Origin of the sequence: Trichlorobacter sp. (assembly GCF_034008105.1) — a bacterium.
GTDB lineage: Bacteria > Desulfobacterota > Desulfuromonadia > Geobacterales > Pseudopelobacteraceae > Trichlorobacter.
In genome coordinates this window covers 1-56,166 of sequence record NZ_JAVEPN010000016.1, presented here as the reverse complement: position 1 = coordinate 56,166, position 56,166 = coordinate 1, and the positions used below count along the sequence as shown (strand labels likewise).

Genomic DNA, 56,166 nt, shown 5'->3' with positions numbered 1-56,166 from the left:
GGGCCTTTTACGAGCAGGAGCTGGCCCGGCTGCGTACCAGCCGTCCCGGTGAGCGGCATGGCGCTGGGCATGACGAGCGGTTGCGTATCCTGCATGGCACGGCGGTGTCGGGCGGTGTCTGCCGCGGCAAGGTCTATATCCTCGATCGCTTCAGCGACAAGGTGATCAATGTCGCCAAGGTGGGCAGCAAGGCCGAGGAGCTGAAAAAGTTCCAGCTGGCCCTGGAAAAGGTCACCATCCAGACCATCTACATGGAAAAGCGGGTCAGCGAACTGCTCTCCGAGGGCGATGCCGCCATCTTTCATACCCATCTGATGATCCTGGAGGATCGCGGCTTCTCCGGCAAGGTGCAGGAGCTGATCGAACAGGGCAGCGGCGCCACCCGGGCGGTGCATGAGGTGGTGCAGGGCTATATTGAGGTCTTCGCCGCCATGGAAGACCCCTATCTGCGTGAACGTTCCGCCGATATGGAAGACATCGGCCGCCGGATCATCGATGTGCTGCAGGGCACCGAGCATGACGGGGTCAAGCTGAAAGAGGCCCGCATCATTGTGGCCGAGGATATCTTCCCTTCCGACATGGCCATGCTGGATCATGAGCGGGTATTGGGAATTGTGATCGAAAAGGGTAATGTCTACTCCCACGCCGCCATCATGGCCAAGTCGCTGGGCATCCCTGCCGTGGTGGGGGTGGCAGGTCTGTTGCAGGCCGCCGATGTCAAGGACCGCATGATCGTTGATGGCGCCTCTGGCAACATCTACCTCAATCCGGACAAACATGTCTGCGAAGAGTATCAGCGGCTGGAGCAGGACTACGCCACCCGGCTGAAAGAGCTGGAGCCGCTGCGCGACCTGCCGGCAGTGACCACCAACGGCACCCGCATCACCCTGCGGGCCAACATCGGTCTGATCTCTGATATCAAGGTGGCAGTGGCCAACGGCGCCGAAGGGGTGGGGCTCTACCGCACCGAGTTTCCCTACATGACCCGCACCAGTTTTCCCAATCGCCATGATCAGGCGGCCCTCTACCGCAAGATTCTGGAAGGGTTTCCGGATCAGCCGGTCAACATCCGTACCCTGGATATCGGCGGTGACAAGGGGCTGCCCTATTTCACCTATCCCCAGGAAGACAACCCGTTTCTGGGCTGGCGATCGATCAGGGTCTCCCTGGAGGAACAGGCCATCTTTAAGGAACAGTTGGCCGGTATCCTGCTGGCAGCCCCGGCCGGACGGCCCACCATCATGTTTCCACTGATCTCCTGTCTGGATGAGGTGCGGGCCATCCGTCGCATCATGGCCGAGGTTGTGCAGGAACTGCGGGCGGAAGGCTGTCAGGTCTGCGATGAACTGCCGCTGGGGATCATGGTGGAGGTGCCGGCTGCGGTGCAGATCGTCCACCTGTTGGCCAGGGAGGTCGAATACCTGAGTATCGGTACCAATGACCTGATCCAGTACCTGCTGGCGGCCGACCGCAACAACCCCAAGGTGAAAAAGTATTACGAACCGTACCATCCGGCGGTGCTGCATGCCATCAAGCGGGTGGCCGATGTGGGGCAGCAGATGGGCACCAAGGTTTCGATCTGCGGCGAGATGGCGGCTGATCCGCTGAATGCCCTGCTGCTGGTGGGGATGGGGATCCGTGAATTCAGCCTGTCGGCCCCCAGTATCCCGGTGGTCAAGCAGGCCCTGCGCAGCCACTCGCTGCGCCAGTGTCAGGCCATGTCGCGCAAGGTGTTGTCGCTGGATTCAGGAGCGGACATCAAGGCGTATCTGGCGAAAAAACGGAAGGAACTGTTCGGCGGGAGTTAGTCGTAGCGCCATTTGAAGGTCACCACCTTGCAGCCCGGCATCGCCTTGCGCAGGCCGGACAGGCCAGCCTCGGTAACCTTGGTGCCGCTGAAGGTCAGCCATTTAAGGCCTTTGAGCGGCAGCAGGTTGACCAGGCCGTCATCGGTGATCTCGCTGTGGTACAGGTAGAGTCGTCGCAGGCCGGTCAGACAGGCCAGGTGCTTCAGGCCGGCATCACTGACCGCCGTGTTGGAGAGGTAAAGTTCCTGCAGGCCGGAGAGCTTGCAGAGCCGTTCCAGGGCATCGTCACTGACTTCATACAGAAACAGGGCCTGCAGGTCGTTTTTGCCCAGCGACTCAAGGAAGGCCAGGCCAGCTGCACCTTCACCCCGCAGATCAAGTCGCAGCGCCATCTCCAGCGGTATCTCCCGTGCCCCCCGTGCTGCCCCAAGCTTTTGCCAGTCACGATAATCCACCGACTTGATCGGCCGTAGATACAGGGTGCCGTAGCTCTGGTCAGACGGGAAGCGTACCAGCCGGGTTTCCAGCTGGGGTGTCTGCTGTTCATCGACGGCTTCCGGTTCGCCCTTCAGCAGCGCCAGCCGCTTGCGGGCCTTGGCCAGGTCCAGGTCCACCGTGGCGGCCATCTCCGCCAGCAGGTCGATCCCGTCTGAGAGCGCGTCATCAACCCGCTGCTTGAAGCGGTAGATGTCGGATCCGATCAGCTCTGCGGTCTGATCGCGCAGTTCCTGAATGGTCTGGCGCACGTGGGCCAGCTGCCGGATCAGGCGGATCAGCTCGGCGCCGATATCCTGCCCCTGGACCAGCTCCGGCCCCAGTTGCCACTCCCGCAGCAGACGGTGCAGGCCGCTGCGGTCGCCTTCCTGGTAGGCCTGGTTGGCGATGACCATCAGCTCCTGGCGTCGAAACCGTTCGTGGTCGTCCACGCCCAGATCGGGGTGGATCGCCTTGGCCACCTCGCGGTAGAGGGCCTTGAGGCTCTTTTCCTCTATGATGCTGGTGGTGTCGGGATCATCATCAAGCAGGCTGGTGGTGCCCAGGGGGCGGTTTAAGGACTCGTGTTCGGAGGTGTGGTAGTACTTGTGATGTTCTTCGTCGGCAGCGCTGCCCAGCAGTCCGCTGATCTGCCATTCCAGCTGTTCCAGCTCGCTGATGCGGGCCCCCAGCAGCTGCTCGTAGGCCCGCTCAAAGATACGAATCTCGGACTTGATGGCGGAGAGATCACGCTCGCAGCGTGCCTGGTCTTCCAACAGGCCGGCCAGTTTCTGGCGCTTTTTGCTGAGTTCTATCTCTTCAGGGGATTTCATGACAGACCGGACTCCGTAAGGTAGCCGTTACGATAGGCAATCGACTGCAATGGTGCAAGGATTTTTACCCGCCGGTGGCGGACGGGGTGAACAGTTCGCGGGCCAGCCGCAGGCTGATCTTGCGTTGTTGCTCCAAGGCTGCCCGGTACAGGCGGTTGCAGGCGCTGACCAGCGCCCCGACGTCCCGTGGCAGCACCGTCAGCAGCCAGGCCGCCACGTCGTCCGGCAGCAGTACCTGACGGTCGGCGGCCAGTTTGGCGATCAGCATCCGGCGCGAGCTGTCGTCGCTCACGTCCAGTTGGGCCACCAGCCCCCACAGTAGCCTCGAGATCAGGTGATCGTCCAGATTGGTCAGCTCACGGGGGGCACGATTGGCCGCCAGCGCCACCGGCAGACCGGCGCTGTGGAAATGGTTGAACAGCTCCCAGAGCATCTGGCGCAGGACCGGCGTGTCGGTCAGCAGCTGCAAATCGTCCACCAGCAGGGCCGGCAGGCCACTCAGCTCTTCAAAGAGGGTGATGCTGTTGCCGTCTGTAAACTCTTTACATGAGGCGACCCGGCTGCCACAACCGATGGTCTGCTGGATGGCGTGCAGCAGGTGCGACTTGCCGCAGCCGGTGGGCCCATACAGAACGAGCAGCTTCTCGTGGCCATTCGGGTCTGTCAGTTGGCGGGCGAAGGCCAGGGCGGTGGCGTTGCCGTCGCAGCAGACGAAGTTTTCAAAGCTGTAGCGGGGGATGACCGGCAGGTCGAGTGCTTGTTGCATCTAGAACAATGCCCCCTGGGGCGCCTGCGGCTCAAGCCTGCCGAAGTGGCGATAGGCCGCCGGCGTGGCGGTGCGCCCCCGTGGTGTGCGGTTCAGGAAGCCGTTCTGGATAAGGAACGGTTCGTAGACATCCTCGATGGTGTCGCTCTCTTCACCGATGGCCGCACCGATGGTGTCCAGACCCACCGGTCCTCCGCCGAACTTGTCGATGATGGTCAACAGGATCATGCGATCCATCTGATCAAACCCCATCTCGTCGATCTCCAGCAGACGCAGGGTCTCCTGTACGACACTAAGGGTGATAGCGCCGTCAGCCCTGACCTGGGCATAGTCCCGCACCCGGCGTAGCAGGCGGTTGGCGATGCGGGGGGTGCCACGGCTGCGGCGGGCCAGTTCCAGGGCCCCTGCCTGGTCGATGCCCATGCCCAGGATGCGGGCCGAGCGGGTGATAATCACCGCCAGTTCCTCGTGGGTGTAGAATTCGAGCCGCGAGATGACGCCGAAGCGGTCCCGCAACGGCGAAGAGAGCAGACCGGCCCGGGTGGTGGCCCCCACCAGGGTGAAACGGGGCAGGTCCAGTTTGATGGAGCGGGCGCTGGGACCCTGGCCGATGATGATATCCAGCTGAAAGTCCTCCATGGCCGGGTAGAGGATCTCCTCCACCACGTGGGACAGGCGGTGGATCTCGTCGATGAACAGCACGTCATGGGCTTCCAGGTTGGTCAGGATGGCGGCCAGGTCGCCAGGGCGCTCGATCACCGGACCGGAGGTGGATTTGATGTTGACCCCCATCTCGCTGGCCACGATGTTGGCCAGGGTGGTCTTGCCCAGGCCGGGCGGGCCGTAGAGCAGCACGTGGTCCAGCGCCTCGTTGCGTCCACGGGCTGCCTCGATAAACAGCCGCAGATTGGCGCGGATCTTCTCCTGGCCGATGTAGTCGTCCAGGGTGCGGGGGCGCAGGGTGGCGTCAAACTGAAAATCGTCGTCGCTTTTTTGGGGGGAGATGGCACGGTCCATGGCGCCGACTATGACCGAATTTTCAAGCCTTGTCAAAGGAGCCGCCAACATGCTAGAAAGGGGCTGCCTCGCACCAGATTGCGGGGCCTTTTTGATCTGACGAGGTGCCCTATGAAAACCCGTGAACTGACCATTGGCAACGTAAAGCTGGGGGGCGGACGTCCCCTGGCCCTGATTGCCGGTCCCTGTGTGATTGAAGACAAAGAGGCGACCCTGCGTCACGCCGAGCGGCTCTTAACCATTTGCAACGGCTTAGGCATGGGTCTGATCTTCAAGGCCTCCTACGACAAGGCCAACCGTACCTCGGTGCATGCCTTCCGCGGCCCCGGCATGGACGAAGGCTTGCAGATCCTGGCTGCGGTCAAGGAAAAGCTGGGCCTGCCGGTGCTGTCCGATATCCACTCCATCGAGCAGGTGGAGCCGGCGGCCCAGGTGCTGGATGTGTTGCAGATTCCGGCCTTTCTCTGCCGCCAGACCGACCTGCTGGTGGCTGCGGCCGAGACCGGCAAGGTGATCAACGTCAAGAAGGGGCAGTTCCTGGCCCCCTGGGATATGAAGAACGTGGCCGGCAAGCTGGCGGCCACCGGCAACGAGAACATCATCCTCACCGAGCGGGGCGCCTCCTTCGGCTACAACAACCTGGTGGTGGACATGCGCTCCTTCCCGGTGATGCGGGCCACCGGTTATCCGGTGGTGTTCGACGCCACCCACAGCGTGCAGCTGCCCGGCGGCCAAGGGACGTCATCCGGTGGTCAGCGCGAATTTGTGGAGTTTCTGTCCCGGGCGGCGGTGGCCACCGGTATCGACGGCATCTTCATGGAGGTGCACGAGGACCCGGACAAGGCGCTGTGCGACGGCCCTAATTCGATCCCCCTGGCTGAGCTGCCGGCCCTGCTCAAAAAACTGCAGGCCCTGGATGCGGTGGTGCGCTGATGGCTATTCTGGCTGAGGCAAAACGGGTGATTATGGTGGAGGCCCAAGCGGTGGCTGCCCTGGCGGAGCGGCTGGACGCCTCCTTTCAGCAGTCGGTTGAGCTGATCTTGGCCAGCAAGGGCAGGGTGGTGGTGACCGGCATGGGCAAATCGGGCCTGATCGGCCAAAAGATCGCCTCCACCATGGCCTCCACCGGTACGCCGGCCTTTTTCCTGCACCCGGCCGAGGGGATCCATGGTGACCTGGGGATGATCATGACCGGTGACGTGGTGATCGCCATCTCCAACAGCGGCGAGACCGATGAGCTGCTGCGGATCCTGCCGAGCATCAAACGGCTGGGCGCCCACCTGATCGCCATGAGCGGTAATCCTGATTCGACTCTGGCCAAGGCCGGCGATCTGTTTTTGGATGTCTCGGTGAAGGAAGAGGCTTGCCCCTTGGGGCTGGCCCCGACCGCCTCCACCACCGCCACTCTGGCCATGGGCGATGCCCTGGCAGTGGCACTGCTGGTCGAGCGGGGTTTCAAGGCCGAAGACTTCGCCATCTTCCATCCTGGCGGTTCGCTGGGCAAAAAGCTGCTGCTGCGGGTTGAGGATATGATGCACAGCGGCAGCGCCATGCCATTGGTGACGGAAGGCACCCTGATGAAGGAGGCTCTGTTCGAGATCACCGCCAAGGGGCTGGGTATCACCGGTGTGACCGATGCCGAGGGCACGCTGCTGGGGGTGATCACCGACGGCGACCTGCGCCGGGCCCTGGAGCGGGGTGAGGATATCCTGCAGGCCACTGCCGGCCAATTGATGAAGCGGGGCGCCAAGCGGATTGTGCGGCGTGAGTTGGCAGCTGCAGCCCTGCAGATTATGGAACGGTTTTCGATCACCTCGCTGTTTGTGTTTGAGAACGAGCAGGATCAAGCCCCCTGCGGCGTGATTCACCTGCATGATCTGCTCAAGGCCGGCATCGCCTGATCGCAGGCCAAGGAACCCTTTCCATGCATGAGAAACTGAAACAGATCGAACTGTTGCTGCTGGATGTGGACGGGGTGATGACCGACGGCCGCATCATCTGGGATGCCCACGGCGTGGAGACCAAGGCCTTCAACGTCAAGGACGGTCACGGCATCAAGCTGGTGCAGCGGGCCGGCGTTCAGGTGGGCATTATTACCGGGCGCACTTCGCCGGTGGTGGATCTGCGTGCCCGCGAACTGGGGATTGATATCCTCTATCAGGGCGCCCTCAAAAAACTGGACAGCTATCTGGATATCAAGCGGCGCACCGGGCTGGAGGATCACCAGATCGCCTACATGGGCGATGATGTGATTGACGTGCCGGTGATGCGGCGGGTCGGCTTCTCGGCTGCCCCGGCCGATGCCCTGCCGGAAGTGGCGGCGTTGGCCGACTACGTGGCCCGTTGCGGGGGTGGATGCGGTGCGGTGCGTGAGCTGTGTGATCTGGTGCTCAAGGCGCGCGGACAGTGGCAGGAGTTGGTGGCCAGCCGCTATGAACTGTAGTCCATTCAAGCTTTGTGCCAACTGTGCAGCAGGCAACCAGGTATGCGCTGGACAGCCCATAGTGGCGATGGTATAGTGACGCCATGCTGAAGCTGAGCCCAAGGCGAATCAAGCAGATACTGGCCATAGCCATACTGGTGCCGACCTTGGTGCTGGTGGTGGCTATTGTCTCCCGGCAGCAACGTGCAAACTCACCTGAAACGGTCCCCCAGGCATCCTCGCCCGACGTCGACATGTCCATGAACCAGGTCCGTTTTTCAGCGATGCGTGACGATGCCACGTTGTGGGAACTGGTGGCTGACCGGGCTGATTATGACAAGGAACCGGGTGTGGTGCATCTCAAGAAGGTTCGTCTTGAGACCTTTGAGGGCAAGACCGGCGGGGTGGTGATCACCTCCCGAACCGGCAGGTATCAGGAATCGAAACAACTGGTAACCATGGAAGGTGCGGTGCATGCCGTTACCCGCAAGGGGATGATCTTCGACACCGACCAACTGCTATACCTGCCGGCCACCAGTCTGTTGCGGACCGATCACGGGGTCAGTGTGCTGGATGGTCGCTTGAGGCTGAAGGCCCGTGGTATGGAGGCCTCGCTGAAGACTGAACAGGTTCGTTTTTTGAGTCAGGTGAATGCCGTAATCGAGGGGAACCATGCAAAACGTTAAGCGGCTCGTGGCTGCACTGCTCCTGCTGATGCTGATGCTCTCGCTGGCCTGGGCTGCGCCGCAGCCGGTTGAAAAAAAGGCCACCAAGGATCGCTCGGCACAACCGATCACGGTTAAGTCTGATCAGCTGCAGGCCTACAACGAGGCGAAGCAGGCCGTCTTTACCGGCCGTGTGGTGGCCCGTCAGGACGATGTGACCATCTACTCCGACCGCCTGGAGGTGTACTACGGCGAGAGCGACGACGAGGTGGACAAGATCATAGCCATCGGCAATGTGCGCATCCTGCAGACCAACCGGGTCGGCACCGGTGGCCATGCCGTCTATGAGAGCAAGCTGGGCAAGATCACGCTGACCGAAAACCCCCGTGTCAGCCAGGATACCGACACGGTTACCGGCAAGGTGATCATCTACTATCTGGACGAAGAGCGTAGCGAAGTGCAGAGCGGCGACAACGCACGGGTCGAGGCGGTGATTCACCCCAAGTCGGGCAACGCTCCCAAAAAGAGTGACAAGAAGCATGACGCCAACAAACAATAATCACGGCATGCTGCGTGCCGAAGGGCTCTGCAAGAGCTACGGCAAGCGGCAGGTGGTCAAGGGGGTCGACCTCTCGCTGCAGTCCGGGCAGGTGATCGGCCTGCTGGGTCCCAATGGCGCCGGCAAGACCACCACCTTCTACATGGTGGTGGGGCTGACGCTGCCTGACAGCGGACGGGTGTTCATCAACGACGAAGATCTGTCCGGCCTGCCGATGCACCTGCGGGCCCGGCGCGGTATCAGCTATCTGCCCCAGGAAGCCTCGGTCTTCCGTAAGCTGTCGGTGGCCGATAACCTGATGGCGATTCTGGAGACGGTGGAACCCGATCCGGAGTTGCGGCTGCATCGGCGCGATGAGCTGCTGGACGAATTTGGTATCCGGCATGTGGCCGCCACCATGGGCTACGCCCTGTCCGGCGGTGAGCGGCGACGGGTGGAGATCGCCCGGGCCCTGATCACCAAGCCCTCCTTTGTACTGCTGGATGAGCCGTTTGCCGGTATCGACCCGATCGCCGTGGCCGACATTCAGAACCTGATTGTGGCCTTGAAGGCACGCAACATCGGGGTGCTGATCTCGGACCACAACGTGCGGGAGACTCTGGGGGTCTGCGACGCAGCCTACATCGTCAATGAGGGACAGGTGCTGGAATATGGCACACCCGAAGAGATAGCCAACAGTCGCAAGGCCCGGGAGATCTATCTGGGCGAGGCGTTCCGCCTGTAACCACAGGCGGCACACGGGAGAGCGTTCATGGCAATGGAGATGCGGCAACAGCTCAAGATGACCCAGCAACTGGTGATGACCCCCCAGTTGCAACAGGCCATCAAGCTGCTGCAGCTGACCCGCATCGAGTTGCAGGATGTGGTGAGCCAGGAGCTGGAGGAGAACCCGCTGCTGGAAGAGGTGCTGGACCCGGACGAGGCCCGCGACGGTGATCAGCAGCTGGAGGCCGATGAGGCCGAGCAGCGCGACGATCAGGAGCCGCAACCTGAGTCCTACGACGAGGTAGAGGCCGGCGAGGAGACGCTGCGCGACTGGGACAGCTACCTGGATGGGTATAACTACAGCGCCGGTGAGCAGTACAACGATGATGACGATCGGCCTTCCTTTGAAGCGCTATTGACCCGTAAGGGGACGCTGGGTGATCACCTGCGCTGGCAGCTGCATATGGGGCACTTCAGCGACACAGAGATCCGCTTTGGTGAAGAGATCATCGGCAATCTGGATGACGATGGCTACTTTCGGGCCTCACTGCCGGAACTGGCAGCAAGCTGCGGTCTGCCGGAAGATACGGCCGAGGCGATCCTTGGCAGGATTCAGGAATTCGACCCGCCCGGTATCGCTGCCCGTAACCTGCAGGAGTGTCTGCTGGTGCAGGCCCGCGCACTGGGTATGGGCGGCAGCCTGGTCGAGGCGATCCTGGAGCACCACCTCAAGGACCTGGAGACCCGTAACTATCGTCCTATAGCGCGTGCCTTGCGCTGCGACGTGGAGCACGTGGTGACGGCCGCCAAGCTGATTGCCGGCTTGGATCCGCGACCCGGTTCGGTCTATACCAGCGAAGACACTCACTACATCTCGCCGGACATCTTTGTACACAAGGTGGCTGATGACTACGTGGTGATGCTGAATGAGGACGGACTGCCCAGCCTGCGCTTGTCACCGCATTATCTCGAGGCCAAGGCCGGCGGCGGTCTGGATGCCAAGGCTGACGAATATGTCAGCGACAAGATGCGGGCGGCACAGTGGCTGATCAAGAGTATCCAGCAACGCCAGCGCACCATCTTCCGGGTAGCCAAGAGTATCGTCAAGTTTCAGCGCGAGTTTCTGGAGCGTGGGGTCGAGGGGCTGCGGCCGCTGGTGCTGCGGGATGTGGCCGAGGATATCGGCATGCACGAATCCACCATCAGCCGGGTAACCACCAACAAGTACATGCAGACCCCGCAGGGGCTGTATGAGCTGAAATACTTCTTCAACAGCAGTCTGTCCACCTCCGATGGTGATTCGGTTTCGTCGGAGAGCGTCAAGAGTCGGATCAAGGATATCATCGACAAGGAAGACGCCCGCAAGCCGCTCTCGGATCAAAAGATCGCCGAGATGCTCTCGGACGAGACGGTTAATATCGCCCGGCGGACAGTCACCAAATATCGCGAAATGCTTAAAATCGGATCGTCGTCGGAACGCCGGCGACATTTCTGATATACTTTCCCCACGGAGGGGAACTACACCACGAGGAGGAAGTTCACATGAATGTTACCACCACTTTTCGGCATATGGAGCAGAGCGAGGCGCTGAAGGCCTACGCCGAGGAAAAACTGGAGCGGGTAAAAAAATATATCGATGGCCCGATCAATGCCCAGGTCTATTTCACGGTGGAGAAGATTCGCCACATCGTTGAGATCGTGGTTAATGCAAAAGGGGTCAACACCAAGGCATCCGAGGCCACCAACGACATGTACGCCGCTGTGGATGCCGTCATCGACAAGATCGAGCGTCAGCTCAAGCGTTACAAGGAGCGTCTGAAGGCCCACAAACCGGCCAGCGAGGCCAGCGGCCGCGCCATGTCCAAGCAGATCTTCCAGGCCGAGAGCATCGAAACCAGCAGCGAGCCGGTGGTGATCACCACCAAGATCGAGACCGCCAAGCCGATGTCGGTGGATGAGGCCGTGATGCAAATGGACCTGCTGCACAAAGACTTCCTGGTGTTCACCGATGCCGTTTCCGGTGAAATCAACGTGGTCTACCGTCGTAAAGACGGCAACTTTGGCCTGATCGCTCCCCAGCGGGCCTGATATCAGACGCCGGGGAACCCAGGTTCCCCGGCACTCTCTACCCACCCATGGACAGCGTCGCGCTTGCCATTCAAGAGCTACTGAACGAGACTGAGTATGGCCTTGAGCTCCGTCTGCTGGCCGGTGCCGGCGGGCTGGGGCACCAGGTCACCTCGTCCCGTATTCAAAAGCCGGGTCTGGCTCTAACCGGCTATACCGAACATCTGCATCCAGATCGGATTCAGGTGCTGGGCAATACCGAAATATCCTATCTGAGTCAGCTGGAGCCGCAGGTTGCCCAGGCTCACGCCCAGGCATTGTGCGCCTTTCCGATCTCCTGCTTTATTGTTACCAAGGGGCTGGTTCCGCCGTCTGTCTTCCTTGAAGTGGCAGAGTCGGCCGCTATCCCGGTATTGGGTACGCACCACCAGTCATCAACCTTCATCTCGCTGATCACCAAATTTCTTGAAGAGCGTTTGCTGCCCGTTACCCACCTGCACGGGGTGCTGGTGGATGTGCTGGGGGTCGGTGTGTTGTTGACCGGCAAGAGCGGTATCGGCAAGAGCGAATGCGCGCTTGATCTGGTTATTCGCGGCCATCGACTGGTGGCCGATGACATGGTGTTCATCAAAAAGAAGATGCCGGCCTCGCTGGTGGGCCAATCGGAACAGCAGATCCAGCATCTGATGGAGATTCGCGGCCTTGGTATTATCAATATCAAGGATCTGTACGGGGTCTCTTCGATCCGCGACAAGAAGATTATCGATCTGGTGCTGGAACTTGAGGAGTGGGATCCGGAGCAGGAATACGATCGGCTGGGTATCGACGATCGTAAAACCACCATCCTGGGGGTTGATCTGCCCCATCTGGTGCTACCGGTGCGGCCGGGGCGGAACCTGGCAGCTATCATTGAGGTGGCGGCCCGTAATTTTCTGCTGAAAGGAATGGGTTATCACTCGGCCCGTGATTTTCAGGAACGGCTGCTGAACCGGATGGAGGTCCGGCAGCTGGGCGATGAGGTGGAGTAGACGATGCGGATCGTGGTGATCACCGGCATGTCCGGCTCGGGCAAGTCGACAGCGGTTAAGGCCCTTGAGGATGAGGGCTTCTACTGTATCGACAACCTGCCGGTGCGCCTGTTCCGTCAGTTTGTCGAGCTGATTGAAAAATCGGGCGAGCAGTTTGAGGGTGTGGTGCTGGTGACCGATATCCGTGCCCGTGATCTGACCGGCAGTATCGAGGCTTCGTTTGGCGAGTTGCGTGAAGCTGGGCATCAGATGGAGGTGCTGTTCTTTGATGCCTCCGATGAGGTGCTGATCCGCCGTTTCTCCGAAACCAGGCGGCGTCATCCGGCAGAAGAGCACTGCAGCGTGCCGGAGGCGATCAGGATCGAGCGGGAGCAACTGGCCTGGCTGCGCCAGAATGCCACCCGACTGATCGATACCTCGGAGTTCACGGTTCACCAGTTAAAAGATCAGGTCATCACCATCATCCGGGGTGAGGAAGGCAGCGGTCATTTCAATGTCGAGCTGATCTCGTTCGGTTTTCGCTATGGAGTGCCGTTGGATGCAAACATGGTGATGGATGTGCGCTTCCTGCCCAACCCCCACTTCATCCCCGAATTGCGGCCGCAAACCGGGCTGGATGACGGGGTACGGCAGTATGTGCTTGAAAAACCGGAAACCGGCGAGTTTTTGAAGATCTTTATCAAGCTGCTGGATTTTCTGATACCGGCCTATCGCCGGGAAGGCAAGAGCTATCTGACCATAGCCATCGGCTGCACCGGCGGGCGTCACCGCTCGGTGGCCATTGTTGAAGAAACCGCACGTCAGCTGCGAGACAACGGTTTGCAGGTGCGCTGTAGCCACCGTGATCATGAGAAGGGATAACAGGTAATGATTGGACTTGTGGTGGTAACCCATGCCGGCCTGGCCGGAGAGCTGCTGAGAGCAACGGCCATGATAACCGGCGAACTTGAACGCTGCGAGGCGGTTGAGCTGCACCCCGAAGATGCGCCGGATCAGTTGACCGGCCGGATTGCAGAGAGCCTGGAGCGGGTAGGGGCCGACGGGGCGGTGATTATGACCGACATGTTCGGCGGAACCCCTTCCAACACCGGCATGTCGTTTTTGAAAGAGGGGCAGGTCGAAGTGGTGACCGGTGTCAATCTGCCGATGATGGTCGAATTTATTTCGCGCCGGGAGCGGTTGCCCCTGGAAGAGCTGGCTGCCACGCTGCAGCGTTGCGGTCACGAAAGCATCATCGTGGCCGGTGAATTTCTGAAATAAGTGACGAGGGATCATGCTGCAACAGGAATGTGAGATCATAAACAAGTTGGGACTCCATGCCCGGGCGTCGGCCCTGTTTGTTAAGACCGCCAGCCGGTTTCAGTCGGATGTGAAGCTGGCCCGCGAAGGGGTGGAGGTGAACGGTAAAAGTATCATGGGGATCATGATGCTGGCCGCCGCCAAAGGAACTATTGTCCGGCTGACGGTATCCGGGCCTGATGAGGTTGAGGCCCTGCAGGTCATCAGTGACCTGATCCGTGACGGGTTCGGCGAGGAATGACCGTGCCGCCCACCGCCATGTTGGCCCTGTTTGCCTTCCTGTTCGGCGCCGTGGTGGGCTCGTTTCTGAATGTCTGCATCTACCGCCTGCCGCTCGAGCAATCGGTCGTTTCGCCTGGTTCGCGTTGCATGGGCTGCGGTGCCGCGATCCGCTGGTACGACAATATCCCGATCCTGAGCTGGATTGCGCTGCGTGGTCGTTGCCGGTCATGCAAGGCTCCGTTTTCCTTCCGTTATCCACTGGTTGAGCTGTTAACCGGTTTACTGGCTATGCTGCTATTTTTCAAGTACGGTCCCTCGTTGCCGCTGCTGATCATGTTTTTGTTCTGCGCCGCCCTGGTGGTGATCACCTTCATCGATTTCGATCACCAGATTATCCCCGATGAGATCTCACTGCCCGGCATCATCCTGGGATTTTTAAGCTCTTTCTTTCTGCCTGACCACGGTTGGCTGTCGTCGTTGCTCGGCATTGTGGTTGGCTGGGGGAGTCTGGCCCTGATCTTTTACGGGTACCTCTGGTTGACCGGCAGGGAAGGGATGGGGGGGGGCGATGCCAAGCTGCTGGCCATGATGGGGGCCTTTCTCGGACTGCAGGCCATCCCGTTCATCATCTTTGCCTCATCGCTGGTGGGAACGGTGGCCGGACTGTCGATCATGGCAGTGCAGCGCAAGGACCGCCATCTGGCCATTCCGTTTGGCCCCTACCTGGCCTTGGGGGCTGTGCTCTATATATTTTTCGGCCCTCAACTGATCCAGTGGTACCTGCAGCTGGGTACATAGCGCCGTGCGCGGCTATCGACCCAGCCTCACCTTCTCCATCCTGGCCTCCCTGGCCTGTCTGCTGGTGCTCACCTGGGTGTTGTTCAGCCTGTTTGCCCTGACCACTGCCGAACGCGATCTCTTTGCACAAAAGGCCGACCACGCCCGCATGCTGCTGGCTACCTTTGTCAATCAGCTGCCGGAGCAACTGCCGACCTTCCCCGAAGGGATGCTGCCGCTGGACGCATCGGCTGCCATCTATGCCGGCAAGCTTGCCGAAGAGCAATCCTTCGAGCGGCTGACGCTGTTGGATGGGAACGGTAAGGTGATCTACACCGTCGGTAGGGACGGCAGCGACCAGTTTCAACCGTTCATAGCTTCCGCAGAACGTTCTGATGCCGGCGTCATACTGGCTGGCGGCGCTTCCCTGGCCCGCACCGCGCCGGTGCTGCGCGATGGTCAAAGTGTGGGCCGTGCCGGTCTGGTACTCTCTCTGGCCGGAGAACAGCTGCGGCTGCAGCGTTCGCGTCAGCTGTTCATGGCCTACTTCGCCCTTGATTTCATCCTGTTGCTGGGGTTCGGTTCCGCTATCCTGTCACGCATTGTGGTAAGGCCGGTCAATCGTCTGCTGACTGCCACCGAGCGGATCACCGGCGGTGTCTATGGTCACCAGGTGGCGGTGGCGGGGCCCCTTGAACTGGCCAGGCTGGCTGAATCGTTCAACGGCATGTCTTCGGTCCTGTTGCAAAAGCAGAATGAAGTCGGTTCCTATGTCAAGACCCTGGAACAGGTCAACCGCAACCTTGAACAGGCGCGGGAAGAGGCGGTCCGCTCCGAAAAGATGGCCTCGGTGGGGCTGCTGGCTGCCGGCACGGCCCATGAGATCGGCACCCCCCTGGCATCGGTGATGGGCTATGCCGAGTTGCTGTCTGCCGAAGTGGCTGATAATCAGGTCCAAACCGAATACCTGCAGCGTATTCAACAGGGCTGTTCCCGGATTGATAGGATCGTGCGCGGGCTGCTGGACTACGCTCGACCGAAGAGCCCGGCCTTTGAGTTGGTGACGCTGGGGCCGCTGGTGGTTGCCACGGTGGAACTGCTGCAGCATCAGGGGCTGTTCAAGCAGTGCCGGGTCGAGGTTCGTTGTCCCGGTCAGGTGCCGCTGGTTAATCTTGATCCGCACCAGCTGCAGCAGGTGCTGATCAATCTGCTGATCAACAGCCATGATGCCATGCCGGATAAAGGCCAGTTGCTGGTGGAGGTCTGCGCTGACGACCCACAAAAGACGCACCTGCCGGTCCAGATTCGCGTGCAAGACACCGGCAGCGGTATTGCCGAAAAGGATCTGGGCAGGATCTTCGATCCCTTTTTTACCACCAAGGACCCCGGACGAGGGACCGGCCTGGGGCTTGCCATCTCAACCCGGATCATCGAGGGCTTCGGCGGCAGGATCACGGTGGAGAGCAGTCCTGGCAAAGGCAGTTGCTTTACCGTGCATCTGCCAGCCGCAGATGAGGCAGGTCTCAGCTGATGAGTCAACGGCATATCTTGATTATCGATGACGAAGAGAATCTGCGGCATATGCTGACGGCCATGCTGCGTAAGCAGGGTTTCAGCGTTGATGGTGCTGCCAGCGGCAGGGAAGCGCTGCAGCGTCTGGCAGCCCAGGTATACGACTTTATCCTGTGTGATATCAGGATGCCGGAAATGGATGGCCATGCCTTTCTGCAACAGGCCCTTGAACGTGGTGTGACAGCGCCGATCATCATGATGACCGCCTACGGCAGTGTCGATACGGCGGTGGCCTGCATGCAGCAGGGGGCCTACGACTTCATCTCCAAGCCGTTCAAGCAGGATGAGATCATCATCGTGCTCAAAAAGGCAGAGGAGCGCGAGCGGCTGAAAGAGGAAAACCGTCAGTTGCGGGCCCAGGCGGTCAGCGGCAGTTCGTTCCACGGCCTGATCGGCCGTAACCCGGCCATGCTGGCGCTCTATGATCAGATCAGTCGGGTGGCCGACCTGAAGACCACCGTGTTGATTCAGGGTGAGTCAGGCACCGGTAAAGAACTGGTGGCGCGGGCCATTCACACGAGCGGTGCACGCGCTCAACACCCGTTTGTGGCGGTCAACTGCGGCGCTATTTCTGAACATCTGCTGGAAAGTGAGTTGTTCGGCCATGTCAAGGGGGCCTTCACCGGCGCTATCAATGACAAGGCCGGGCTGTTCGAACAGGCCAACAGCGGTACCCTGCTGCTGGACGAAGTTGGCGAGATGCCGCCACCGCTGCAGGTCAAGCTGTTGCGGGTGCTGCAGGAGGGAGAAATCAGGCGGGTGGGTGCGGCGGTCTCCCAGCGGGTGGATGTGCGGGTGGTCTCTGCCACGGCCCGTGATCTGCAGGCTGAGGTGGCGTCGGGCCGTTTTCGTGAGGATCTTTTCTTCCGTCTGAACGTCTTTACCTTACAACTGCCGCCGCTGCGAGAGCGGCTGGACGATCTGCCACTTTTGGCTGATCAGTTCGTGCGCAGCTGCAGTGCCCGTATCGGCCGTGAGCAAATCCCGCGCCTGACCTCCAGCGCGCTTCGACAACTGATGGCCCATGGCTGGCCCGGTAACGTGCGCGAATTGGAGAATGTGATCGAGCGCAGCCTGGTACTGTGTGATGGCGACCAACTCAACGAATGCTGTCTGACCTCCGTCATCTCAGAGACAGATCAACCCGGCACTGACAACCTTTCCATCAAACAGGCTGAACGGACCATGGAGATGGACCTGATCCGCCGGGCCCTGGAGCGGACGAGTGGCAATCGTACCCAGGCCGCCAAAATCCTGGAAATCAGTCACCGGGCCCTGCAGTATAAACTGAAAGAGTACGGGCTTGAATGATCATTCGTTGTCGTTCTTGTTATGCGGCAACTGTTTTACTAAACGATCAAAGTCAGATTCAAACAGGCGATCCTGAACAATGCGATATTTTTCAAATTCGCTCTCAGCATGTGTTTTGGCGATCTCAGCCGTAACTCTTCCTGTGTCCTGCAACACCTCTCGGTCAGTAGCTTCAATAAAGCGGTTCAACCGGGTTTCCCAGTCCTGCATTGTCATAGGTATCTGGCGCAGAGCCATATCTTCAGCCAGATCAAGATAGGCGGATACTAGACGTTGTAGCTGTGCCATTTCAGTTTCATTCAAGTAGTTCTTGGCAACAACAACATCAAATTTCTGGATTTTCCCGGTAGGTGCATCCTTCCAAGTGGCTAGGCCCATGTTTTCTTTTCCGGCATCGGCTCGGTGATAGATGACCTCTGCCGCGGTCTGACCATGAATAGCCCAATGCAGTTTGTTTTGTACGGTGGCGAAAAAGCGTTTGGTGGCCTGAGCTGTGACGTCGTAATCAATCGATGTGGTATAGATGTCGGTGATCTTCTGGTAAAATTTACGTTCTGACAGACGAATTTCCCGAATCCGTTGCAACTGCTCCTCAAAATACTGCTTGGTCAACACTGAACCATCGTTCTTCAGGCGTTCATCGTCCATTGCGAAGCCTTTGATGGTAAAAGATTCAACAATGCCTGTGGCCCACTTTCTGAACTGTACAGCCCGTTCGGAGTTAACCTTGTAGCCAACAGCAATGATGGCGGACAGGTTGTAATGCTTGGTGTCGTAGTTTTTGTTATCTGCGGCAGTTATCCTAAAAATTTGGATAACTGAATGCTCCTGCAACTCACCATCTGAAAAAACCTTTTTCAGATGGTAGTTGACAGTCCTGACATCAACATCGTAGAGCACTGCAATCATCTTTTGGGTGAGCCAGACGTTTTCATCAGCGTAAATGGCCTCGACGCCTCCTTTGCCATTGGCAGCAACGAAGGTCAGGTATTCTGCAGCTGATGATCGAACTATACCGGTAAGACAGGCGGTGCTTTTTGCTTTTTTCTTCATACCGCCTCCGTCAGTCAGAATAGACTTCTTGGCATTGTGTAACTATGCTTCAGGGTGGCGTCAACCTAAAATGTATATTTACCCCCGCCAAGGTCTCGGAGATCAGTCACCGGGCTCTGTAGTATACATTGAAAGAGTACGGACTTGAATAACCAATAATCCGTGGTATATCTCCGTTTAAATTCATCGGTAATTAACCGATGAATAGCCGGAGGTCACGGTGCAGGCAAGGACATATAAACAAGCCGTTGCAGGCGGGTTCACACTGGTTGAGCTGCTGATCGTGGTTGCCATCATCGCCTGTCTGGGGGCCATAGCCACACCGCTTGCAGCAAACTTCTACAGCGGTTGTGCCCTCAAAACCGCCATGGGCGACATCTGTCTGTTGGTCAGAGAAGCCAGAGGGCTGGCACTCTCTTCCGACAGCTCCCAGGCCGTAACCTTCAACCCTGCAACCGGATTGGCCTGTCTTGCAACCGGGCGTGGTCCGGATAACCAGTGGAACACCGCCGATGACCAGGTGCAGAGTACTGTCAAGATTGTCGGCAGGGGAGGGGGACTGCGTTACGGGTATGGCAGTTGTGGCCCGATACCCGGCTTGGCTGCCACAAATGATGGCATCACCTTCCAGGTCAACAACTCCATGGTCTGCAATCAGGATCTTTCCAGTAACGCCGGCACGGTCTACCTGGTGGCCGGCAATGACACCGCCATGGCACTCACCGCCAACTCATCAGCAAACGGCTACCGTCTGCGCCGTTGCAGTAACGGCACCTGGGTTGACCTGTAGGTACGCAATTATTGCATACCATTACCGCCTGTTTTTGCTCTCTACTCCGCAAAAAATGCGCGGCACGTTCATGTGCCCGATCAAAAACAAACAAATACGGATACTTATGCTGGCTCCTGCACGTGGTACTGTTTTTGCTTGGTACCCTGCGCCCCATGAACATGTCACGTCGAAAGGAATCCTGCTGCATGTCACGTATCCTGCTCATCATCGTTGCGGTTGCCCTGTTTTGTAGCCCTGTGTTGGCAAAAATGCCTGCCGAGAAGGACGGTTGTGGTACTCAGGAATGCTCAGCGTGCCATAGCCTGTCGCTTGAGGAAGCCAACAAGCTGCTTTCATTTGCCGGTGTCACGGTCAAGTCGGTCAAACCTGCTCCGGCCCGTGGCCTGTTTGAGGTTCTGTTCGAAAAGGCAGGCGGCGTCGGACTGGTGTTTGTCGATTTTGCCAAAAAACATCTGGTGCAGGGGATGGTTATAGATCTGCAGACCAGGGAACCGGTGGCGGCTCATGATAAAGAGCTGCCCAAACCAAAACAGTTCACCGGTGTCGATCCGGCCCAGATTCCAGTCAAGCATGCCTTCACCATCGGCAACCCCAAGGGCAGCAAAAAGCTGTACGTCTTCACCGATCCGGACTGCCCCTTCTGTCGCACCCTGCATGGCGAGCTGCTCAAGCTTGAAAAACTGATGCCTGACCTGGCCATCCATATCATGCTCTATCCGCTGCGGCAGCTGCATCCCCAGGCTTACGACAAGGCGCGGGTGGTGCTTGCCACCAAAAACCGCAAGAATCTTGATCTGGCCTTTGACGGCAAGGAATTGCCCAAACTAAAGGGGGACGCAGGCGCGGCAGCTGTGGATGCCGTCATCACATTCGCCCAGGAACAGGGGATCAACTCGACTCCAACCATCCTGCTGCCCGATGGCAAGCCGTATCAGGGGCAGCGGGATGCAAAGTCGTTACAGATAATCCTGGCCCAATAGGTGCTGTTTATGATTCAGGCATGGAGGTTAACTATGTACAGGCCGACTTATTTAATTATGGCTGTTGTGATGTTTCTTTGTATGGTGATGCAAAGCTCTGCAGAAGAACTGGTCCGCGGAAAAATTATGAAATTGGATGATACTTCTATGGTGCTCAGAATAAAAGATGGCAGGGAACGAGATGTTCGCATCAGGCCTGAGACAAAGATCATGCACAGGGCGGGAACTGGGGATCAGGCCGGACCGGCAAAGTTAACGATCAGCGCGCAAGTGGCAGCATATCTGGATGGTCGTACCGCTGTTTTGGTCGTGGTTGAGGAGGTGCCGAGATGAAAAGTATCACGCGGATTTTCACAGCGACACTTATGATGCTATGCGTTGCTTCATCGGTATGGGCTTTGTCGATTGATTCGGTAACCCCAGGCACCTCAACGTCACCAGGTGACCTGAATGTACCGGTGTCTACGAGTGTTGTTATTGATTTCGATCAGACAGTACGTTGGAATAGTATTTACAATAACGGTAGCTATCGAATCACCCTCCATGAGGATGCTACTGGGCAGGTGGTGCCTGTCACCTATTCGCCTACATCCAACGATGACAGCTATACCTTAACACCTCAGAGCAGTCTGAAATACAATACAATATACCGTGTGTTCATCAGCAGATATGTTAAAGAAAGGTGGGACAACGATACCCTTGGTTCAGATAGAAACTTTTATTTCAGAACAGAAGTAGCTAGTGATACGATCAGGCCATCGGTTACTCCGATCTATCCTGGCGCAGGTGCCACCAATGTGCCGGTTGACACTGCTATTTCAGCTCTGTTCAGTGAAGATATGGATACCGCGACAGTCGCATCGCCTGCTGTGAGTATGACTCTTTCTCCTGCGGCCGGGGCTAACACGATCACCTATGCAGATAAGGAAGCAAACCTGACCACAGGCGTAAACCTGTCACCCGGTACAACCTATACGGTAACGATCAACAATACAGTTGCCGATCTTGCCGGAAACACCATGCTGAGTAACTACTCCTGGAGCTTCAGCACGGTACCTCCTGACTCCACACCGCCGATCGTACAGGCTACGCTGCCGGTCACCGGTTCGGTGGGGGTATCGATTACGCCAACCATCCAGATAACCTTCAGTGAAGCGATGATGGCCAGCACTATCACTGCTACGAATATAACGGTGAATGGAGGCACCTGGAACGTCAGTTTTAACGGTGATCGAACAGCCACCCTTACCTTGAGTAGCGGCGCATTAACCTATGGTGCTGATTATGTGGTGACGGTTTCTACCAGCGTCAGGGATCTTGCCGGTAACTACATGGCTGCAGCCTACCCGATGACGTTTACCACGGTTCAGAATATCACCCCCCCCAACGTCAATGAGTACTGTCAGGTGCCTCCCTTTGTGGCCGGAACCGGTGTCCAACCAAACCTGCTGTTAGTGGTGGATAACTCCGGCAGTATGGAGGAGTTTGCCTACAAGACCGCCGGCAAGGGGAACTCAACCGGAACGGGTGCCGATGGTAGTTATAATTCAGCCACCATTTACTATGGCTACTTTGATGCTACCAAAATGTATAAATATAATGCCAGTGGTTATTTTGAGGTAGACAGCACGGCTACTTACAGCACAACCAGTTTTTGGTCGGGGAACATGCTGAACTGGCTGACCATGCGCAGGGTAGATGTGGTTCGCAAGGTGCTAGTGGGTGGCAGGGTACTGCAGGGCAGCAGCACCTCACCATCGAATCCTCGTTCGACGGCTACAACCAATAATTATCTGATAGGCCTCGAGAATACCAGCCGGGACCGCTACAAGGTTTATTCCGGGGTCTACTACCGGATAGACGATGGTCCAAACCTCTACAAATGCAGTTCCAGCAGTTGTTCGTCCTATACTAATACCTATAAGGTGAAGGTGTTGATCGGTACCCAGCCACCGACAGACGGCCTAGTTACACAATACGCTGATGAGTTGCGGATCGGCGCAATGTTTTTTAATACAGACGGCACCTTGTACGAAGATGGTAACTATGGTGACAAGGATGGCGGCTATATCGCGTCAGCAATGGGGGCGTCAGCGGCAACCATCACTTATCAGATTGAGACCAGGAACCCCTCATCGTGGACACCGCTGGCGGAGACGCTCTATGAGTCGGTTCGTTATTTTCAGAAGACAGATAGTGCCTATAATGGAACCACCTACAGCACAGATCCGATCACCCATACCTGCCAACGTAACTTTGTCATGGTGGTAACTGACGGTGAATCAACCAAGGACCGAAATATTCCTAATAGTAACTGGAGTGGTGAGGTAACCAAGGTCACCGATAGTTACGGTTTTAATGTCAAGACCTGGATGGACAGTATCGGCACAAATGAGGGGGCTACCAGCAGATACGCGACAAGTGCCAACGGTTCTGAGGGGACCTACTATCTGCCGGGAGTTTCGTACTATGCGCACAATACGGATCTTCGTTCTGCCACGGTGGGTAACGGTGCTATCGCCGGCAAACAAAATTTGACCATTTACACGGTGTTTGCCTTTGACGACTCGGCGGTTGGACGTGATCTGCTCAAGCAGGCAGCCAAATATGGTGGCTATGAAGATCTAGATGCTGATGGTAAGCCTTATACAGATTCCAGCTGCGGCACTACGACACCAAACGCCAAATGCGTCGAATGGGATAAAAACGGCGATGGCATTCCGGATACCTACTTTGAGGCGCAACAAGGCCAGCAACTGGTTGCTGCTCTTGGTCAGGCCTTTAACGACATACTGACACGGGTATCTTCAGGTACGGCTGCCTCTATTCTTAACAACAGCGAGGGTAGTGGCGCGAGTCTGTTACAAGCTGTTTTCTATCCCAAAAAGGCTTTTGACAGCGGGACAGAGGTTTCGTGGGTCGGTGAGCTGCAAAACCTCTGGTACTACTTGGACCCGTACTTGCAGTTGAGCTCTATTAGGGTTGACACCGTTGCGGATAACAAGTTGAACCTGCTTCAGGATAATATTGCTCAGTTCTACTTTGATGGCAACCAGACCCTTGTGCGCCTCCTGAGGGATAATACAGGGAGAGGGACTTCGCTCACGGATCTCGGTTCGTTCAGTCCGGATGATACTACAAATGTCAGAAGTCTCTGGCGTGCCGGCCGTCAGTTATGGGCACGTGATCTTGCAACCGATAACCGTACCATTTATACACGTACCGGCGACGCTACGCTTGATACAATAAATGGATTTGCACCGTTCACTACGGCATTAAAAACCAGCACAACAATTCAGAGCTACCTGCAGGCTGCCAATGCAACCGAGGCGGAAAAATTGGTTTCGTACATCCGTGGCACCGACCAGAGCGGCTTCCGTTCGAGGGCTGCCACTATTGCAGGGGCGAACGGCACCTGGCGTCTGGGCGATATTGTCAGCTCGACCCCCAAAATCCAGGGAAACGTCGGCCTGAATGCGTATCATCAAGCCACCCCTACCGGCTATAATGACACTTCCTACGAGAAGTTTACTAACTCTAATGACTATAAAAATCGTGGTATGGCCTATGTGGGAGCGAATGACGGCATGCTGCATGCCTTCAGGATGGGGGTTCTAAAGGAACTCACAGATCCTTGTCGTAATCTGGAGTCCGACTCTACCTCGTCAACTTGTTTTGCTGATAAAGCCAAAATTAACGATTACACCGTCAACACAAATGGTACCAGTACGAATACAAGGGCAAACGCTGCTGATCAGATCGGAAAAGAGGAATGGGCATTTATTCCCAGGCAGATAATGCCGTATCTGAAGTATTTTGCCGCTGCTGATTATCCTCATCTTTTTTATGTTGATGGCTCACCAATGATTGTAGATGTTGCGGTTAATAAACCATCGTCTGCAAGCTATGTAGCAACTGCTTATCCGAGTTGTTCAACCAGCTACTGGGAATGTCCCAAACAGACCAGGTATAGCGGTGACTTGACAGCCATCACTACAGATGACACAAAAAACATAGATTATGCAAACACCAGTTGGCGTACCATTTTGATTGGCAGTACCGGACTTGGTGGGGCGAGTCGTAACAGAACCTCAGCCTGTGCAACGAGTACCGGCACAAACTGTGTTAAGACTCCGGTGGCTGATGTTGGTTATTCCAGTTATTTTGCATTGGATATTACAAACCCAGTAGCCCCTAAATATCTCTGGGAATTTAGTGGAGACAAGGACGAATCTGCCACAGCGACAAATGGTAATTTAGGTTTTGCTACCACCGGTCCGGTAATTGTTCGGGCAGGCTCAAAAGACAAGAATGGCCGCTGGTTTGCAGTGTTCGCATCAGGGCCAACCGGCCCTATTGATGCAGCAAACAAGCAGTTTATCGGTAAATCTGATCAGCCGTTGCGTTTGTTTATTGTTGATATTGCAACGGGTGCGCTAGTGAAGACAATCAATACCGGAATTCAAAATGCATTTGCCGGATCTGTCTATAATGCAGCCATTGATAATGATCGGGCATATTCTTCAAAAGATGGTTTTTACCAGGATGATGTCATATATATCGGTTACGTGCAGAAAAATGGAACAACTGATGTTTGGAATGTCGGCGGTGTTATCAGGCTGGTAACCAATGAGAGTATTAACCCTAACGATGCTACCAAGCCTTGGACGTGGAGCACGGTAATTAATGGTGTAGGCCCAGTAACATCTGCAGTTGCCAAACTCCAGGACCGCAGTAACGGCAAGCAATGGCTTTACTTTGGGACGGGACGTTACTTTTACAAGACAGCAACAGGTATAGACGATGCAAGTATTGGCCGTCGCCTGTACGGTATTCAAGAACCTTGCTATAGCGCCTCAGGTCAAAAAATTGATCCGGGCTGTACGACTGCTGTTACCACAGCACAGCTGACTAATCAGACAGATTCACCGGTGGCCGTGCTTCCCGCTGGCAGCAAAGGATGGTTTGTTAATCTAGATAACCTGGCAGATGGTTTTTCAGCTGAGCGTGTAATCACCGACCCTGTAGCATCGCCGAGTGGCGTGGTTTTCTTTACTACATTCAGGCCGACCGATGATGTGTGCGGATATGGCGGTAACTCGTATATCTGGGCTGTGGGTTATAGTTCCGGCGCGGCACCTCCAACCAATGCCATGCAGGGCAAGCTGATGGTGCAGGTTTCAACCGGTGCCTTTGCCGAGGTGTCAATGGCTGATGGTTTTACGGCCAAGGGTAATCGTCGGTCAACTGATGCAATACAGGGGGTGCCACCCAAGGCCCAGGGGCTGTCATTGCTGACCAACCCAAAACCGATTAAAAAGATTCTCCAGGTTCAGGAAAAATAGCGGTTGCTACAGGGTGCCCGCTTGTGGAAGCACCCTGTGGATAATAACGGCGGGGGGGATATGAAATCAAACAAGGGTTTTTCGTTGACAGAACTGATTGTTATAGTGGCAATTATCGCTACTTTGGGGACGATTGCAACGTTGAACTTCAGTCAGTGGCAACGAAAATATGCGATTGAAGCTCAGACAAAAGAGATGCTGGCTGATCTGAGTAATGTGCGGATGCAGGCCATCCAAACTAAACGTGAACATCGTGTCTTTTTGAACCCACAAGCCTACACCACCGTGCGCTATGAAGATACCGAGGCCGAGGCGGTAAGAATCGAGCCAACTGACGGTGCATCGGGTGGGGTGGTGGTGTCCTCTATGGGGCAGACCATTGTCGACCGCCAGTTCCGCAGAACATTGCGATTCGGAATTCAGCAGTATACCGCAGGTGTTTTAGCTGCATTTAGCGATACACCAATCATTATAAACAGCCGCGGCTACGTAACAACTCCGGTAACCATTGCCGTTGCTTTTAATAATGGTAGTAGCCCGGCATATGACTGTCTGGTGATTACTGATGCGCGGATCAACATCGGGAGGATCAACACCAATGACAACACCTGTCAGTTGCAGTAAAACTGGATTCACGTTGATTGAGGTGCTGGTAGCGGTGGTTATACTCACCGTTGGCCTGCTTGGTTTAATGCAGACCGTCAACTACGCGCTTAACCACAATCTCACCGCCCAGTTGCGCCAGGAAGCCACCTTGGTGGCCGATCAGGTCATGTCTGAGGAGAAGGCCAAGCCCTATGATGAGATAACAGCCCCCGCTTTTGATGCATTGATAACTGACTTTGATGTGCTGCCTACCGAGGTTACTAATTCAACCGTAAATAGATTGGTTAACGGTGCAAACAGGACCTTTACAGTTGTGGAAACCGTCAGAAGCCCGACGCCGCAGTCAAAGAATATCGAAATAACCGTCAGCTGGGTTCACAAGCAGATTACGTATACCCATGCAGTCGCTTCTTTAATAACTAATAGAAACCAGTAGATGAGAACGGGGGCGCTCATCATGCAACATGGTAAAAAGGGATTTACGCTGGTTGAGATGATCATCGTCATGTTGATCTTCATGTTAGTCATCATGGCCGCATCCAGTTCATTCAATGTGCTCTTGACTCAAATGGCAAAGCTGACCAAGTCGGAGGAAAGCAACATTGAAGGGGTGGTTGGCCTGGAGATGCTGCGCCATGACCTGCAGCAGACCGGCTTTGGTCTGCCGGATGCTTATTTGGAAGCGGCACCGCCAACTTATGGTGAGGCTTCCATAGATCCAGCCGACGACTACAATGATGCACCCAACGGTTTGCCTCGGGCCGTGGTAGCTGGGAATGATCTGCTGGCAGGTGTAGAGGTTGAAGACACGGTTGATGGTGTTGGTGTTACCTATGCCCTTTTAACCGGCAGCGATTACCTCGCCCTCAAGGGGGTCACGCTGGGGATGGACGAAACCGCCCAAAAGTGGACCTACCTGCCGTTTGAAAGTGGCATTACCGGCCTGAAAAAACCCCGTATATGGGGTGAGGCCCATCTAAATTTAGTAAAAGACGATGACCGGGTGGTTGTGATTAAGAAAAAGGCTGTTAAAAATCAAATCGTCAACCAAATGATTTATGACACAGCAGATGCTGTAAACTACTGGACTACGTTTGATCCAGACGGTTTACCGGCTGCGTTTTCACCCACTCTGCCGGAAGAGGTACTCTATGTCTATGGTATACGAGGTAATGCTGATTTAAGTATGCCGTTCAACCGCTCCGATTATTTTGTGGCCAACCCCGATGCCGCCGATCGAAGGCCTAATTACTGCGCACCCGGTACCGGTATCCTGTACAAAGCGCGGGTAGCCCATGATGAAATAGCCACTACCGGCTATGCTAGCGGGGCACTGCAGCCGATGCCGCTGCTGGATTGCGTGGCTGATATGCAAGTAGTGTTCGGTTGGGATTTAACTGATACTGGTGGGCAGCCCATGCAGGACGGACAGATAGATACCTATTCAAATGCTGATGGAAGTACTGTCTCTGGTACAGCTGCAATAGCGACTGTGCAGTCAGCGATGGCAGATGCTGAGCAGCTGCGTAATACTCTTAAAATGATAAAAATTTACCTATTGGCTCAAAACGGGCGTCGTGATCAAAATTATCAAAGTCCTACAGCCACAATCGTTGTTGGAAATCCAACCACAGACGGAGTAAGTAAAAATTATCCGTTAACAGCGGCCCAACGCGGCTATCGCTGGAAGGTCTATCAGTTGGTGGTGCGGCCTAAAAACCTGATGAGCAACCAATAGGACAATGGTGCTAATATGAAGATATTTATGAAAAACCGTCAGGGCATCGCCTTGGTGACATCATTGATGCTGACCTTGATCTCATTGACTATTGTCATGGCAGTCCTGTACATGATCACCCAGAGTGTGCAACAATCAGGCATGGTGAAACGTTATAAGACCGCCCTGGAGGCATCCTATGGAGGCACCGATATCATTATGCAGGAGTTTATACCGGAAATCTTGAAGAACGCAGAATCTACCACCTTGTTTGCCGACTTGGAGGATAAATATTCGTTGATTAACCTTGCCGTAAACCCTGACGCTGATATGCAATCGTGCTTTCAACGTAAATTAACCTTGCAGGTGTCCGAATGGCAGGATGACAAATGTGTTCCAGCAAACTTGTCGGTGAATCCAAAGGAACTTCCTGACCTTCAGTTCAGTATGCAGGCGATGAATGGAGCCCCCTATACCGTGTATGCCAAGATCGTCGATACCCTCAGAGGGAATACGGATACCAGTGGACTACAGCTCGAAGGTGGCGGTGTGGCGGAAAGCTTGTCGTTTATAACACCCCAGCACCTGCCTTATGTTTACAGGCTTGAGATCCAGGCTGAAAGATCCACCAACGCGGTTGAGCAGGGGAATATTTCGGTTTTGTACGCCTACTAACAGCCAGCTTGTACACTATATATATAGTGCAAGAGATAAGCTGATACCACATAATTTGGTATCAGCTTTTTTTAGTTACATATAATTACATAAAATTTCTTGACAATGTTCTTAATTGAGATAAATAGAGGATCACTTGCGAAAGTTTCAGGAAGAGCCCATGAAAATGCAAAACAAAGTAAAGGTGCTGCGCGAAAAAAAACTGATGAGCAAGTCCGAGCTTGCCCGCAAGGCAGGGGTGTCGGTCGTTACCATTGACAGGGTCGAGCGGGGTGAGGTGTGCCGTCTGGAGACGATGCGCAAGATCATTCTGGCTCTCGGCTACACGCTGGAAGACCGGCACAAGGTCTTTCAAGAACAGGGGTGACAGGTACGAGCCATGTTTGGATTGTTTAAGAAAAATAAGGATCTCGTGGGGATTGACATCGGCTCCAGTTCGGTGAAGCTGGTGCAGCTCTGGCAGAATAAGGACGGCTATCACCTGCTGAATGTCGGTATTGCACCGCTGCCTCCTGAAGCCATAGTTGACAACAGTCTGATGGATTCCGGCGCGGTGGTGGATGCGGTCAAGAATCTCGTGGCCAGCATGGGGATCAAGACCAAGGATACGGTCTGCTCCATATCGGGCAATGCGGTGATCATCCGCAAGATTCTGGTGCCGACCATGACCAGCGAAGAACTGGAAGACCAGATCGCCTGGGAGGCGGAGCAGTACATCCCGTTCGATATCAAGGATGTGCATCTTGATTTTCAGGTGCTCGGCCCCGATGTCATCGACCCCGGCAAGATGCAGGTGCTGCTGGTGGCAAGTAAGAAGGATATCATTCAGGACTATTCGGCGGTCTTTGCCGATGCTGGGTTTAATCTTGCGGTGATGGATGTTGATGGTTTTGCCCTGCAGAATGCCTGGGAGATCAACAATACTGATTTTTCAGGTCGGGTTCTGGCGCTGGTCAATGTGGGTGCCAGTGTGATCAACATCAATATCGTAAAAGATGATACCTCGCTGTTTACCCGTGATGTACAGACGGGCGGCAACCTGTATACCGAGGAGATTCAAAAACAGTTGGGTGTCAGTGCTGAAGAGGCCGAGTCGATGAAGATCTTGTCGGCTGAGCTTATGAAGCAACCATTGCGGGATGTTATGTCGCGGGTGAATGATACCGTAGCGCAGGAGATCCGCCGTTCCATAGATTTTTACAATTCTACTGCTGCAAATGAAGACCGTATCGTTGGTGTCTGTTTGTCGGGTGGTGGGTCAAAAATCAGTGGCTTGCGGGAGACCGTGCAGGAACGGTTGGGGATGGAGGTCGCGCTGCTCAACCCGTTTGCTGCAATAAAATATAACGAGAAGGATATCGATCCGGAGTACCTACAGGAGATTGCCCCACTGATGGCGGTGTGTGTGGGGCTGGCCATACGGAGGGTCGGGGATAAATGATCAGGATAAACTTACTCCCGGTTCGCGCTGCCAAGAAAAAAGAAACAGCCATGCAGCAGTTGGTATTGGCAGGCGCCAGTTTCGCGCTGGTCTTGGCGATAGTGCTGGTTATGTTTTTTGTGAAGCTGGGGCAGATTTCCGGCACAAAGAATGACATAACTGCAGCCAATGCCAAGATCGCTGAGCTGAAGTCTAAAATAGGCAAGCTTGACGAGCTCAAGAAGCTCAAGGATGAGGTCAAGAAAAAGCTGGATGTGCTGGCTGATCTTCGTAAGAAGAAATCAGGCCCGGCCCAGCGGCTGGCTACGCTGAGTGACGCCACCCCTGACCAGCTTTGGCTCGAATCCTACAAGGAGGCCGGAGACAATGTAAAGATATCCGGCCTGGCCATGAACGAAGAGTTGATTGCTCAGTTCATCAGGGCCCTTGAGGCGTCGTCTGATTACGAGCGGGTTGATCTGGTGGTCTCGGAACAGAAGGATCTTGGCGGAACCAAGCTGAAGCGTTTCGAGTTGATCTCTCAGCTGGAGCGTGTCAAGCCTGTTGAAGCTGCAGAAGAAACGAAACCTGCGGGAAAAAAATAGTTAACCACAGAAAAGGGTTCACCTATGGATCCAAACATCGAAAAAATACTGAAACTACCGAACAAGCAGAAGATCGGCGTCCTCGTGCTTATCCTCTGTCTTGAGGCGGCGTCACTGGTCTATTTCCTATATCTGCCACGCCACAAAGAGCTTAACACACTGCGGACTCAGCTAACCAAGTTGCAGGCTGAGGTGGATGAGAAGACGCGGATCGCCAATAATCTGCCCAAGCTGAAAAAAGAATATGACGATCTTACGGTTGAGCTGGAACGTGCGTTGACTGAACTGCCCAACTCCAAGGAGATACCGTCGCTGCTCACCAGTATTACCTCGTTGGGCAAGAATGCCGGTCTTGATTTTTTGACCTTCAAGCCCAAGCCAGAGGCTCCCAAGGATTTTTACGCCGAGGTGCCGGTTGATATCGTGGTGTACGGTTCCTATTTCAGTGTGGCCAACTTCTATGCTGCTGTGGCCAACCTGCCCCGTATTGTCAACATCACCAATGTCGATTTTGCCGAGGTGAAGAATGCCAATAACCGGATGATGACCAAGGTAAACTGCCTGGCCACAACCTTCCGGTTCCTCGACAAGAAAGAGATCCAGGATGATAAGAAAACTCCTAAAAAGAAATAATAGCGCACAGGTTGTCCTGTGTATGGCGTTGGTGCTGAGCATTGTAGGCTGTGACAAGCTGAAAAAAACACCAACCCCGCCGCCACCAGCCAAGCAGGCGGCAAAAACTGCACCGCAGAAACCTGCGACACTGGTGCAGCAACCGGTGAGTTCGGTGAAATTGCCTCCGGCTCAGACGAACCAGTTTGACTTCAGCGCCAAAAAAGACCCGTTCAAGCCGTATGTGGTGGTTGATAAAGCGGCTGCCGGTAAAAAGCAGGCCGGTAAAGATGCTTTGCCGATCCATAGCTTTGATGTGTCGCAATTCCGGTTGGTTGGCATTGTTGCTGACCCCAGGGGCAATAAGGCGATGGTGGTCGATCCACAAGGCAAGGCCTATGTGCTGCGCCTGGGAATGACTATTGGTAAGAACGAAGGCAAGATCAGCCAGATAACAACCTCTGGCGTTGATGTGGTTGAGCAGTTTCGTGATGATAACAATAAAGTGCGTAAAGAGACGATACGAATTCCCTTGCTGAGGAAACCGTAAGGAGCGTCCCCGATGAAATTGATCAAGAGACTACAATCGCTACTGGCAGTGCTGATGGTTGCCATGCTTGTTGCTGTTCCGGCTGTTGGCACCGCTGAGGCGGCAGTGCAGCAGGATAAGGTCGCAGCCAAGGCTCAGGCTTCTATCCAGGCAGTACAGGTGGTGGGTGATGAGTCAGCAGCAGAACTGCTGATCACCACCTCAGCGCCTGTAACCTACACCAGCTACAAAACAATCGCACCAGCACGGCTGGTTGTTGATTTTGCACAGGTTATGCCAGCTGATGGTTTACCTGCGGAAGTAGCCGGCAAGGCGGCCATCAAGGCGGTTGTAATCAAGCGCTTCGACACCGATGCGGGTGTCCTGACCAGGATGGAGATTCACCTGTCTCAGGATGTAGATCCGGTCGTGAGCCCGTTGGCTGGCAAGCAGAATATGTTGCAGGTGACCTTCCCCGGCTACAAGCCGGTGGCGGAAACCGTTGCAGCAGCTGTAGTGCCGGAGGTTGCCCCTGCTGAGCCTGTAGCGCCTGCAGCACCAGCAATGGATACCGAGTCGCTAGTGACCGGTATTACCGCTGCTGGTGACACGATCCAGATCAATGTCAAGGGAGCGGTTGCTGATTTTAAAACCTTCCGACTGAGCAGGCCCGAGCGGGTGGTTGTTGATCTGCTGGGTACCAAAGCTGATCCGGCGCTTAAGATTGTTGCCGTAAATGCCGCTGGTATTTCAACTGCCCGTGTCGGTACCTATAGCGACAAGACGCGTATTGTGCTGGATGCAATCACTGGTGGTCTGCCTGATGCACAGGTAGTCAAAAATAGTGACGGTGTAATGGTCAGTTTCGCTGCTGCACAGGTGTCAGCATCTGCAGTATCCGCACCGACACCTGTTGTCAGTGCACAAGCATCTGCTGGAGCAAAAGCTGCTGCTGCATTGTCAAGTGAGATTGAAGCCATAGACTTCCAAACGTTTGAAAAGGTGTCACGGGTGTCTGTGAAGGTGAAAGGCAGCTTTACGGTTACACAGCCGGCGAAGACCGATGGCTTTGTTTCGTTCAGGATTAACAATGCCCTGTTGCCCAAGTCGCTGCAGCGTTCATACGAGGCCCGTGAATTTAGCTCACCTGTATTGCGTGTTACGCCGATCCAGGTCCGTACCCAGAAGGGCGAAGATACCATTATACGGGTTGCCATGCGTTCCGAAGCCAGCTACAGCCTGCGTAAAGAGGCTGATATGCTCTACCTCGAGTTTACGCATCCGGCTGATTTTGCAGCTCAATCCGCAGCAAGCGCACCAAAGGCCGCCCCTGTTGCACAACCTGTTTCTGCTGATGCAGCGGTTGAACAGCAGTTGGTACAAACACAGTCTGCGAATGGTAAACGCACCTATGTAGGCCGCAAGGTAACGCTTGAATTTGCTGATGCAGATGTACGTAAGATTTTCCAACTGCTTTCCGAGGTCAGCAATAAAAACTTCGTGCTCGGCGATGAAGTGAAAGGAAATATTGACCTTAAGCTGGTTGGTGTACCCTGGGACCAGGCGTTGGAGGTTATACTTAACACCAAAGAGCTTGATAAGCGTGAAGAGGGCAACATCATCCTGATTCGTGGCAAGGGCAAGTTCAAATCCCTGCTTGACGAAGAAGATGAAATTAGAAAGGCCACTCTCAAGAGCGAACCGCTTGAAACCAGGATGTTCGATGTTAATTATGCAGATATAGATATAGTTGAAAAACATTTCCTACAGCTGAAAACTGATCGTGGTAAAATTGTAAAAGACGGTCGAACTAATAAGATAATTGCTATGGATGTTAACTCTGCCCTTGATGATATGGAGATGTTGCTGAAAAATATCGATATGCCGGAGAAGCAGGTGATGATCGAGGCGCGGATCATTGAGGCATCCACCAGCTTTACCAAGTCGCTGGGCATCCACTGGGGGCTCTACACCGATCCAAACATCGGCGGGGGGCTTGGCATCAATAACCTGCAGACCTCGTTTGGCGGTTTGACCAGCACTGATCCAATGTCGGATGACGGGTTTACCCAAGTGCCGGGTGCGTTCACCGATATCGCCTTTGGTACCATCGGCGCCAACGTCAAGCTGAATATGCGCCTGAATGCCGCCGCAACCGCCGGTCTGGTTAAAATTATCTCGACACCGAAGGTGGCAACACTGAACCACAAGACCGCCAAGATTACTCAGGGCCAGCAGATTCCGTATACCTCTGCCACCTCGGACAAGATTGAGACCAAGTTCGTAGAGGCGGCGCTGTCGTTGGAAGTTACCCCGCACATCAACGCCAATGGCACCATTGTGTTGAAGATTGATGCCAAAAACGATGCACCTGACCGTCAGACCTCGGTTGGTACGCCGCCGATCAACAAGAAACAGGCTACGACTGAGATGTTGCTGCGCGATGGTGAAACAACGGTTATTGGCGGTATCTATGTGGACCGTGACACCGAAGGGGCAGATGGTGTGCCCTGGTTGATGGACATACCGTTCATCGGGCATCTGTTCAAGTCAACCAATACTGAAAAATCGAAAAGTGAACTGCTGATCTTCATCACGCCCCGCATTTTGAACGTGATCTGATCGCAGGTGGTTACTATCCTTCAAAGGGTCTCTTCTGTCATCAGAGGAGACCCTTTCTTGTGTTACTGCTTGTCAACCAGTTGTGACTGCTCGGTTGACAATTCGAGGCGGGGTATGCTAGCTAAACGCCATGAACACAATCCTTCAGTCGCTGCTCGATACCTGTGCTGACGGTAATCAGATAACCGAAGAACTGGCCCTTGCCTGCTGTTCGCTCCAGTCTGATCAGCTGCCGTCACTGTTTGCTGTTGCTACACAGGTCAGAGAACGAGCTTTTAAACACAACGTCTCGCTCTGCTCCATTATAAACGCCAAGTCAGGACTCTGCCCTGAAGACTGTTCCTTTTGCGCCCAATCGGCGCATCATGAGACATCTGTTGCACAGTATCCGCTGCTGGATGAGCAGACGATACTGGACGGTGCCCGTGCAGCGGCAGCCAGTGGCTCTGGTTGCTACGGTATCGTAACCAGCGGCAGCGGCATACGCGGCGGTGAGGAGCTGGATCGCATCTGCCGGGTCATTCGACAGATACGGGCTGAAGGTTTGATCGCTCCCGGTGCGTCGCTGGGCACGTTGGATCAGTTCTCGGTTCAGGCCCTGAAAGAGGCAGGTCTGGTAACCTACCACCACAACCTGGAGACCAGTCGCAGTTTCTTTCCGAATATCTGTAGTACCCACGACTATGAGGATGATGTTGCCACGGTTCGCATGGCCAAACAGGCAGGCCTACGTGTCTGTTCGGGCGGACTGTTCGGTTTGGGTGAAAGTATGGCACAGCGTGTCGAGTTGGCGTTGACCCTGCGCGAGCTCGATGTGGATTCGGTGCCAATCAATTTCCTGGACCCGGTTGAGGGGACACCCTTGTCCGGCAGTAAAAACCTTACACCGCTTGAATGCCTGCACAGTATCGCCCTGTTTCGCCTGATACTGCCGCAGGCGCACATAACTGTTTGCGGTGGGCGTGAAAAGAATCTGCGCGATCTGCAATCGTGGGTGTTTATGGCCGGAGCCAGCGGTATCATGACCGGCAACTATCTTACTAAACAAGGGCGACAACCCGGTGACGATCGCCAGATGATCGCTGATCTGGGGTTGAAGCTTGCAGAGGGGCTTGTGCGATGAGTAGAGGACTGTTTGTAACTGGGACCGACACCGGTGTTGGCAAGACGATAGTCACCGCCACCCTGGCCAGAATCTTGCGGTTGCGTGGTGTGAATGTCGGCGTTATGAAACCGGTTACCTCAGGTTGTCAGGTGCGTAACGGGGAGCTGGTCTCCGAAGATGCCGAGCTGTTGGCCTGGGCAGCCGGCATTGAGTGCGACGACAACGTCGCTCCTTATCGTCTGCGCGAGCCGTTGGCGCCGGTGGAGGCAGCAAAGCTGGATGGGGTGAGGATTGATTTCAGTCGCATTGCTGAGTGCTACCAGCGACTGACAAAACGGCACGATTTTGTGCTGGTGGAAGGGGCCGGAGGCTTGATGGTGCCGCTTAATGGCGGTTTGCTGATAGCAGACCTGGTTAACCACCTCAAACTACCACTGGCAGTGGTGGCACGTCCGGATTTGGGAACCATTAACCACAGCGTGCTGACCTGTTACGCTGCCGGACAGATGGGCATTGAGGTGAAAGGGGTGTTTGTCAACCGCTTCCCAGCTGTTCCTGGACTGGCTGAAAAGGGCGCCCCCCATCAGATTGGCTCACTGTGTGGTGCGCCGATACTGGGCATCTGGAACGATCTGCCGGGCACACCAGAGCAGGTCGTAGAAACGTTGGCTGAACAGTTCAACAACGATCCCAAGTCGGACATCATCCTGCGGGTGCTGGGTGGCGCCGAGGACAGCCCGTGCAGCACTGGTTCATCGGCGAGTAGCTGCTCAGGCAGCTGCAGTGGCTGCGGAGCGTAGAACGGTGCCCCCCAAACCGACCACCGAGCAACTCAAAGACTGGGACAAACGCTACGTCTGGCATCCCTTTACCCAGATGCGCGATTGGCAGGCCGAAGATACACCGGTGATTGTGGCCGGGGAAGGCAGCTGGCTGATCGACTCAGACGGCAAGCGCTACCTGGACGGTGTCGCCTCCATGTGGACCAACGTGCATGGCCATTGCCACCCCGAGTTAAACCAGGCGTTGGCTGATCAGGCCGCTAAAATTGAACACGCCACCCTGCTGGGTCTGTCAGGAGAGCAATCGATCCTGCTGGCAAGGCGTCTGGTGGAGATCGCGCCGACCGGCCTGACCCGCGTCTTTTACTCCGACAACGGTTCCACCGCCGTCGAGGTGGGCCTGAAGATGGCCTATCAGTATCAGTGCCACCTGGGACAACCCCAGCGCAGCCGTTTCATCCGCCTGCAGCACGCCTACCACGGTGATACCATCGGCTCGATGAGTGTGGGCGGTATTCCTATCTACCACGCCACCTTCAGCCCCCTGTTGTTTGAGACCATCGAGGCGCCGGCTCCCTACTGTTACCGCTGTCCGCTGGGCAGGCAGGATGCTGACAGCTGCGGGCTGGCCTGCCTGGCTGAGCTGGAACGCCTGATCAGCGAGCATGCCGACGAACTGGCCGGCGTGGTGCTGGAGCCGCTGTTGCAGGGAGCCGGCGGCATGATCGTGCATCCTGCAGGCTACCTGAAAGGCGTGCGTGAGCTCTGCGACCGCTACGACGTGCTGCTGATCACCGATGAGGTGGCCACCGGCTTTGGCCGCACCGGCCGGATGTTTGCCTGCGAGCATGAAGGGGTTGCGCCGGACATCATGGCCATCTCAAAAGGATTGTGCGCCGGCTACCTGCCGCTGGCGGCGACACTGGCCAGTGAGCGGATGTATAGTGCGTTCCTCGGCAAGTATGCCGAGCTGAAGACCTTTTTTCACGGTCACACCTTTACCGGCAACCCGTTGGCCTGCGCCGTTGCGCTCAAGAGCCTTGATCTGTTCGAGCGAGACCAGCTGCTGGCAGCGTTGCAGCCGAAGATTGCTCAATTGGGTGCCTGGTTGCAGCGGTTGGCGGGACATCCTCGGGTGGGTGATCTGCGACAGTGCGGCCTGGCGGTCGGCATTGAGTTGGTGGCTGACAAGGCAACCAGAGAACCGTATCCGTGGGAAGAAAAACGCGGCATCAAGGTCTGTCTGGCGGCCCGCAGGCGCGGGGTTTTCTCGCGTCCTTTGGGTAATACGGTGGTGGTATTCCCGCCGCTGGCAATCACAGCGGATGAGCTGGATTTTCTGATGGAAACCCTGCTGCAGTCGATTGACGAGGTTGTTGGCGACTAGCCGGCGGGGTAAACCCTGATCAGGGATCAGCTGGTTGTGTGTCTTGATTGTCTGTGCCGGCCTCAGGTTGCTGTGCTTCGTCCGCTTCAGCGGCAGCCCGCTCTGCCTCCTGTGCGGCCGCTTGTTCTGCCAATCGCCGCTGCTGATCATCCAGATAGGCCCGCTCCACCTCATCAGCATGTACGCTTAACTCACTGAGCGCCACCTGCCGCAGCCCACCCTCGGCACTGTTCTCTATCAGCGATAGCGGGCCTTCCAACTGGGCCGTAAACTCCTCGACGCTGCCGCCCACCTGCACGGTCACCCCTTCATACAGCCTGTTTCTGACGTTCACCTTCGGGTTGGCATTGGGCGGACGGCGCTTGCGCACCTCGACAATCGAACTGGTCAGGCGCTGTTTTTCGGTGGTCAGGCGGTGTAACTCATCCATGTCCTTGGCCTGACTGATCGATTCGTGCAGCACCTCAAGCTGGGCAAACAGCTCCTGCAGACGCTCCAGATCGTGATAATCGGTGCCAGCGTGCAGCTTGGTCTTGACGCCGGAAGGGGCGCCCACTTTCTTTACATCGATCCCTTCCAGGGCGATACAGGAACCGCCTGACAGCATGCCGGCGTACACGGCGCCACGGGTCCGAACGTTACTGTTGATCAGTTCTATGTTGATCTGCAGTGTGCCTGAACATTCGATGGCAGACTCGTGGATGAAGTTGGCGGTGATGTTGCCGCCGCACAGGATGCTGCCCTTGCCCTGGCCGTCCATGCCGCAAAATTCAATGTTACCGGGGGAGATCAGGCGACAGTTGCCCACGTTGCCGGTAATCTTCAATCCCTTGCTGGCGTTGATCTGGAAGCCGTCCAGCACGTCGCCCCGCACCTCGACGAAACCGTTAAAGCGGATGTTGCCCACCGCGAAATCTACGTCCCCGTCCACAACGTATTCTTCCACCACATGAATGGTATCGCCATCCAGCTTTACCCGGCCATGGATCTCGGCAATCAACAGACTATCGTCGTCACCAGCGATGCGGACGTTTTTGCCGAGCTTGAGCTGTAACGGCTTGCCTGGGGGAGGAGGGACCAGCTTGCCGCGTACAGTCTTGCCGGCGGTGCCGTTGCTGGGGGGGATAATGCGGCCGATCTCCTGATCGGCATCAACATTGATGAATTGTTGTACAGAGCGGAAGTCTATGGCGTCGTCTGCATCGTCCGTGTCTTTGTCATTGTCAGGCGGAGGAGGCTCCAGGGGACAGAACGTGTACTCTAGTCTGCCGTCTTCGCCCGGCAGCGGGGGCTGCCCCGCGGCCACCCGATAGGTTGCCGAGCGTCCCGGCAGGGCCTGCACCAGCAGTTGTGCGACCGCGTCATCTGAAACGCCGATAGAGATGCCGTCAGTTGCCAGAAAGGCCATGATCTGATCAGAGCTGGGCGGTGTGCCCCCCTGGTGCACATCCAGGTGGGCGATACACTCCATCTCATCTGTCGAGAGGTTGAAGATTAATTGATAGCTGTTGGGTTGGGCATGATAGAAGCGCTGTCCATCCTGTTTCGCATCACTGCTTGCAGTGGTCGATGTTGGCTCCATAAAGCCTCCTGATGCGGTTTTAGGCACTATACCAGCGTTTGATGCAGATTGCCACCTCGCAACTCATGAAAATATTGCGTCTGGATTGAGTGCTGTGACATAGTACGGCCCATACGAGGAGCGTACAATGGACGATCAGTTCAGGGTGCTGGTGATTGATGACGATGACCCCGGCCGCGAGGTGATGGAACTGCTGTTGCGCAGGGCCGGTTTTGCCGCGCACTCAGTGAGTAACGGTGCCGAAGGTATTGCCGTGGTGCAGGAAGGGGCCACCGATCTGGTGCTGGTCGATCTGTTTTTGCCCGACAAAAGCGGCATCGAGATACTGAAAGAGATTCGCCAGGTGGCCCCGGAGATCGAAGTGGTGGTGATCACCGGTCACGCCTCGGCCCAAACCGCCGTTACAGCCATGAAGGAAGGGGCCTTTGACTACATCACCAAGCCGGTCAATTTTGATGAACTGAAGATCGTCATCGCAAAGATTCGCGAACAACAGCGGCTGCGGTCCGAAAACGTCTATCTGAAAAAACAGCTGCTGGAGCGGTTCCAGTTCAGCAACATCATCGGCGGCTCCACCGCCATGCAGCGGGTCTTCGAGCGGATGCAGCGGATCGTCAAAACCGACTCGACGGTGCTGATCTTTGGTGAGTCGGGCACCGGCAAGGAGCTGGTGGCCCGCGCCCTGCACCACAACAGCCGCAGGAAATCACACCCCTTTGTGGCGGTCAATTGTGGCGCCATACCCGAAACCCTGTTGGAGAGTGAGCTGTTCGGTCATGTACGTGGCGCCTTTACCGGCGCAGTGCGGGATAAAATCGGCAAGTTTGAGGCCGCCCACCACGGTACCCTGTTTCTGGACGAGATCGGCACCATGCCGATGCACCTGCAGTCCAAGCTGCTGCGGGTCCTGCAGGAACAGGAGGTGGAGCGGATCGGCTCCACCAAGACGATCAAGCTTGATGTACGGGTGATCTCAGCCACCAATGCCGATCTTGAGGAACAGGTCCGTCAGGGAACCTTTCGCGAAGACCTGTTTTATCGCCTGAACGTGATACCGCTGCACCTGCCACCCTTGCGCGAACGTCGTGAGGATATTCTGCCGCTGGTCAATCACTTTCTGGACAAGTTCCGTCACCTGATGGACCGACCGGCCATTGGCATGCACCGGGCCACCCTGGATGCGCTGGAGCAGTACCACTGGCCTGGCAACGTGCGCCAGCTGGAGAACGTGATCGAACGGCTGGTGGCGCTCACCGAGGGGGATGCCATCACCCCCGATGACCTGCCGGCCGAGATTGCCGATCAGGGCAGGGGCGGGCGGGGGCTCTGTCTCGACCTGTCGCCGCAGGGGATCGATATGCCTGCCGCCATTGCCGACCTGGAGCGCAAACTGATCGCCAAGGCGCTGCTGCTGGGTGGCGGGGTCAAGACCAAGGCTGCCGCCCTGCTGGGGCTCAACCGCACGACGCTGGTCGAGAAAATCCGTCGGCTGGGTGTCTGATCAGTTTAGCCCCATATGCCGGCAATCGCCTTACCGCAGCTCCCACAGGACCCATCCTTCACGTTGATCCGAGTAACCGTGTAGCCGCTGCGCCCCACCACCACGGCGCCACAGTGGGGACACAGCGTCTGTTCCCGTCCTGCCGCCACATTCCCTTCGTAGACATAGCGTAATCCGGCCCGGTCGCCAGCTTCCAGGGCTCGTTCCAGCGCTGCCAGCGGGGTAGGGGGGTGGTCCAACATTCGGTGGCAGGGGAAAAAGCGAGAAACGTGCCAGGGGGTGTCGGGCCCCAATTCATCAGCAATAAAACGGGCGATGCCGTTTAACTGCACATCGTCGTCGTTTTCCCCTGGTATGATCAGCGTAGTCAGCTCGATCCAGATGCCTCGGCGGTGGTAGTCGCGGATACAGTCCAGTACCTCGGCCAGCCGCGCTCCGCATACACGCCGGTAAAAATCATCGCTAAAGCCCTTCAGGTCGATATTGGCGGCATGCAGCACCGGTGCGATCATGTCCAGCGCCTCAGGGGTGATGTAGCCGTTGGTGACAAACAGGTTATAGAGCCCCTTGTCCGCGGCCAGGTTGGCGGTGGCCAGGGCGTATTCGAACCAGACCGTCGGCTCGGTGTAGGTGTAGGCAATTGAGCGACATCCGCCTGCCAGGGCACGCCGTACCGCCTCGGCCGGTGGCAGCTTGTGTCCCGGCATGGCGCTTGTGTCGTGGGCATCATACTGGGCGATGCTTGCGTTCTGGCAGTGTAGGCAACGGAAGTTGCAGCCCACCGCTGCCAGCGAGTAACTGCTGCTACCGGGCAACAGGTGAAAGAGCGGTTTTTTCTCGATCGGATCGATCTGTTCCGCCACCACCAGGCCGTCCACCAGAGAGAACAAGGATCCTTCCCGATTTTCGCGTACCCGGCAGATACCCCGCTTGCCGTTGGCGATCAGGCAGCGGTGGCGGCACAGCCCGCAGCGCACCGATTGATCGGCAAGCTGCTCGAACACAAGAGCGGTTGACATAGTGCACCCCCCAGGTTGCGGATTGTCAAAACGATGCTATACGTTTTTAAGTATAGCTCAGCATGGCGGTTCGGCAACGTGACGAAACGGACAGAAAGGGCTGGTAGCGGTATGGCGGTTATCAATCGTGAAGAGGTAGTGGCGCGGCTGGGTGGCGATGAGGAGCTGTATGCCCAAATCTGTGGCCTGTTCCGGCGCGATGGCCGAATGCTGCTGGAACGGTTGCAGGGGGCGCTGGATGCAGGCAGCCTGGAGCTGGCAGTCCGTTATGCCCAGTCGATCAAATCCATGGCATCCAACGTGGGCGCTGAAGAGCTGATGACCCTGGCAGGCCAGGCCGAACAGGCTGGCCGTGATGGCGATGGGGTCAGTCTGGGCGCCTGTCTGCCTCAGTTGCAGCAGCAGTTGTTTTCAGTCTTGCAGGAACTGCCCGCCAAAGCACCCATCGCCCCGTAACACCATGCATAGATCACACGGCCGGTCAGCGTTCGCTTAATGCCAGTTTAAGCGCCAGCCCCACGAAGACAGTTGCGGTCAGGCGGTTCATGATCCGTTGCAGCCCGGGCGAGCGGGTCAGCCATGCGCCCAGCATCCCCGCCAACAGTGCAATGCCACCAAAGACCAGAATCGTCGCCACCATGAAGATCGCCCCCAACAGCAGCAACTGCTGGGTTAGCGGCCCCCGCGCCGGATCGGCGAACTGCGGCAGAAAGGCCAGAAAAAAGACCGACACCTTGGGGTTGGTGATATTCATCAAAATCCCACGCCGGTAGAGCTGCCAACCGCTCAACTGGTCTTCTGGCGCCGTACGGATTGAGGTTGATGACGCCCGCCAGGCCTGCCAGGCCAGCCAGAGCAGATAGCCTGCGCCACAGAGTTTAAGCAGCGTAAAGGCCAGCGCCGATGCCGCAAACAGGGCCGCTAGGCCCAGCGCCACGGCGGTGGTGTGCACCAGCAGGCCGGTGCAGAGCCCCAGGGTCACCGCCAGGCCGGCTGACCTGCCTCGCAGGGCAGCCTGGGTCAGCACAAATAGGTTGTCCGGCCCAGGTGCCACGGCCAGCACCAGCGAGGCGAGGAAGAAGGCCAGCAGGGTTTCGGTGGCGGGCATCACCTACTCCTTACCGGCAGGCTGCTGTTGATCAGCACCAAAGGCATCCCGCAACGCCTTGGCGTCCAGCTGCTGCTCAAAACCGGCAAAATAGGCGCTCACATCAGGATTGGCCATGATGCCCTGCATGGCAACACCTCCCAGCACCTCGAAGCTGGCGGCAAAGGTCTTTTCCCCCTCATACTTCAGGGCCTGTTGGGTCTCGTTTCTGCAGTTCTGGGTCAGCAGTCTGACCACCAGCACCGAGATATCCTTGTTAAGCTGTAGTCCCTGCTCCGGTGAGACATTACTCAACGCCTTCACATCGGGGTGGGCCGACATGGCGGCGTAGATCCACTTCACCAGCAGGGTCTTGTCAGCCTCGCTGGTGGAGTGCACCAGGCACTTCGACATCTCGTCGGTAAAGGGGCCGGCCTGGGCTACGCTGCTAACAAGCAGCAGGCACAACAACAGGGTAGAGATGCGTCGCATGGTGGTCATCCTTTCGTGATGGCAGCAATGATCCGTTCACAAACCTGCTCGTGGCTCAGATCGGTGCAGGGGATGGTCAGGTCGGCATAGCGCTGGTACAGCGCTGTTCGTTCGTGCAACAGATCGGCCAGCGTCTGATCAAGGCGTTTGGCAAGGCCGCGTGTGCCGAGGTTGTCAATCCGGGCAGACAAGGTTGCCAGATCCACATCCAGATAGATCACCAGCCCGTTCGTCTTGAGGTGAGCCATGGCCCGCTCACTGTACACCGCACTGCCACCAGTGGCAATCACGTGCTTGTTGACCGAAAGTCCCAGCAGCACCTGCTCCTCCAACTGCCGCAGGGCCAGGTAGCCCTCACGGTCAACAATCGTCTGCAAGCTGCGCCCGGCTGCACTCTGGATCAGCAGGTCGGTATCCACAAAGCCCAGTGCCGTCTGTTTGGCCAGCAGCACTCCAATGGTACTCTTGCCCGCTCCCGGCATACCTATCAGCACGATGTTTGAAAAGATTGGTGGCATAGGGTTTATTGGTCCGCGTTGCGAGAGTCGTTCCATTGGTTGTATCAGGCCGGCGACGCCAGCTTGAGACCCACGATACCAGCGACGATCAGCCCAAGACTCACCAGCCGCGCAACCGTAGCCGGCTCATCCAGCAGGATGATACCGAGCAGTGCGGTGCCTACCGCGCCCACGCCAACCCAGACCGCATATGCAGTGCCCACCGGCAGTGATTTCATGGCAATACCGAGCAGACCGAGGCTGATGGCCATTGAGAGCAGCGTGGCAACGGTTGGCCAGAGACGCGTGAAGCCATCAGTATATTTCAATCCGATCGCCCAGCCGATCTCAAACAAGCCCGCTACAACAAGAATAACCCAGTTCATTGCTGCCTCTCATGCATGCGGGGTCGTCCCCGGATTAGTATCGAGCGGTGAGGTCGTCCTCACTGCTGAGAAGCCTAACGTTCACGAGATAAGGGGCTGGCGATGCCGGAGCCCCGGAAACACCGAAAGTACGATACAAAATTCAACGCACAGTAAGCCAGTCCCACTTGATTGAGCTGTTAGAACAAAGACTTATCAAACTTAAATTCCGGGCTTGACCAGTACCAATAAATATTATAACGTTATCTTATTCTGCTCTTACAGGAGGTGAAGTCATGCCAAAAAATACTAGCGTCACTCTGGGTTCCCATTATGAAAAGTTTATTTCGCAACAGCTCGTTCAAGGACATTATGGCTCGGCAAGCGAGGCTATCCGCGCTGGTTTAAGGCTTTTGGAAGAGCGTGAAACCAAGCTGTCACTGCTGCGTCGTGCGCTCACTGAAGGTGAGGAAAGCGGCACAGCAGATTATAATTTAAAAAGTCTGAATGCCGAGCTTGACGGCGAAATTTTCAACTGATGCCTTCATTTACACTTACCAACATGGCGAAGGCCGATTTGAAAGAAATTGGCCACTACACGCAAGAAAATTGGGGCAGAGAGCAGCGGATACTATACCTGAATATGCTTGATGCCTGTTTTTATAGATTGGCAACAAACCCTCTCCTGGGTAAAGATTGTAGAGAAATTCGTAATGGCTACCGCAAGTTTAATGCAGGTAGTCACCTGATTTTCTACCGTCAGAAATCAATTGATATAGTTGAGATAGTCCGTATTTTGCACTGCCGCACGGATGTTGAAATGCAGCTGTCCGTTTTTTAACTACACCCTCCGCACATTACTCTTCCTCTCGCAATCAGCAATATTTCAACTTCTTGTTCTAACGTTTACGAGACAACCGGCTGGCGATGCCGGAACGGTGCTGCTTGAACTGCCTGATTCATTGCGATTTGTACACTAGTGAAATTCAGCATGCAGTTAGCCAGTCCGAGTTGATTGAGCCGTTAGGCGTCTGACCGGTCTTTCCACCAATTTGCCGGATACATACTTGTGGAGAATGCTGGCTATCAAGGTCTGATATGGGAGACCTTCTTCTGCCGCCTTTTCCTGGATGTCCATAAGGTCGGGAGTAGATAGGCGGATATTGACACGACGGTCTTTTATAAACGTGTCGTGGGCAGCAGCACGGTATTTTTGTAAGTCATCTTTTGAGGTAATGACCGAGGTCATCTTGTCTTGGTCGAATACCTCAAGCATGTCTTGTTCATATGTGTTCAGTTTTGCTTTTTTCATAATGTACCTCGCTTCAGGTAGTCCCGTTTTGCTTTGCGGCTTGGAATAATGGTTTTGAGAAAGTAGTATTCCGACTCTTCAATAAAGGGCACCAAGTAGACATAACCCTCGTATGCAACGACAAAGATAAGCTGGTTTGGGTATTTATCAATGTTTGGATGCTGAACCACGTCCAGCAGACCGTCTGCCTCAATAGCCAGAACCATTTGTTCAAAGGTGATGTCGCGCTCAGCCTTTAGCTCTGTATTCTTCTGATGATTCCAGCGGAAATGTTTCATGGTGGCAGGATACAGTAATGTGTGCCTTTTGTCATCACAAACGTCTAACGTTCACGAGATAAGGGGCTGGCGACTCGAAGCCCCGGAAACACCGAATGTACGAAACGGACACTGCTAAAATTCAGCGCACAGTAAGCCAGTCCGAGTTGATTGAGCCGTTAGGTGAAATTAATAGTTTGAAACTTCTATTAAGTTCATGTCTGGGTCTCTGAAGTAAAACGAATTTATTGGACCTACAGCCCCAGTTCGTTTTACAGGGCCTTCTATAATTTCGACACCCTTACTGCGTACGTGTTCAATCGCTTCATTCAGCGGAACGTCGGTAATGAAACACAAATCTGCAGAGCCAGACGTAGGTTTGTCTGCTTTTGGCTCAAATTCCTTGCCTACCTGATGCAGATTGATTTTTTGATTACCGTATTTGAGCGCTAGCCTTCCAGCCCCAAACTCTTCTTTTTGCATGCCAAGCACAGCAACGTAAAATTGTACTGTAGTTTCGATGTCCTTCACCGTAAGAACCAGATGGTCAAGTCGCTGGATTTGCATATTGCCTCCTGCTTTCACCTAACGTTCACGAGATAAGGGGCTGGCGACTCGAAGCCCCGGAAACACCGAATGTACGGCAAGGACACTGCAAAAATTCAAGGCACAGTAAGCCAGTCCCACTTGATTGAGCTGTTAGGTGCAATTTAGTGATGATAGGCAAAAGACAATATCTTTTCTATTCGAGAAGCTGCAAGGATGCGCCGTTGCCTTGCTTCACTTGTGCTGCAACCATGTCCTGAATACTGTGTTAAAAAGGGTATGGTGAAATTTGGCTCGTCAGGGACTCGATAGTATTCTTGCCAAGCTAGTTCAAGCTTTTCAGCTTTTGTGTCAAGAAAAGGTTTGAATTCAAAAATTGCTGCACGATGTTTTTCAAATGCTGCGGTAAGTAAGTCACAAGCATCAATAGTGTTAGCTGACATGGCAGGGTTTAATGCTAATAGCTCATCTCTGAATGCAGTACGGAATTTGATTGATGCCTCACGAAATGCAGTTTTAAGAGATAGAGCAAGCGTTAAGCGATAGCCTGTCCATGTGCCTACGAGAGTGCCAAGAATAGTAAAACAACCACTTATCAGAGATATTTCATATGCGTTTAATTGCATTTCAACTCTCCTAGTCTGTTACATGATGCACCTAACGTTCACGAGATAAGGGGCTGGCGACTCGAAGCCCCGGAAACACCGAATGTACGACAAGGACACTGCAAAAATTCAAGGCACAGTAAGCCAGTCCCACTTGATTGAGATGTTAGGGCTTTTGTTTGGGAATCATTGAATAGAATTCTTTTAATTCACAGTGAATAACTGGAATTACGGAAAGCAATGCTGTCCCTGCAAGCCCGAATGCTAGTGGAATTCCTGAAATTCCTTGTTTTTGGATGAAAATAAAGTATGCATACCCTGCTAGCATAGCAAGAGCAGGGATAGTTGCTACACAAGCAATGGCAAATGGAATGCCTCTAAAATTTTCTGGAATTAATATTGAACGTGACTTTATGAAAACAAGTATGCGGTATAAGACTAAAACAGGAACAATAGCCGCCAATATACCTAAAACTTTTTGAACTAAAAACAGCATAACATTGCTGGCACCAAATAAGTGAACAAGCGGGAAAGCAAGTGTGCCAACTAAAGCGCCACCCCCGAAATAAGCTGCTACCAAACAGGTTAAATAAATCAATGCACGCATACATTCACCTTTCTAGACCTAACGTTTACGAGATAACCGGCTGGCGATGCCGGAGCGGTACTGCCTGACTAACCTACCACCTGACGACTGCGGAACTGCTGAAATTCAGCGCACAGTAAGCCAGTCCGAGTTGATTGAGCCGTTAGAGGTTGGACTATTCTGTACCTGCGCGACAGAAACCGTGTCCCCCCCCTCCAATACCTAGCATTGGGACAAGTGGACCGCAGTAAGCGCCAGAAGAAACAGGCATTTGTCGAGTAAATTGTACTGGTTTACCGTCGTTATAAGTGACTTCGAGTTTTGTGTTACACACTGGCATCCATAACGGTATAGGTATTATTGCAAAGACAGTTAAGCCACACCATTTTAATTCATCTTGTACGACGTAACTCTCAAGTCCACCAGGAAGAACTTTGTCGGGTTTGCGGGTAGGTTTTGTACGAAACTGCCATGAGAGTGCAGATATATCGTTACTCACTTTAATATCAGAATTATGGGTAAAGGAGCTCCCAACGCACCCTGATGAGTTAATTGTAACGACTAAGATGGCGATAGCCAAAATGTATTGTTTCATGCGTGACCTCTAACGTTCACGAGATAAGGGGCTGGCGATTCGAAGCCCCGGAAACACCGAATATACGACACGGACACTGCTAAAATTCAACGCACAGTAAGCCAGTCCCACTTGATTGAGCTGTTAGATACTGCTGCTTGATAATGTGTATAAGGAGAAGGGCGAGGGAGCAGGGTGTCCTGACTTCCCGACTGGCAAAGTCGTCGGGGTCCCGTCACAATGATTCGTTTAAGAAATCACCACCATGTCTCTTGGTCTCCGGGTTTTGGATATGTTTCTGCACCAGTCTGAACATCCAAAGTATCCGGGCCAACTAAGGACATGACGCCCGCACCTCCTCATGTAGGTAATGAGTTTACTTACCATGTCGCATTACCTCCTTTCGGAAGGGGCTTTTCGCCCTCCTCACTATAAACACTATCCTTTCTGTATCTAACGTTTACGAGATAACCGGCTGGCGATGCCGGAGCGGTGCTGCTTGGCTAACCTGCCAACTGACGACTGAGGAACTGGTGAAATTCAGCACACAGTAAGCCAGTCCGAGTTGATTGAGCCGTTAGGCGTTTAAACTGCTGACAACCTTGTTTTTAGGTATGAAATAGCTTTTTCAGACAGTTTTAGAGGCTTCGTACCACCACCTTCAATAAAATCAACCATACGACCAACAGGCCAAAGTTCTTGGCTGTAGCCAACAATTATAATTCCATGCTCGTCTCCACGGTAATCATGCCAATAGTTAGCGACTAACTTCCCGTCTCGGTAAATGCTATATCGGTAGTCACCAAATGACTCCCCTCTAGTGATTTCTTGTTCGATGACAAATTCCATGTGACATTTCCCTTTGCGCCTAACGTTTACGAGATAAGGGGCTGGCGATTCGAAGCCCCGGAAACACCGAAGGTACGGCACAGACACAGATAAAATTCAACGCACAGTAAGCCAGTCCCACTTGATTGAGCCGTTAGGTGTTGAATAGATATTTAAGTAGTTTGGCGATTTCTACTGATGCAGTGCTTAAAACTACTCCTACAAAAAGCCACGATGCACCTATCGCTGATATATGAACTCCGCCTGTTCCAGTTGCTTCGAGCTTTTCCTGAATAATACGGTCTTCTGTTTGCCTCAATTGTGTTTCTTGCTGAAGTGCAGTTGCTGATTTTTGACATTCCTGATCGATGTCTTTTTGGGTCTGATTTATACGCTCATGTATGCTTGCAATGTTTTTTTCAAGAGCCTCAAGACGATTTTCAACCGTAGGATTGTTGCCGGCACTATGTGTGCTATACGCCCTACCGTTACCGGTTAGAGCAATTGATATACTTCCGCTACAAGCAATGCTCACATGCTTGCGCTGAAAAAGAGGAAAACGCTTTAGCCACTCTTTTGTTTTATTTGCAAAAGAGGGATGACCAAAGAGTGCTCTTGTCTCAGAAATGCCCCATATTACGGTTCCTATGCCTAATACTTGTAAAAAAAGTCCAGTGATACGTATGACTGGTTCTGTTGAATATGGGCCTAGAGATATGATTAAAGCGATCAAAATAATAGTTAAGGATAACCATGTAAATTTCATTTCTGAAAGCCAATGTCGAAGTGCATTTATTTTAAATATGATATTTTGCATTTAACACCTAACGTTCATGAGATAACCGGCTGGCGATGCCGGAGCGGTGTTGCTTGACTAACCGACCAACTGACGACAGAGACACTGGTGAAATTCAGCGCACAGTAAGCCAGTCCGAGTTGATTGAGCCGTTAGGTGTTCTTGTTTGCAGTGCGTGGAGAGTGTTGTGCTAGAACAGTTCTGACCACAGTTGCAAGTGTTTGTGCATTTGCAAGAAACTCTTTTTCTTGTTGTGGTAGAGCGAATTCCTGCCTAAGCCACACCCTGTCTTTAATCTGAAAACCAGCAGGAAGTTCGTCAAGAAGAGAGGCGCGTACCTTGTTTTTGAGCGCCGTTCCAGGGCACCACCCATCTGGGATAACGGTTGATAAAATTGCACCATGATTTTCAACGGTAAGCCAAAACCTGGCTTGTGGAGCGTCTTGGGCTGAAAAACTGAACGAAGCATAATTCAGGTGGTCTGCCCACGCATTTGCAGAAAAATTATTGCGTATATTGCTAAATTGCCAAAGTTGACGAACTGCACGCCATGTTGGTTCTATTTGGGGGTTCTGTTCGAGAATTGATTCAAAATGCATTACAATTTCAGATTTTGAATTACTTAAAAGGTTGGCACGTATTAATTCAATTGGAACAAAGCGTTTTCTTAAATAACCAGCTAACTCTACACAGTATTTGTCAAAGCTAGGTGCTATTAGAACCAGCCTCGCTGGAGCACCTGTGATTGTGAAAGCATGATCACCCCAAAAAAGTTTAGCAAAATCATTTAGGCTGTTTTTGTTGTCTGATGGCCAAGGCTGTGAATTGCTGAAACTCTTTATATTTGGAGCGTTGTGCTTGGTGGTTAAAAGTGTTTTGTTGCCCCATATTTGAAGTTGGTTCAACGCATTCTTTAAGACGTCATGTCGTGTTCCCCGGCTTGCAATTTTGAAAAAACCACGATCTAGCTCCCCTAGGGGCAATATATGGTAGTGCTCAGAGTATGCCAGCAATTGTGCCAAAGCAGCTAGTTTTGCCTCTTCATTTTTAATTTCGACAATCACAAGTCGACCTAATTCATCGATGTACAATTGGTCTGGTGATACCTCGGTGCTTCCTCCATCAATTTTTATTGGCAGGTGGTCACATACGTTTAGCAATTCCGGATTAATAGTTAAAATATGCTGCAGCAGGTCTTCGGTCCATTTAGCAGGAGTGCAGCCTGTGCCTTGAGCATCAGTCGGTCTAGCAACACCATCTTCAAGTGAAATGACAAACTCGTTGACCATGAAATATCTCCTTATGGTAAGCACCTAACGTGTATTAGACGACCTAAATTTAAATAAAAAACGACAAAAACAGCACAAAAAAGCCGGTTGAAATTTATTAACTAGCTGTTATGCTTTGCCTAACAAAAATAAAAAAACGACCTAAATTTCAGGGAAAAACGACATGGAAAACCAGCCTGCCAAACCCAAGCTACTTGATCAACTCCGTGATCGCATTCGCCTCAAACACTATAGCAGGCGTACTGAGGATGTGTACCTTGATTGGGCAAAACGTTACATACTCTACCACAATAAGACCCATCCGCAAGAGATGGGTAAGCTCGAAATAGAAGATTTTTTAACGTATCTGGCGCGAGATCGTAAAGTATCGGCCTCTACCCAGAATCAGGCCAAGGCAGCGCTTTTGTTTCTGTACAAAGAGGTGCTTGATATTAAATTGCCTTGGCTGGGGGAGGTGGAGCAAGCCAAAAAGCCGCAAAAGATGCCGGTGGTGCTGACAGAAGAAGAGGTGCAGGCACTGCTGGCAAAGTTGCCTGATAGCTGGTTGCTGGTAGGGCGTTTATTGTATGGTACTGGCCTGCGTCTACTGGAGGGGCTGCGACTGCGGGTGCAGGATCTTGATTTTAGTGCAAATCAGCTTTTGGTACGTGAGGGTAAGGGGGGCAAAGACCGGGTAACCATGTTGCCGCAGAAGCTGCAACTGCCACTTAAAGACCATCTGTTGCGAGTGAAACAGCTGCATGATCAGGATCTGGCTGCTGGTTATGGCGAGGTATGGTTGCCGGAAGGTGTGGCCCGCAAATATCCCGCTGCCGGTAAAGAGTGGATCTGGCAGTATGTCTTCCCGTCAATTAAGTTGTCCGTTGATCCCCGCTCAGGCGTGACCAGACGGCATCATCTGGATGAAAAAGGGTTGCAGCGGGCCATCAGGCAGGCTGGCGTTGATGCCGGACTGACTAAGCATGTGACCCCCCATACGCTGCGGCATTCCTTTGCCACCCATCTGCTGCAGGCTGGTTATGATATCCGCACGGTGCAGGAGTTGCTGGGCCATAAGGATGTGCAGACCACCATGATTTATACCCATGTGTTGAACAAGGGCGGTCGGGGCGTAACCTCGCCGCTGGATAGAATCTGACCATGCCCGACCGTCTGCCGATTGATGACGTTTTGTCGGAACTGCTGGATACCCTGCGCACGAGCCCCAACGCGGTGCTGTCGGCCCCGCCGGGTGCCGGCAAGACCACCCGGGTGCCGCTGGCGCTTTTGGAGCTGTTCCCACCGGAAGCCGGCCGGATCGTGATGCTGGAACCACGCCGGATCGCAGCGGCCTCGGCGGCCCGCTACATGGCCCAGTGCCTGGGGGAGCCGGTGGGGCAGACCGTGGGCTACGCCATCCGCTTTGAACGCAAGGTGAGCCAGCAGACCCGGATCGAGGTGGTGACGGAAGGCATCTTGACCCGCCGTCTGCAGGACGACCCTGAGCTTAACGGGGTGGCCTGCGTGATCTTTGACGAGTTCCACGAGCGTTCGATCCATGCCGACCTGGGGTTGGCCCTCTGCCTGGAGTGCCAGGCCGCGCTGCGGCCTGATCTGAAGTTGCTGGTGATGTCGGCCACCCTGGACTGCGGACCGATTGCGGCCCTGTTGGGGGATGCGCCGCTGGTGGCCTCTGAGGGGCGTTCCTTTCCGGTGGAGCTGCGCTACCTGGGGCAGCAGCAGCGTCAGCCGCTGCCGCGCCTGATGGCAACGGCCATCCGTCGGGCAGTGCAGGAGGAGCGGGGTGATATCCTGGCCTTTCTGCCGGGTAGCGGCGAGATCCGGGCGGTGCAGCGGGAGTTGGAGACAACAGGACTGGAGGCCTTGGTCTGTCCGCTCTACGGCGACCTGCCTTTTGAGCAGCAGCAGCAGGCCATTCGGCCCGGCCCCCGGCGCCGGGTGGTGCTGGCCACCAACATCGCCGAGACCTCACTCACCATCGACGGGGTGCGGGTGGTGATCGACAGCGGTCTGTCGCGCCGCCTGCAGTTGGACCCGGCTACGGGTCTGGAACGGCTGGTGACGGTGCGGGCATCAAAGGCTTCAGCCCTGCAGCGCACCGGGCGGGCCGGCCGCACCGGACCCGGAGTCTGCTACCGCCTGTATGATGAACATCGTTTCAAGGCCATGACCCCCTTTACCCCGCCGGAGATCATGACCGCCGATCTGGCGCCGCTGTTGCTGGAGCTGGCTGCCTGGGGCATACGTGTTAATTCCGGGGACAGTATGGATGTTACGTGTACTGTCCCCGGAATTAAGTGGCTGGACCCGCCGCCGGCCGCCCATCTGACTGCGGCACGTGAGCTGCTGCGTCTGTTGGGCGCCTTGGATGACAGCGACCGGATCAGCGAACTGGGCCGTCGGATGGCCCGGTTGCCGTTGCACCCCCGGCTGGCGCGGCTGCTGCTGGCAGGGCAAGAGCAGGGGCTGGCCGCTGCTGCCTGCCGTCTGGGGGCCGAACTGTCGCAGCGCGGCAGCGCACCTGCTCTGATCCGTCAGACCGAGCAGCAGCTGCGCCGCCTGGTGGGCTGCCCCAACGATGCGGCTACTGCGCTGGACGACAGCCAGCTGGCCCCGCTGGCCCTGGTGGCCTGGCCCGACCGGCTGGCCCAACGCCGCAGCGGCGATGCTGATCGTTACCTGCTGGCCTCGGGCCGTGGGGCGCAGTTGTCGGCTGGGCTCAAGGGCAGCGGCCCTGAGCTGTTGGTGGCCTTGCAGGTGGACGGCGGGGCAGGGGTTGAAGGGGTGATCCACCGCTTTGTGCAGGTCGGCGAGGTGCAGCTGCGCCAGACCTTGCAGCAGCAGCTGCAACGCCAGCGGCAGGTAATCTGGGATGAGGCTGTCGGACGGGTGGCGGCGACAGAGCAGGAGCGGATTGGCGCGGTGGTACTGCGTAGTCGGCAGGTTGCGGCATCTGACCAAGAAGCGCTGCCGCTGATGCTGGAGCAGGTCGCTCGTCGCGGCAGCGCCAGCCTCACCTGGAGCCCGGCGGCCCGCCAGCTGCAGGCCAGGGTGGCGTTGTGCGCCCGCCTGCTGCCGGAGGAGGGCTGGCCCGACCTGTCCGATAGCTGGCTGGACAGTCACCTGAAACAGTGGTTGGGGCCCTTGGTGGGCGGGCTGCGTTCCTGGCAGGATATCCAGAAGCTTGATCTGTTGCCGGCGCTACAGGCGCTGCTGGACTGGCGGCTGCAGCGGGAGCTTGACAGCGTTGCCCCGCTTAAGCTGCAGATACCCAGTGGACGTACGGCCAGCCTCGACTATACTGATCAGGAGGGGCCGGTGCTGGCGGTGAAGCTGCAGGAGCTGTTCGGTCTGGCCGCATCGCCCACGGTCTGCCGGGGGCGGCTGGCGGTGCTGGTGCACCTGTTGTCGCCGGCTGGACGGCCAGTGGCGGTGACCCGTGATTTGCAGGGTTTTTGGCAGCGGGGCTACCCGGAGGTGCGCAAGGAACTGCGGGGGCGCTACCCCAAACATCCCTGGCCTGACGACCCCTGGAACGCCCCGGCCACCCATCGCACCAAGCAGGCGCTGGCCCGATCACCGGGAAGGAGCTGACTATGCTGTTCGAGATGCATTGCCACACGGCCGAAAAATCGGCCTGCAGTTCGGTAGCGGCGGTGGAGCTGGTGCGACGTGTTCAGGCCCGCGGCCTGCAGGGGATTGTGCTGACCGATCACCATGCGGTCTGGCATGATGAGGAACTGGCCGAGCTGCGCTGCCAGGCCGGGGTGCCGGATCATTTCAGGATCTTTGCCGCCCAGGAGGTGACCACTGCCAAGCATGGTGATCTGCTGGTCTACGGCGCCAGCGAGGCGATCCCCAAGGGCACCGCCCTGGAGGATATCCGGGCCGCCTGGCCACAGGCAGCGCTGGTGCTGGCCCATGCCTACCGCAAGGGACGCCATCCCGCTGATCAGCAACTGACCGATCCGCAGCTGGACGGGGTGGAGATCTTCAGCTCCAACCACGGCGTGGCCGAAAACAGCCGCGGCCTGGCCGACTGGCACCGCCTGCGTTTTACCGCCATTGCCGGCACCGACACCCACGGTGTGCAGTACGCCGGGGCCTACCCCACCATCTTTGATCACCCCGTACAGGACATCGCCGAACTGGCGGCAGAGCTGCGTAAAGGGCGCTGTCGGCCGTTCTTCAAGGAGATCCCCCGCTCCGGGGCCAACGCGCTGGTGACCGAGGTGACCTTCGGCACCAAGGAGGGGGACGAAAACCGGGAGCGGATCATCATCCGTACCCTGACCGACGAGAAGAAGTGGAAGAGCACCGAACGGGCCGAGTCGATCATGGCGGCGGTGGCAGCGGCCGGTTTCAGCGAGGGGCGCTACCGGGTGCCGCGGCCGATCGAGATCGACCGGGAGCGGATGACGATCATCGAACAGGGCATCCGTGGGCGCTCGCTGCACGACAAGCTGCTTTCCGCCAGCCCCGACGATGCCCGCTGGTACCTGGAGCTGGCCGGCCGCTGGCTGGGGCGGCTGCATAAGGCAGCCTTGGCAGTGACCAGCCCGGAGGAGTTCGACCAGCGGGAGGCCAAGCGGCTGCAGCATTATCTCTCCCGCTTCGAGGAGATCAACCACCGCCATAGCGGCCGGGCCCGCCAGATCGTGGAACGGCTGCTGTCGGCCTACCGGGAGATGGCCTGCGGCACCGACTGTCTGGTGCAGGGCCACGGCGACTATCACCCCAAGAATCTGATGATCGGCCAGGACAGCCAGGAACAGCGCGAGACCCTGTTTGTGGCGGCCATCGACTTCGGCAGCTCGATGATGCTGCCGCCTGCCTTTGACGTGGGCAGTTTCCTGGCCCAGCTGCGCAACCAGCTGTTCAGCCAGCGCGAGCTGCTGGAGCGGCTGCCGGAGACGGTCTTTATGGATGGCTACCTGGACGAGGGACCGCCGGTGGGGGACGAGTTTCTCTGGCAGGTGGAGCTGTTCCGGGCCCGCACCAACCTGAGCATCGCCTCGTTCCTGATCCGGGTCGGCATGGGGGAGAGCGAGGACCTGTGGCGGGTGTTGGTGGA

Annotated in this window: 58 protein-coding genes (1 of these 58 only partly in view); 40 read left to right on the top strand and 18 right to left on the bottom strand. The window is 55.5% G+C overall.

Going from position 1 to position 56,166, the window contains the following annotated elements; translation table 11 throughout:
- Positions 1–1,808, top strand: the 3' portion of a protein-coding gene (ptsP, locus tag RBQ93_RS10450; RefSeq protein ID WP_320372063.1) for a phosphoenolpyruvate--protein phosphotransferase. It extends 538 nt beyond the left edge of the window; the window shows 1,808 of its 2,346 coding nt (coding positions 539–2,346); its start codon lies beyond the left edge, outside the window; its stop codon occupies positions 1,806–1,808.
- Here the strand turns inward: ptsP and RBQ93_RS10445 are convergent.
- From RBQ93_RS10445 to ruvB, 3 genes are all read right to left on the bottom strand, one after another.
- On the bottom strand, positions 1,805–3,115 hold the full coding sequence (locus tag RBQ93_RS10445; protein WP_320372062.1) for a hypothetical protein: 1,311 nt from the start codon (positions 3,113–3,115) through the stop codon (positions 1,805–1,807). The two genes, ptsP and RBQ93_RS10445, sit on opposite strands and share 4 nt — an antisense overlap.
- 64 nt (positions 3,116–3,179) lie before the next feature.
- Positions 3,180–3,881: a DnaA ATPase domain-containing protein gene (locus RBQ93_RS10440; protein WP_320372061.1), complete on the bottom strand. Its 702-nt coding sequence runs from the start codon at positions 3,879–3,881 to the stop codon at positions 3,180–3,182.
- Complete coding sequence (gene ruvB, locus RBQ93_RS10435) at positions 3,882–4,898, bottom strand: Holliday junction branch migration DNA helicase RuvB (RefSeq protein WP_320372091.1); 1,017 nt, start codon at positions 4,896–4,898, stop codon at positions 3,882–3,884. It lies immediately after the preceding gene.
- A gap of 111 nt (positions 4,899–5,009) precedes the next feature.
- Here ruvB and kdsA point away from each other — a divergent pair, with 111 nt between their 5' ends.
- From kdsA to RBQ93_RS10360, 15 genes are all read left to right on the top strand, one after another.
- Positions 5,010–5,831 carry a 3-deoxy-8-phosphooctulonate synthase gene (kdsA, locus tag RBQ93_RS10430; RefSeq protein WP_320372060.1) on the top strand — a complete coding sequence of 274 codons (822 nt, stop codon included), beginning with the start codon at positions 5,010–5,012 and terminating at the stop codon, positions 5,829–5,831.
- Positions 5,831–6,799 carry a KpsF/GutQ family sugar-phosphate isomerase gene (locus RBQ93_RS10425; RefSeq protein WP_320372059.1) on the top strand — a complete coding sequence of 323 codons (969 nt, stop codon included), beginning with the start codon at positions 5,831–5,833 and terminating at the stop codon, positions 6,797–6,799. The genes kdsA and RBQ93_RS10425 overlap by 1 nt, the downstream gene beginning before the upstream one ends.
- A 23-nt stretch (positions 6,800–6,822) precedes the next feature.
- A complete protein-coding gene (locus tag RBQ93_RS10420; RefSeq protein WP_320372058.1) occupies positions 6,823–7,341 on the top strand; it encodes an HAD hydrolase family protein in 519 nt (172 codons plus the stop codon).
- Between the two features lie 83 nt (positions 7,342–7,424).
- Positions 7,425–8,006, top strand: coding sequence for an LPS export ABC transporter periplasmic protein LptC (gene lptC, locus RBQ93_RS10415; RefSeq protein ID WP_320372057.1), 582 nt, complete (start codon positions 7,425–7,427; stop codon positions 8,004–8,006).
- Positions 7,993–8,544, top strand: a complete 552-nt coding sequence (gene lptA, locus RBQ93_RS10410; RefSeq protein ID WP_320372056.1) for a lipopolysaccharide transport periplasmic protein LptA — start codon at positions 7,993–7,995, stop codon at positions 8,542–8,544. Before lptC ends, lptA begins: the two co-directional genes overlap by 14 nt.
- Positions 8,525–9,268 carry an LPS export ABC transporter ATP-binding protein gene (gene lptB, locus RBQ93_RS10405; protein WP_320372055.1) on the top strand — a complete coding sequence of 248 codons (744 nt, stop codon included), beginning with the start codon at positions 8,525–8,527 and terminating at the stop codon, positions 9,266–9,268. Before lptA ends, lptB begins: the two co-directional genes overlap by 20 nt.
- Positions 9,269–9,295: 27 nt before the next feature.
- The gene (gene rpoN / locus RBQ93_RS10400) at positions 9,296–10,744 is read left to right on the top strand and encodes an RNA polymerase factor sigma-54 (RefSeq protein WP_320372054.1); all 1,449 of its coding nucleotides are present in this window, start codon (positions 9,296–9,298) and stop codon (positions 10,742–10,744) included.
- Positions 10,745–10,791: 47 nt separating this feature from the next.
- Positions 10,792–11,337, top strand: a complete 546-nt coding sequence (hpf, locus tag RBQ93_RS10395; RefSeq protein WP_320372053.1) for a ribosome hibernation-promoting factor, HPF/YfiA family — start codon at positions 10,792–10,794, stop codon at positions 11,335–11,337.
- 47 nt (positions 11,338–11,384) lie between these two features.
- Complete coding sequence (hprK, locus tag RBQ93_RS10390; protein ID WP_320372052.1) at positions 11,385–12,344, top strand: HPr(Ser) kinase/phosphatase; 960 nt, start codon at positions 11,385–11,387, stop codon at positions 12,342–12,344.
- Between the two features lie 3 nt (positions 12,345–12,347).
- Positions 12,348–13,205 (top strand): RNase adapter RapZ, encoded by an 858-nt coding sequence (rapZ, locus tag RBQ93_RS10385; protein WP_320372051.1) that lies wholly within the window; start codon positions 12,348–12,350, stop codon positions 13,203–13,205.
- 6 nt (positions 13,206–13,211) lie between these two features.
- A complete protein-coding gene (locus RBQ93_RS10380) occupies positions 13,212–13,604 on the top strand; it encodes a PTS sugar transporter (protein WP_320372050.1) in 393 nt (130 codons plus the stop codon).
- Positions 13,605–13,617: 13 nt separating this feature from the next.
- Complete coding sequence (locus tag RBQ93_RS10375) at positions 13,618–13,884, top strand: HPr family phosphocarrier protein (protein WP_320372049.1); 267 nt, start codon at positions 13,618–13,620, stop codon at positions 13,882–13,884.
- A complete protein-coding gene (locus tag RBQ93_RS10370; RefSeq protein ID WP_320372048.1) occupies positions 13,881–14,663 on the top strand; it encodes an A24 family peptidase in 783 nt (260 codons plus the stop codon). Before RBQ93_RS10375 ends, RBQ93_RS10370 begins: the two co-directional genes overlap by 4 nt.
- Positions 14,664–14,667: 4 nt before the next feature.
- Positions 14,668–16,173: a sensor histidine kinase gene (locus RBQ93_RS10365; protein WP_320372047.1), complete on the top strand. Its 1,506-nt coding sequence runs from the start codon at positions 14,668–14,670 to the stop codon at positions 16,171–16,173.
- Positions 16,173–17,525 (top strand): sigma-54 dependent transcriptional regulator, encoded by a 1,353-nt coding sequence (locus RBQ93_RS10360; RefSeq protein ID WP_320372046.1) that lies wholly within the window; start codon positions 16,173–16,175, stop codon positions 17,523–17,525. The genes RBQ93_RS10365 and RBQ93_RS10360 overlap by 1 nt, the downstream gene beginning before the upstream one ends.
- Here the strand turns inward: RBQ93_RS10360 and RBQ93_RS10355 are convergent, their stop codons facing one another.
- Positions 17,526–18,578 (bottom strand): virulence RhuM family protein, encoded by a 1,053-nt coding sequence (locus RBQ93_RS10355; RefSeq protein ID WP_320372045.1) that lies wholly within the window; start codon positions 18,576–18,578, stop codon positions 17,526–17,528.
- A gap of 220 nt (positions 18,579–18,798) precedes the next feature.
- On the opposite strand from RBQ93_RS10355, the gene RBQ93_RS10350 reads away from it, so the two are divergent.
- The 17 genes from RBQ93_RS10350 (at position 18,799) to bioA (ending at position 37,756) form a co-directional block, all read left to right on the top strand.
- Positions 18,799–19,368, top strand: a complete 570-nt coding sequence (locus RBQ93_RS10350; RefSeq protein WP_320372044.1) for a Tfp pilus assembly protein FimT/FimU — start codon at positions 18,799–18,801, stop codon at positions 19,366–19,368.
- A gap of 188 nt (positions 19,369–19,556) precedes the next feature.
- Complete coding sequence (locus tag RBQ93_RS10345) at positions 19,557–20,351, top strand: DsbC family protein (RefSeq protein ID WP_320372043.1); 795 nt, start codon at positions 19,557–19,559, stop codon at positions 20,349–20,351.
- 9 nt (positions 20,352–20,360) lie between these two features.
- Positions 20,361–20,684, top strand: a complete 324-nt coding sequence (locus RBQ93_RS10340; protein WP_320372042.1) for a hypothetical protein — start codon at positions 20,361–20,363, stop codon at positions 20,682–20,684.
- Complete coding sequence (locus RBQ93_RS10335; protein WP_320372041.1) at positions 20,681–25,696, top strand: Ig-like domain-containing protein; 5,016 nt, start codon at positions 20,681–20,683, stop codon at positions 25,694–25,696. Before RBQ93_RS10340 ends, RBQ93_RS10335 begins: the two co-directional genes overlap by 4 nt.
- Positions 25,697–25,756: 60 nt before the next feature.
- Positions 25,757–26,320: a Tfp pilus assembly protein FimT/FimU gene (locus RBQ93_RS10330; protein ID WP_320372040.1), complete on the top strand. Its 564-nt coding sequence runs from the start codon at positions 25,757–25,759 to the stop codon at positions 26,318–26,320.
- Positions 26,295–26,738: a prepilin-type N-terminal cleavage/methylation domain-containing protein gene (locus RBQ93_RS10325; RefSeq protein WP_320372039.1), complete on the top strand. Its 444-nt coding sequence runs from the start codon at positions 26,295–26,297 to the stop codon at positions 26,736–26,738. Before RBQ93_RS10330 ends, RBQ93_RS10325 begins: the two co-directional genes overlap by 26 nt.
- Positions 26,739–26,759: 21 nt before the next feature.
- Entirely contained in the window at positions 26,760–28,040 is a 1,281-nt protein-coding gene (locus tag RBQ93_RS10320; protein ID WP_320372038.1) for a prepilin-type N-terminal cleavage/methylation domain-containing protein, read from the top strand.
- A 15-nt stretch (positions 28,041–28,055) separates the two neighbouring features.
- A complete protein-coding gene (locus RBQ93_RS10315; RefSeq protein ID WP_320372037.1) occupies positions 28,056–28,694 on the top strand; it encodes a hypothetical protein in 639 nt (212 codons plus the stop codon).
- Between the two features lie 160 nt (positions 28,695–28,854).
- On the top strand, positions 28,855–29,061 hold the full coding sequence (locus RBQ93_RS10310) for a helix-turn-helix transcriptional regulator (protein WP_320372036.1): 207 nt from the start codon (positions 28,855–28,857) through the stop codon (positions 29,059–29,061).
- A gap of 12 nt (positions 29,062–29,073) precedes the next feature.
- Complete coding sequence (pilM, locus tag RBQ93_RS10305; RefSeq protein WP_320372035.1) at positions 29,074–30,135, top strand: type IV pilus assembly protein PilM; 1,062 nt, start codon at positions 29,074–29,076, stop codon at positions 30,133–30,135.
- Positions 30,132–30,719 carry a PilN domain-containing protein gene (locus tag RBQ93_RS10300; RefSeq protein ID WP_320372034.1) on the top strand — a complete coding sequence of 196 codons (588 nt, stop codon included), beginning with the start codon at positions 30,132–30,134 and terminating at the stop codon, positions 30,717–30,719. Before pilM ends, RBQ93_RS10300 begins: the two co-directional genes overlap by 4 nt.
- A gap of 24 nt (positions 30,720–30,743) precedes the next feature.
- Positions 30,744–31,352, top strand: coding sequence for a type 4a pilus biogenesis protein PilO (locus RBQ93_RS10295; RefSeq protein ID WP_320372033.1), 609 nt, complete (start codon positions 30,744–30,746; stop codon positions 31,350–31,352).
- Between the two features lie 22 nt (positions 31,353–31,374).
- A complete protein-coding gene (locus tag RBQ93_RS10290; RefSeq protein ID WP_320372032.1) occupies positions 31,375–31,881 on the top strand; it encodes a pilus assembly protein PilP in 507 nt (168 codons plus the stop codon).
- 12 nt (positions 31,882–31,893) lie between these two features.
- Entirely contained in the window at positions 31,894–34,482 is a 2,589-nt protein-coding gene (gene pilQ / locus RBQ93_RS10285) for a type IV pilus secretin PilQ (protein WP_320372031.1), read from the top strand.
- 130 nt (positions 34,483–34,612) lie between these two features.
- Positions 34,613–35,605, top strand: coding sequence for a biotin synthase BioB (bioB, locus tag RBQ93_RS10280; RefSeq protein ID WP_320372030.1), 993 nt, complete (start codon positions 34,613–34,615; stop codon positions 35,603–35,605).
- Positions 35,602–36,387 (top strand): dethiobiotin synthase, encoded by a 786-nt coding sequence (gene bioD, locus RBQ93_RS10275; RefSeq protein ID WP_320372029.1) that lies wholly within the window; start codon positions 35,602–35,604, stop codon positions 36,385–36,387. Before bioB ends, bioD begins: the two co-directional genes overlap by 4 nt.
- A gap of 4 nt (positions 36,388–36,391) precedes the next feature.
- Positions 36,392–37,756, top strand: a complete 1,365-nt coding sequence (gene bioA / locus RBQ93_RS10270; RefSeq protein ID WP_320372028.1) for an adenosylmethionine--8-amino-7-oxononanoate transaminase — start codon at positions 36,392–36,394, stop codon at positions 37,754–37,756.
- Positions 37,757–37,775: 19 nt separating this feature from the next.
- Here the strand turns inward: bioA and RBQ93_RS10265 are convergent, their stop codons facing one another.
- Entirely contained in the window at positions 37,776–39,338 is a 1,563-nt protein-coding gene (locus tag RBQ93_RS10265; RefSeq protein WP_320372027.1) for a FapA family protein, read from the bottom strand.
- Between the two features lie 127 nt (positions 39,339–39,465).
- Between RBQ93_RS10265 and RBQ93_RS10260 the strand changes: the two genes are divergently transcribed.
- Positions 39,466–40,839 carry a sigma-54 dependent transcriptional regulator gene (locus tag RBQ93_RS10260; RefSeq protein WP_320372026.1) on the top strand — a complete coding sequence of 458 codons (1,374 nt, stop codon included), beginning with the start codon at positions 39,466–39,468 and terminating at the stop codon, positions 40,837–40,839.
- 5 nt (positions 40,840–40,844) lie between these two features.
- Here RBQ93_RS10260 and amrS read toward each other — a convergent pair whose 3' ends face one another.
- Positions 40,845–41,858: an AmmeMemoRadiSam system radical SAM enzyme gene (amrS, locus tag RBQ93_RS10255; RefSeq protein ID WP_320372025.1), complete on the bottom strand. Its 1,014-nt coding sequence runs from the start codon at positions 41,856–41,858 to the stop codon at positions 40,845–40,847.
- 111 nt (positions 41,859–41,969) lie between these two features.
- Between amrS and RBQ93_RS10250 the strand changes: the two genes are divergently transcribed.
- Positions 41,970–42,314, top strand: coding sequence for an Hpt domain-containing protein (locus RBQ93_RS10250; protein ID WP_320372024.1), 345 nt, complete (start codon positions 41,970–41,972; stop codon positions 42,312–42,314).
- Positions 42,315–42,339: 25 nt separating this feature from the next.
- Here RBQ93_RS10250 and RBQ93_RS10245 read toward each other — a convergent pair whose 3' ends face one another.
- The 4 genes from RBQ93_RS10245 to sugE are packed head-to-tail and all read right to left on the bottom strand — an operon-like array spanning position 42,340 to position 44,320.
- On the bottom strand, positions 42,340–42,966 hold the full coding sequence (locus RBQ93_RS10245) for a LysE family translocator (protein ID WP_320372023.1): 627 nt from the start codon (positions 42,964–42,966) through the stop codon (positions 42,340–42,342).
- Positions 42,967–42,969: 3 nt separating this feature from the next.
- Positions 42,970–43,437, bottom strand: coding sequence for a hypothetical protein (locus RBQ93_RS10240; RefSeq protein ID WP_320372022.1), 468 nt, complete (start codon positions 43,435–43,437; stop codon positions 42,970–42,972).
- 5 nt (positions 43,438–43,442) lie between these two features.
- The gene (locus RBQ93_RS10235) at positions 43,443–43,955 is read right to left on the bottom strand and encodes a shikimate kinase (RefSeq protein WP_320372021.1); all 513 of its coding nucleotides are present in this window, start codon (positions 43,953–43,955) and stop codon (positions 43,443–43,445) included.
- Positions 43,956–43,999: 44 nt separating this feature from the next.
- A complete protein-coding gene (gene sugE, locus RBQ93_RS10230) occupies positions 44,000–44,320 on the bottom strand; it encodes a quaternary ammonium compound efflux SMR transporter SugE (RefSeq protein WP_320372020.1) in 321 nt (106 codons plus the stop codon).
- A gap of 275 nt (positions 44,321–44,595) precedes the next feature.
- On the opposite strand from sugE, the gene RBQ93_RS10225 reads away from it, so the two are divergent.
- Positions 44,596–44,838, top strand: a complete 243-nt coding sequence (locus RBQ93_RS10225) for a type II toxin-antitoxin system ParD family antitoxin (RefSeq protein WP_320372019.1) — start codon at positions 44,596–44,598, stop codon at positions 44,836–44,838.
- Positions 44,838–45,140: a type II toxin-antitoxin system RelE/ParE family toxin gene (locus RBQ93_RS10220; RefSeq protein ID WP_320372018.1), complete on the top strand. Its 303-nt coding sequence runs from the start codon at positions 44,838–44,840 to the stop codon at positions 45,138–45,140. Before RBQ93_RS10225 ends, RBQ93_RS10220 begins: the two co-directional genes overlap by 1 nt.
- 156 nt (positions 45,141–45,296) lie before the next feature.
- On the opposite strand, the gene RBQ93_RS10215 is transcribed toward RBQ93_RS10220, so the two are convergent.
- The 8 genes from RBQ93_RS10215 to RBQ93_RS10180 form a co-directional block, all read right to left on the bottom strand.
- Positions 45,297–45,611 carry a hypothetical protein gene (locus RBQ93_RS10215; RefSeq protein ID WP_320372017.1) on the bottom strand — a complete coding sequence of 105 codons (315 nt, stop codon included), beginning with the start codon at positions 45,609–45,611 and terminating at the stop codon, positions 45,297–45,299.
- The gene (locus RBQ93_RS10210) at positions 45,608–45,889 is read right to left on the bottom strand and encodes a toxin (RefSeq protein ID WP_320372016.1); all 282 of its coding nucleotides are present in this window, start codon (positions 45,887–45,889) and stop codon (positions 45,608–45,610) included. The genes RBQ93_RS10215 and RBQ93_RS10210 overlap by 4 nt, the downstream gene beginning before the upstream one ends.
- Before the next feature lie 168 nt (positions 45,890–46,057).
- Positions 46,058–46,435 (bottom strand): VOC family protein, encoded by a 378-nt coding sequence (locus RBQ93_RS10205; RefSeq protein ID WP_320372015.1) that lies wholly within the window; start codon positions 46,433–46,435, stop codon positions 46,058–46,060.
- Positions 46,436–46,578: 143 nt separating this feature from the next.
- Positions 46,579–47,040, bottom strand: coding sequence for a hypothetical protein (locus RBQ93_RS10200; RefSeq protein ID WP_320372014.1), 462 nt, complete (start codon positions 47,038–47,040; stop codon positions 46,579–46,581).
- 145 nt (positions 47,041–47,185) lie between these two features.
- Positions 47,186–47,626: a hypothetical protein gene (locus RBQ93_RS10195; RefSeq protein WP_320372013.1), complete on the bottom strand. Its 441-nt coding sequence runs from the start codon at positions 47,624–47,626 to the stop codon at positions 47,186–47,188.
- A 1,138-nt stretch (positions 47,627–48,764) separates the two neighbouring features.
- Positions 48,765–49,028: a hypothetical protein gene (locus RBQ93_RS10190; protein ID WP_320372012.1), complete on the bottom strand. Its 264-nt coding sequence runs from the start codon at positions 49,026–49,028 to the stop codon at positions 48,765–48,767.
- Between the two features lie 133 nt (positions 49,029–49,161).
- A complete protein-coding gene (locus RBQ93_RS10185; RefSeq protein ID WP_320372011.1) occupies positions 49,162–49,824 on the bottom strand; it encodes a hypothetical protein in 663 nt (220 codons plus the stop codon).
- Positions 49,825–49,955: 131 nt separating this feature from the next.
- The gene (locus RBQ93_RS10180; RefSeq protein ID WP_320372010.1) at positions 49,956–51,092 is read right to left on the bottom strand and encodes a hypothetical protein; all 1,137 of its coding nucleotides are present in this window, start codon (positions 51,090–51,092) and stop codon (positions 49,956–49,958) included.
- A gap of 163 nt (positions 51,093–51,255) precedes the next feature.
- Between RBQ93_RS10180 and RBQ93_RS10175 the strand changes: the two genes are divergently transcribed.
- The 3 genes from RBQ93_RS10175 to RBQ93_RS10165 form a co-directional block, all read left to right on the top strand.
- Positions 51,256–52,230: an integron integrase gene (locus tag RBQ93_RS10175; protein WP_320372009.1), complete on the top strand. Its 975-nt coding sequence runs from the start codon at positions 51,256–51,258 to the stop codon at positions 52,228–52,230.
- Between the two features lie 2 nt (positions 52,231–52,232).
- Positions 52,233–54,686 (top strand): ATP-dependent helicase HrpB, encoded by a 2,454-nt coding sequence (gene hrpB, locus RBQ93_RS10170; protein ID WP_320372008.1) that lies wholly within the window; start codon positions 52,233–52,235, stop codon positions 54,684–54,686.
- 2 nt (positions 54,687–54,688) lie between these two features.
- The coding region (locus tag RBQ93_RS10165; RefSeq protein WP_320372007.1) for a phosphotransferase at positions 54,689–56,166 on the top strand (1,478 nt) is incomplete at its 3' end.

What these genes read in the sequence shown, in the direction of transcription:
- RBQ93_RS10445 (WP_320372062.1), bottom strand. Translation starts at nt 3,115, where the DNA reads ATGAAATCCCCTGAAGAGATAGAACTCAGCAAAAAGCGCCAGAAACTG.
- RBQ93_RS10440 (WP_320372061.1), bottom strand. Translation starts at nt 3,881, where the DNA reads ATGCAACAAGCACTCGACCTGCCGGTCATCCCCCGCTACAGCTTTGAA.
- ruvB (WP_320372091.1), bottom strand. Translation starts at nt 4,898, where the DNA reads ATGGACCGTGCCATCTCCCCCCAAAAAAGCGACGACGATTTTCAGTTT.
- kdsA (WP_320372060.1), top strand. Translation starts at nt 5,010, where the DNA reads ATGAAAACCCGTGAACTGACCATTGGCAACGTAAAGCTGGGGGGCGGA.
- RBQ93_RS10425 (WP_320372059.1), top strand. Translation starts at nt 5,831, where the DNA reads ATGGCTATTCTGGCTGAGGCAAAACGGGTGATTATGGTGGAGGCCCAA.
- RBQ93_RS10420 (WP_320372058.1), top strand. Translation starts at nt 6,823, where the DNA reads ATGCATGAGAAACTGAAACAGATCGAACTGTTGCTGCTGGATGTGGAC.
- lptC (WP_320372057.1), top strand. Translation starts at nt 7,425, where the DNA reads ATGCTGAAGCTGAGCCCAAGGCGAATCAAGCAGATACTGGCCATAGCC.
- lptA (WP_320372056.1), top strand. Translation starts at nt 7,993, where the DNA reads ATGCAAAACGTTAAGCGGCTCGTGGCTGCACTGCTCCTGCTGATGCTG.
- lptB (WP_320372055.1), top strand. Translation starts at nt 8,525, where the DNA reads ATGACGCCAACAAACAATAATCACGGCATGCTGCGTGCCGAAGGGCTC.
- rpoN (WP_320372054.1), top strand. Translation starts at nt 9,296, where the DNA reads ATGGCAATGGAGATGCGGCAACAGCTCAAGATGACCCAGCAACTGGTG.
- hpf (WP_320372053.1), top strand. Translation starts at nt 10,792, where the DNA reads ATGAATGTTACCACCACTTTTCGGCATATGGAGCAGAGCGAGGCGCTG.
- hprK (WP_320372052.1), top strand. Translation starts at nt 11,385, where the DNA reads ATGGACAGCGTCGCGCTTGCCATTCAAGAGCTACTGAACGAGACTGAG.
- rapZ (WP_320372051.1), top strand. Translation starts at nt 12,348, where the DNA reads ATGCGGATCGTGGTGATCACCGGCATGTCCGGCTCGGGCAAGTCGACA.
- RBQ93_RS10380 (WP_320372050.1), top strand. Translation starts at nt 13,212, where the DNA reads ATGATTGGACTTGTGGTGGTAACCCATGCCGGCCTGGCCGGAGAGCTG.
- RBQ93_RS10375 (WP_320372049.1), top strand. Translation starts at nt 13,618, where the DNA reads ATGCTGCAACAGGAATGTGAGATCATAAACAAGTTGGGACTCCATGCC.
- RBQ93_RS10370 (WP_320372048.1), top strand. Translation starts at nt 13,881, where the DNA reads ATGACCGTGCCGCCCACCGCCATGTTGGCCCTGTTTGCCTTCCTGTTC.
- RBQ93_RS10360 (WP_320372046.1), top strand. Translation starts at nt 16,173, where the DNA reads ATGAGTCAACGGCATATCTTGATTATCGATGACGAAGAGAATCTGCGG.
- RBQ93_RS10355 (WP_320372045.1), bottom strand. Translation starts at nt 18,578, where the DNA reads ATGAAGAAAAAAGCAAAAAGCACCGCCTGTCTTACCGGTATAGTTCGA.
- RBQ93_RS10345 (WP_320372043.1), top strand. Translation starts at nt 19,557, where the DNA reads ATGTCACGTATCCTGCTCATCATCGTTGCGGTTGCCCTGTTTTGTAGC.
- RBQ93_RS10340 (WP_320372042.1), top strand. Translation starts at nt 20,361, where the DNA reads ATGATTCAGGCATGGAGGTTAACTATGTACAGGCCGACTTATTTAATT.
- RBQ93_RS10335 (WP_320372041.1), top strand. Translation starts at nt 20,681, where the DNA reads ATGAAAAGTATCACGCGGATTTTCACAGCGACACTTATGATGCTATGC.
- RBQ93_RS10330 (WP_320372040.1), top strand. Translation starts at nt 25,757, where the DNA reads ATGAAATCAAACAAGGGTTTTTCGTTGACAGAACTGATTGTTATAGTG.
- RBQ93_RS10325 (WP_320372039.1), top strand. Translation starts at nt 26,295, where the DNA reads ATGACAACACCTGTCAGTTGCAGTAAAACTGGATTCACGTTGATTGAG.
- RBQ93_RS10320 (WP_320372038.1), top strand. Translation starts at nt 26,760, where the DNA reads ATGCAACATGGTAAAAAGGGATTTACGCTGGTTGAGATGATCATCGTC.
- RBQ93_RS10315 (WP_320372037.1), top strand. Translation starts at nt 28,056, where the DNA reads ATGAAGATATTTATGAAAAACCGTCAGGGCATCGCCTTGGTGACATCA.
- RBQ93_RS10310 (WP_320372036.1), top strand. Translation starts at nt 28,855, where the DNA reads ATGAAAATGCAAAACAAAGTAAAGGTGCTGCGCGAAAAAAAACTGATG.
- pilM (WP_320372035.1), top strand. Translation starts at nt 29,074, where the DNA reads ATGTTTGGATTGTTTAAGAAAAATAAGGATCTCGTGGGGATTGACATC.
- RBQ93_RS10300 (WP_320372034.1), top strand. Translation starts at nt 30,132, where the DNA reads ATGATCAGGATAAACTTACTCCCGGTTCGCGCTGCCAAGAAAAAAGAA.
- RBQ93_RS10295 (WP_320372033.1), top strand. Translation starts at nt 30,744, where the DNA reads ATGGATCCAAACATCGAAAAAATACTGAAACTACCGAACAAGCAGAAG.
- RBQ93_RS10290 (WP_320372032.1), top strand. Translation starts at nt 31,375, where the DNA reads ATGGCGTTGGTGCTGAGCATTGTAGGCTGTGACAAGCTGAAAAAAACA.
- pilQ (WP_320372031.1), top strand. Translation starts at nt 31,894, where the DNA reads ATGAAATTGATCAAGAGACTACAATCGCTACTGGCAGTGCTGATGGTT.
- bioB (WP_320372030.1), top strand. Translation starts at nt 34,613, where the DNA reads ATGAACACAATCCTTCAGTCGCTGCTCGATACCTGTGCTGACGGTAAT.
- bioD (WP_320372029.1), top strand. Translation starts at nt 35,602, where the DNA reads ATGAGTAGAGGACTGTTTGTAACTGGGACCGACACCGGTGTTGGCAAG.
- RBQ93_RS10265 (WP_320372027.1), bottom strand. Translation starts at nt 39,338, where the DNA reads ATGGAGCCAACATCGACCACTGCAAGCAGTGATGCGAAACAGGATGGA.
- RBQ93_RS10260 (WP_320372026.1), top strand. Translation starts at nt 39,466, where the DNA reads ATGGACGATCAGTTCAGGGTGCTGGTGATTGATGACGATGACCCCGGC.
- amrS (WP_320372025.1), bottom strand. Translation starts at nt 41,858, where the DNA reads ATGTCAACCGCTCTTGTGTTCGAGCAGCTTGCCGATCAATCGGTGCGC.
- RBQ93_RS10250 (WP_320372024.1), top strand. Translation starts at nt 41,970, where the DNA reads ATGGCGGTTATCAATCGTGAAGAGGTAGTGGCGCGGCTGGGTGGCGAT.
- RBQ93_RS10245 (WP_320372023.1), bottom strand. Translation starts at nt 42,966, where the DNA reads ATGCCCGCCACCGAAACCCTGCTGGCCTTCTTCCTCGCCTCGCTGGTG.
- RBQ93_RS10240 (WP_320372022.1), bottom strand. Translation starts at nt 43,437, where the DNA reads ATGCGACGCATCTCTACCCTGTTGTTGTGCCTGCTGCTTGTTAGCAGC.
- RBQ93_RS10235 (WP_320372021.1), bottom strand. Translation starts at nt 43,955, where the DNA reads ATGCCACCAATCTTTTCAAACATCGTGCTGATAGGTATGCCGGGAGCG.
- sugE (WP_320372020.1), bottom strand. Translation starts at nt 44,320, where the DNA reads ATGAACTGGGTTATTCTTGTTGTAGCGGGCTTGTTTGAGATCGGCTGG.
- RBQ93_RS10225 (WP_320372019.1), top strand. Translation starts at nt 44,596, where the DNA reads ATGCCAAAAAATACTAGCGTCACTCTGGGTTCCCATTATGAAAAGTTT.
- RBQ93_RS10220 (WP_320372018.1), top strand. Translation starts at nt 44,838, where the DNA reads ATGCCTTCATTTACACTTACCAACATGGCGAAGGCCGATTTGAAAGAA.
- RBQ93_RS10215 (WP_320372017.1), bottom strand. Translation starts at nt 45,611, where the DNA reads ATGAAAAAAGCAAAACTGAACACATATGAACAAGACATGCTTGAGGTA.
- RBQ93_RS10210 (WP_320372016.1), bottom strand. Translation starts at nt 45,889, where the DNA reads ATGAAACATTTCCGCTGGAATCATCAGAAGAATACAGAGCTAAAGGCT.
- RBQ93_RS10205 (WP_320372015.1), bottom strand. Translation starts at nt 46,435, where the DNA reads ATGCAAATCCAGCGACTTGACCATCTGGTTCTTACGGTGAAGGACATC.
- RBQ93_RS10200 (WP_320372014.1), bottom strand. Translation starts at nt 47,040, where the DNA reads ATGCAATTAAACGCATATGAAATATCTCTGATAAGTGGTTGTTTTACT.
- RBQ93_RS10195 (WP_320372013.1), bottom strand. Translation starts at nt 47,626, where the DNA reads ATGCGTGCATTGATTTATTTAACCTGTTTGGTAGCAGCTTATTTCGGG.
- RBQ93_RS10190 (WP_320372012.1), bottom strand. Translation starts at nt 49,028, where the DNA reads ATGGAATTTGTCATCGAACAAGAAATCACTAGAGGGGAGTCATTTGGT.
- RBQ93_RS10185 (WP_320372011.1), bottom strand. Translation starts at nt 49,824, where the DNA reads ATGCAAAATATCATATTTAAAATAAATGCACTTCGACATTGGCTTTCA.
- RBQ93_RS10180 (WP_320372010.1), bottom strand. Translation starts at nt 51,092, where the DNA reads ATGGTCAACGAGTTTGTCATTTCACTTGAAGATGGTGTTGCTAGACCG.
- RBQ93_RS10175 (WP_320372009.1), top strand. Translation starts at nt 51,256, where the DNA reads ATGGAAAACCAGCCTGCCAAACCCAAGCTACTTGATCAACTCCGTGAT.
- hrpB (WP_320372008.1), top strand. Translation starts at nt 52,233, where the DNA reads ATGCCCGACCGTCTGCCGATTGATGACGTTTTGTCGGAACTGCTGGAT.